This window comes from Stenotrophomonas sp. CASM106 (genome assembly GCF_049384825.1).
GTDB classification, from domain to species: domain Bacteria; phylum Pseudomonadota; class Gammaproteobacteria; order Xanthomonadales; family Xanthomonadaceae; genus Stenotrophomonas; species Stenotrophomonas muris.
This window is the reverse complement of the sequence record NZ_JBMRFS010000002.1, coordinates 671,938-727,956: the sequence shown is the minus strand read 5'-3', so window position 1 is coordinate 727,956 and position 56,019 is coordinate 671,938. Positions and strand designations below refer to the sequence as shown.

54 protein-coding genes and 1 tRNA gene (2 of these 55 cut by a window edge) are annotated in these 56,019 nt (G+C 66.5%); 14 read left to right on the top strand and 41 right to left on the bottom strand.

Features of this window, described 5'->3' with window-relative positions:
* Positions 1-1,669 carry the 3' portion of a phosphocholine-specific phospholipase C gene (locus VG556_RS07305; RefSeq protein WP_049407087.1) on the top strand. It extends 440 nt beyond the left edge of the window, so 1,669 of the gene's 2,109 nt are visible here — the last part of the coding sequence; its start codon lies beyond the left edge, outside the window; its stop codon occupies positions 1,667-1,669.
* Positions 1,670-1,777: 108 nt separating this feature from the next.
* Here VG556_RS07305 and VG556_RS07300 read toward each other — a convergent pair whose 3' ends face one another.
* The 4 genes from VG556_RS07300 to VG556_RS07285 form a co-directional block, all read right to left on the bottom strand.
* On the bottom strand, positions 1,778-3,373 hold the full coding sequence (locus tag VG556_RS07300) for an alkaline phosphatase D family protein (protein WP_100449793.1): 1,596 nt from the start codon (positions 3,371-3,373) through the stop codon (positions 1,778-1,780).
* Between the two features lie 10 nt (positions 3,374-3,383).
* A complete protein-coding gene (locus VG556_RS07295; protein ID WP_111144280.1) occupies positions 3,384-6,317 on the bottom strand; it encodes a TonB-dependent receptor in 2,934 nt (977 codons plus the stop codon).
* A 141-nt stretch (positions 6,318-6,458) separates the two neighbouring features.
* On the bottom strand, positions 6,459-7,481 hold the full coding sequence (locus tag VG556_RS07290) for a FecR family protein (RefSeq protein ID WP_100449791.1): 1,023 nt from the start codon (positions 7,479-7,481) through the stop codon (positions 6,459-6,461).
* Positions 7,478-7,993: an RNA polymerase sigma factor gene (locus tag VG556_RS07285; protein WP_005412945.1), complete on the bottom strand. Its 516-nt coding sequence runs from the start codon at positions 7,991-7,993 to the stop codon at positions 7,478-7,480. Before VG556_RS07285 ends, VG556_RS07290 begins: the two co-directional genes overlap by 4 nt.
* Before the next feature lie 38 nt (positions 7,994-8,031).
* On the opposite strand from VG556_RS07285, the gene VG556_RS07280 reads away from it, so the two are divergent.
* Complete coding sequence (locus VG556_RS07280; RefSeq protein WP_100449790.1) at positions 8,032-8,430, top strand: hypothetical protein; 399 nt, start codon at positions 8,032-8,034, stop codon at positions 8,428-8,430.
* Positions 8,431-8,669: 239 nt separating this feature from the next.
* The gene (gene aceE / locus VG556_RS07275; protein ID WP_100449789.1) at positions 8,670-11,345 is read left to right on the top strand and encodes a pyruvate dehydrogenase (acetyl-transferring), homodimeric type; all 2,676 of its coding nucleotides are present in this window, start codon (positions 8,670-8,672) and stop codon (positions 11,343-11,345) included.
* A 51-nt stretch (positions 11,346-11,396) separates the two neighbouring features.
* Here aceE and VG556_RS07270 read toward each other — a convergent pair whose 3' ends face one another.
* Positions 11,397-11,879 carry a hypothetical protein gene (locus VG556_RS07270; protein WP_014646723.1) on the bottom strand — a complete coding sequence of 161 codons (483 nt, stop codon included), beginning with the start codon at positions 11,877-11,879 and terminating at the stop codon, positions 11,397-11,399.
* Between the two features lie 221 nt (positions 11,880-12,100).
* On the opposite strand from VG556_RS07270, the gene VG556_RS07265 reads away from it, so the two are divergent.
* Positions 12,101-14,431 carry a TonB-dependent receptor gene (locus VG556_RS07265; protein WP_111144279.1) on the top strand — a complete coding sequence of 777 codons (2,331 nt, stop codon included), beginning with the start codon at positions 12,101-12,103 and terminating at the stop codon, positions 14,429-14,431.
* Positions 14,432-14,490: 59 nt separating this feature from the next.
* Here VG556_RS07265 and VG556_RS07260 read toward each other — a convergent pair.
* The 15 genes from VG556_RS07260 to rlmE all read right to left on the bottom strand — a co-directional run bounded on the left by VG556_RS07260 (position 14,491) and on the right by rlmE (position 29,712).
* Positions 14,491-14,583, bottom strand: a tRNA-Ser gene (locus VG556_RS07260).
* A 78-nt stretch (positions 14,584-14,661) separates the two neighbouring features.
* On the bottom strand, positions 14,662-14,865 hold the full coding sequence (csrA, locus tag VG556_RS07255) for a carbon storage regulator CsrA (protein ID WP_004152909.1): 204 nt from the start codon (positions 14,863-14,865) through the stop codon (positions 14,662-14,664).
* Positions 14,866-15,012: 147 nt separating this feature from the next.
* Entirely contained in the window at positions 15,013-17,661 is a 2,649-nt protein-coding gene (alaS, locus tag VG556_RS07250; protein WP_014646721.1) for an alanine--tRNA ligase, read from the bottom strand.
* Between the two features lie 109 nt (positions 17,662-17,770).
* Positions 17,771-18,262 carry a recombination regulator RecX gene (gene recX, locus VG556_RS07245; RefSeq protein WP_005409024.1) on the bottom strand — a complete coding sequence of 164 codons (492 nt, stop codon included), beginning with the start codon at positions 18,260-18,262 and terminating at the stop codon, positions 17,771-17,773.
* A 110-nt stretch (positions 18,263-18,372) separates the two neighbouring features.
* The gene (recA, locus tag VG556_RS07240; protein WP_005412937.1) at positions 18,373-19,410 is read right to left on the bottom strand and encodes a recombinase RecA; all 1,038 of its coding nucleotides are present in this window, start codon (positions 19,408-19,410) and stop codon (positions 18,373-18,375) included.
* A 204-nt stretch (positions 19,411-19,614) separates the two neighbouring features.
* The gene (gene lexA / locus VG556_RS07235; protein ID WP_049405707.1) at positions 19,615-20,250 is read right to left on the bottom strand and encodes a transcriptional repressor LexA; all 636 of its coding nucleotides are present in this window, start codon (positions 20,248-20,250) and stop codon (positions 19,615-19,617) included.
* Between the two features lie 205 nt (positions 20,251-20,455).
* Entirely contained in the window at positions 20,456-22,138 is a 1,683-nt protein-coding gene (gene ubiB / locus VG556_RS07230) for a 2-polyprenylphenol 6-hydroxylase (RefSeq protein WP_049418894.1), read from the bottom strand.
* Between the two features lie 34 nt (positions 22,139-22,172).
* The gene (locus tag VG556_RS07225) at positions 22,173-22,667 is read right to left on the bottom strand and encodes a CinA family protein (RefSeq protein WP_005409020.1); all 495 of its coding nucleotides are present in this window, start codon (positions 22,665-22,667) and stop codon (positions 22,173-22,175) included.
* A 119-nt stretch (positions 22,668-22,786) separates the two neighbouring features.
* Complete coding sequence (gene hflX, locus VG556_RS07220) at positions 22,787-24,097, bottom strand: ribosome rescue GTPase HflX (RefSeq protein ID WP_049405705.1); 1,311 nt, start codon at positions 24,095-24,097, stop codon at positions 22,787-22,789.
* Between the two features lie 14 nt (positions 24,098-24,111).
* The gene (hfq, locus tag VG556_RS07215) at positions 24,112-24,387 is read right to left on the bottom strand and encodes an RNA chaperone Hfq (RefSeq protein ID WP_004152891.1); all 276 of its coding nucleotides are present in this window, start codon (positions 24,385-24,387) and stop codon (positions 24,112-24,114) included.
* A gap of 96 nt (positions 24,388-24,483) precedes the next feature.
* Positions 24,484-25,437: a tRNA (adenosine(37)-N6)-dimethylallyltransferase MiaA gene (gene miaA, locus VG556_RS07210; RefSeq protein ID WP_049405702.1), complete on the bottom strand. Its 954-nt coding sequence runs from the start codon at positions 25,435-25,437 to the stop codon at positions 24,484-24,486.
* Entirely contained in the window at positions 25,437-26,333 is an 897-nt protein-coding gene (gene folP / locus VG556_RS07205) for a dihydropteroate synthase (protein WP_049405700.1), read from the bottom strand. Before folP ends, miaA begins: the two co-directional genes overlap by 1 nt.
* A gap of 457 nt (positions 26,334-26,790) precedes the next feature.
* Entirely contained in the window at positions 26,791-26,976 is a 186-nt protein-coding gene (locus VG556_RS07200) for a hypothetical protein (protein WP_014646713.1), read from the bottom strand.
* Positions 26,977-27,075: 99 nt separating this feature from the next.
* Positions 27,076-29,010, bottom strand: a complete 1,935-nt coding sequence (gene ftsH / locus VG556_RS07195; protein WP_005409015.1) for an ATP-dependent zinc metalloprotease FtsH — start codon at positions 29,008-29,010, stop codon at positions 27,076-27,078.
* Positions 29,011-29,079: 69 nt separating this feature from the next.
* The gene (rlmE, locus tag VG556_RS07190) at positions 29,080-29,712 is read right to left on the bottom strand and encodes a 23S rRNA (uridine(2552)-2'-O)-methyltransferase RlmE (RefSeq protein ID WP_005409014.1); all 633 of its coding nucleotides are present in this window, start codon (positions 29,710-29,712) and stop codon (positions 29,080-29,082) included.
* 65 nt (positions 29,713-29,777) lie between these two features.
* Here rlmE and yhbY point away from each other — a divergent pair, with 65 nt between their 5' ends.
* The gene (gene yhbY, locus VG556_RS07185) at positions 29,778-30,083 is read left to right on the top strand and encodes a ribosome assembly RNA-binding protein YhbY (RefSeq protein ID WP_014646711.1); all 306 of its coding nucleotides are present in this window, start codon (positions 29,778-29,780) and stop codon (positions 30,081-30,083) included.
* Positions 30,084-30,096: 13 nt separating this feature from the next.
* Positions 30,097-30,471 carry an Mth938-like domain-containing protein gene (locus tag VG556_RS07180; RefSeq protein WP_049404586.1) on the top strand — a complete coding sequence of 125 codons (375 nt, stop codon included), beginning with the start codon at positions 30,097-30,099 and terminating at the stop codon, positions 30,469-30,471.
* A gap of 27 nt (positions 30,472-30,498) precedes the next feature.
* Here VG556_RS07180 and VG556_RS07175 read toward each other — a convergent pair whose 3' ends face one another.
* The 5 genes from VG556_RS07175 to surE form a co-directional block, all read right to left on the bottom strand.
* Entirely contained in the window at positions 30,499-30,987 is a 489-nt protein-coding gene (locus VG556_RS07175; protein WP_100449787.1) for a hypothetical protein, read from the bottom strand.
* A gap of 337 nt (positions 30,988-31,324) precedes the next feature.
* Positions 31,325-32,110 (bottom strand): peptidoglycan DD-metalloendopeptidase family protein, encoded by a 786-nt coding sequence (locus tag VG556_RS07170; RefSeq protein ID WP_100449786.1) that lies wholly within the window; start codon positions 32,108-32,110, stop codon positions 31,325-31,327.
* Positions 32,107-32,721, bottom strand: coding sequence for a YqaA family protein (locus VG556_RS07165; protein ID WP_014646707.1), 615 nt, complete (start codon positions 32,719-32,721; stop codon positions 32,107-32,109). Before VG556_RS07165 ends, VG556_RS07170 begins: the two co-directional genes overlap by 4 nt.
* Positions 32,722-32,739: 18 nt before the next feature.
* Positions 32,740-33,417: a protein-L-isoaspartate(D-aspartate) O-methyltransferase gene (locus tag VG556_RS07160; protein WP_053494897.1), complete on the bottom strand. Its 678-nt coding sequence runs from the start codon at positions 33,415-33,417 to the stop codon at positions 32,740-32,742.
* Complete coding sequence (gene surE / locus VG556_RS07155) at positions 33,414-34,193, bottom strand: 5'/3'-nucleotidase SurE (protein WP_032959183.1); 780 nt, start codon at positions 34,191-34,193, stop codon at positions 33,414-33,416. Before surE ends, VG556_RS07160 begins: the two co-directional genes overlap by 4 nt.
* 209 nt (positions 34,194-34,402) lie before the next feature.
* Here surE and VG556_RS07150 point away from each other — a divergent pair, with 209 nt between their 5' ends.
* Positions 34,403-34,942, top strand: coding sequence for a Smr/MutS family protein (locus VG556_RS07150; RefSeq protein ID WP_032959185.1), 540 nt, complete (start codon positions 34,403-34,405; stop codon positions 34,940-34,942).
* A gap of 85 nt (positions 34,943-35,027) precedes the next feature.
* Here the strand turns inward: VG556_RS07150 and truD are convergent, their stop codons facing one another.
* The 10 genes from truD to VG556_RS07100 form a co-directional block, all read right to left on the bottom strand.
* On the bottom strand, positions 35,028-36,059 hold the full coding sequence (gene truD, locus VG556_RS07145) for a tRNA pseudouridine(13) synthase TruD (protein WP_049405814.1): 1,032 nt from the start codon (positions 36,057-36,059) through the stop codon (positions 35,028-35,030).
* The gene (gene ispF / locus VG556_RS07140; protein WP_014646702.1) at positions 36,056-36,553 is read right to left on the bottom strand and encodes a 2-C-methyl-D-erythritol 2,4-cyclodiphosphate synthase; all 498 of its coding nucleotides are present in this window, start codon (positions 36,551-36,553) and stop codon (positions 36,056-36,058) included. Before ispF ends, truD begins: the two co-directional genes overlap by 4 nt.
* Before the next feature lie 34 nt (positions 36,554-36,587).
* Positions 36,588-37,286 carry a 2-C-methyl-D-erythritol 4-phosphate cytidylyltransferase gene (ispD, locus tag VG556_RS07135; RefSeq protein WP_049405812.1) on the bottom strand — a complete coding sequence of 233 codons (699 nt, stop codon included), beginning with the start codon at positions 37,284-37,286 and terminating at the stop codon, positions 36,588-36,590.
* A complete protein-coding gene (gene ftsB / locus VG556_RS07130; protein ID WP_005412924.1) occupies positions 37,283-37,636 on the bottom strand; it encodes a cell division protein FtsB in 354 nt (117 codons plus the stop codon). Before ftsB ends, ispD begins: the two co-directional genes overlap by 4 nt.
* A 4-nt stretch (positions 37,637-37,640) precedes the next feature.
* Positions 37,641-38,933, bottom strand: coding sequence for a phosphopyruvate hydratase (gene eno, locus VG556_RS07125; RefSeq protein ID WP_014646700.1), 1,293 nt, complete (start codon positions 38,931-38,933; stop codon positions 37,641-37,643).
* Positions 38,934-39,029: 96 nt separating this feature from the next.
* Positions 39,030-39,359: a hypothetical protein gene (locus VG556_RS07120; RefSeq protein WP_049405810.1), complete on the bottom strand. Its 330-nt coding sequence runs from the start codon at positions 39,357-39,359 to the stop codon at positions 39,030-39,032.
* Positions 39,359-39,706: a hypothetical protein gene (locus VG556_RS07115; RefSeq protein ID WP_049405808.1), complete on the bottom strand. Its 348-nt coding sequence runs from the start codon at positions 39,704-39,706 to the stop codon at positions 39,359-39,361. The genes VG556_RS07120 and VG556_RS07115 overlap by 1 nt, the downstream gene beginning before the upstream one ends.
* Positions 39,703-40,533 carry a 3-deoxy-8-phosphooctulonate synthase gene (kdsA, locus tag VG556_RS07110; RefSeq protein WP_014036736.1) on the bottom strand — a complete coding sequence of 277 codons (831 nt, stop codon included), beginning with the start codon at positions 40,531-40,533 and terminating at the stop codon, positions 39,703-39,705. Before kdsA ends, VG556_RS07115 begins: the two co-directional genes overlap by 4 nt.
* An 89-nt stretch (positions 40,534-40,622) precedes the next feature.
* The gene (locus tag VG556_RS07105) at positions 40,623-42,287 is read right to left on the bottom strand and encodes a CTP synthase (protein ID WP_014646697.1); all 1,665 of its coding nucleotides are present in this window, start codon (positions 42,285-42,287) and stop codon (positions 40,623-40,625) included.
* Between the two features lie 400 nt (positions 42,288-42,687).
* Positions 42,688-42,921: a hypothetical protein gene (locus VG556_RS07100; protein ID WP_014646695.1), complete on the bottom strand. Its 234-nt coding sequence runs from the start codon at positions 42,919-42,921 to the stop codon at positions 42,688-42,690.
* 171 nt (positions 42,922-43,092) lie between these two features.
* On the opposite strand from VG556_RS07100, the gene parE reads away from it, so the two are divergent.
* The 3 genes from parE (at position 43,093) to VG556_RS07085 (ending at position 47,346) form a co-directional block, all read left to right on the top strand.
* Entirely contained in the window at positions 43,093-44,982 is a 1,890-nt protein-coding gene (gene parE, locus VG556_RS07095; RefSeq protein ID WP_049405804.1) for a DNA topoisomerase IV subunit B, read from the top strand.
* A gap of 178 nt (positions 44,983-45,160) precedes the next feature.
* A complete protein-coding gene (locus VG556_RS07090) occupies positions 45,161-45,739 on the top strand; it encodes a GNAT family N-acetyltransferase (RefSeq protein ID WP_041864133.1) in 579 nt (192 codons plus the stop codon).
* 110 nt (positions 45,740-45,849) lie between these two features.
* Positions 45,850-47,346 carry a S10 family peptidase gene (locus tag VG556_RS07085; RefSeq protein ID WP_049405803.1) on the top strand — a complete coding sequence of 499 codons (1,497 nt, stop codon included), beginning with the start codon at positions 45,850-45,852 and terminating at the stop codon, positions 47,344-47,346.
* A gap of 264 nt (positions 47,347-47,610) precedes the next feature.
* Here VG556_RS07085 and VG556_RS07080 read toward each other — a convergent pair whose 3' ends face one another.
* Together VG556_RS07080 and VG556_RS07075 are read right to left on the bottom strand one after the other, a co-directional pair.
* Positions 47,611-48,732, bottom strand: a complete 1,122-nt coding sequence (locus tag VG556_RS07080) for an inorganic phosphate transporter (RefSeq protein WP_014646691.1) — start codon at positions 48,730-48,732, stop codon at positions 47,611-47,613.
* 13 nt (positions 48,733-48,745) lie between these two features.
* Positions 48,746-49,372, bottom strand: coding sequence for a DUF47 domain-containing protein (locus VG556_RS07075; protein WP_004152833.1), 627 nt, complete (start codon positions 49,370-49,372; stop codon positions 48,746-48,748).
* A gap of 292 nt (positions 49,373-49,664) precedes the next feature.
* Here VG556_RS07075 and VG556_RS07070 point away from each other — a divergent pair, with 292 nt between their 5' ends.
* Together VG556_RS07070 and VG556_RS07065 are read left to right on the top strand one after the other, a co-directional pair.
* A complete protein-coding gene (locus VG556_RS07070; RefSeq protein WP_032959200.1) occupies positions 49,665-50,969 on the top strand; it encodes a hemolysin family protein in 1,305 nt (434 codons plus the stop codon).
* Positions 50,953-51,612 carry an exopolysaccharide biosynthesis protein gene (locus VG556_RS07065; RefSeq protein ID WP_014646689.1) on the top strand — a complete coding sequence of 220 codons (660 nt, stop codon included), beginning with the start codon at positions 50,953-50,955 and terminating at the stop codon, positions 51,610-51,612. Before VG556_RS07070 ends, VG556_RS07065 begins: the two co-directional genes overlap by 17 nt.
* A 92-nt stretch (positions 51,613-51,704) precedes the next feature.
* On the opposite strand, the gene VG556_RS07060 is transcribed toward VG556_RS07065, so the two are convergent.
* From VG556_RS07060 to VG556_RS07045, 4 genes are all read right to left on the bottom strand, one after another.
* Positions 51,705-52,202 carry a pyridoxamine 5'-phosphate oxidase family protein gene (locus tag VG556_RS07060; RefSeq protein WP_014646688.1) on the bottom strand — a complete coding sequence of 166 codons (498 nt, stop codon included), beginning with the start codon at positions 52,200-52,202 and terminating at the stop codon, positions 51,705-51,707.
* Between the two features lie 67 nt (positions 52,203-52,269).
* Positions 52,270-53,265, bottom strand: a complete 996-nt coding sequence (locus VG556_RS07055) for an LLM class flavin-dependent oxidoreductase (protein WP_100449784.1) — start codon at positions 53,263-53,265, stop codon at positions 52,270-52,272.
* Between the two features lie 221 nt (positions 53,266-53,486).
* Entirely contained in the window at positions 53,487-54,254 is a 768-nt protein-coding gene (locus VG556_RS07050) for a sulfurtransferase (RefSeq protein WP_046429896.1), read from the bottom strand.
* Between the two features lie 288 nt (positions 54,255-54,542).
* Positions 54,543-54,908 carry a DUF6164 family protein gene (locus VG556_RS07045; protein WP_032959288.1) on the bottom strand — a complete coding sequence of 122 codons (366 nt, stop codon included), beginning with the start codon at positions 54,906-54,908 and terminating at the stop codon, positions 54,543-54,545.
* Between the two features lie 70 nt (positions 54,909-54,978).
* Between VG556_RS07045 and VG556_RS07040 the strand changes: the two genes are divergently transcribed.
* Positions 54,979-55,413 carry an FKBP-type peptidyl-prolyl cis-trans isomerase gene (locus VG556_RS07040; RefSeq protein WP_014646684.1) on the top strand — a complete coding sequence of 145 codons (435 nt, stop codon included), beginning with the start codon at positions 54,979-54,981 and terminating at the stop codon, positions 55,411-55,413.
* A protein-coding gene (locus tag VG556_RS07035; RefSeq protein ID WP_049404328.1) for a TIGR03862 family flavoprotein crosses the window boundary here: on the top strand, positions 55,400-56,019 show its beginning. Its footprint extends 628 nt past the window's final position; 620 of the gene's 1,248 nt are visible here — the first part of the coding sequence; the start codon lies at positions 55,400-55,402; its stop codon lies beyond the right edge, outside the window. The genes VG556_RS07040 and VG556_RS07035 overlap by 14 nt, the downstream gene beginning before the upstream one ends.

Sequence of the window (56,019 nt, the reverse complement as noted above, 5' to 3'; positions counted from 1 at the left end):
CATGGGCTACTTCCAGCGCAGCGACCTGCCCTTCCAGTTCGCCCTGGCCGATGCCTTCACCATCTGCGACGCCTACCACTGCGCGATGCAGGCCGGAACCAACCCGAACCGGGTGTTCCTGTGGACCGGCCACAACGATGCTGCCGCCCGCGCCGGCGGCCCGGTGATCGCCAACTCGCACGACAACTTCCCCGAGCACGGCGGGCATCCTGCGTCGTACCGCTGGGCCAGCTATGTCGAACGCCTGCAGAGGGCGGGGGTATCCTGGCAGATCTACCAGGACATGGCCGACAACTTCACCGACAACCCGCTGGCCGGCTTCGAGGCGTTCCGCCAGGCCTACCGCGCTGCGCCGGGGCATGACCCGCAGCTGCGCGCACGCGGGGTCAGCACGCGTGGCCTGGCGCAGCTGCGCCAGGACGTCATCGACGGACGCCTGCCGCAGGTCAGCTTCATCATCGCCGACGCGGCCGGCAGCGAGCATCCCGGCCCCTCCAGCCCGGCCCAGGGCGCGGCCTATACCGCACGCGTGCTGGATGCACTGACCGCCGATCCGCAGGTGTGGAGCCGCACCGCCCTGCTGCTGATGTTCGACGAGAACGACGGTTTCTTCGACCACATGCCGCCACCGGCACCGCCTTCGCCGGTGGACGGTGGCTGGGCGGGTGCGTCCTCGGTCAGCACTGAAGGCGAGTACCACCGCCATCCGGCACCGGGAGATGAGAAGTACGACTTCGCCGAACTGCGCGGCCGCCCGTATGGACTGGGCCCGCGCGTGCCGCTGTACGTGATCTCGCCCTGGAGCCGCGGTGGCTGGGTCGATTCGCAGGTGTACGACCACACCTCGGTCATTCGACTGATCGAACGCCGCTTTGGTGTGTCCGCGCCGGACATCTCGCCGTGGCGCCGCGCGGTCTGCGGCGACCTCAGCACTGCGTTCGACTTTGCCCAGCGCGATACCCGCCCGTTCGTCCGCGGCCTGCCCGACGTGAGCGCGGTGGCCGCACGCGCCGCTGCTTTGCCGGGGCGCACCGTGCCCGCGCTGCCAGAGGGGCTGAAGCCAGCGAAACAGGAAAGCGGTGTACGCCCGGCGCGTGCCCTTCCCTATCGACCGCAGGCGTCGATTGCTGCGGTCGACGTCGCGGGCGTTGACCTGGCGTTGTCTTGCGAGGGCGCAGCGGCAGTGCTGCATGTCTACGATCGGCTGCGGCTGGAGGCGGTGCCGCGCCGTTACACGCTGCTGCCGGGCATGCCGCTGCGCGAGCGTTGGCCGCTGGACGCCCAGGGCCGCTATGACCTGTGGCTGCTCGGTCCGAACGGCTTCCACCGCCACTTCCAGGGTGCGGCCAAGACTCCTGCCGTGCAGGCTTCAATTGATCGCGCGGATGGCCAGCTGCGGCTGCACCTGCGCAATCTGGGTGACAGTGCACAGCAGGTGCGCGTGCATGGCGGCGCCTATGCAGGACACATGCCCGAACAGACATTGGCGCTGCCCGCACATGCGCAGACTTCATTGGCGTGGGATGCAACGCCTACCGCCGGCTGGTATGACCTGCGCATCAGCGCGGGTGGGAGTGTGCTGCGTTTGGCCGGCCGCGCCGAGGATGGTCGCCCCGGCACCAGTGACCCGGCGATGGGCACCGAACCGCTGCGGTTCGAGCACGATTGAAGAATCCCTGTAGAGCCGAGCCCATGCTCGGCTGCTTTCGCCCCGGTCGCATTGCCCCGAAAGAAGCAGCCGAGCGTGGGCTCGGCTCTACAGCGCAGACCGGTAGACTCAGGCCTCCTGCAGCCCCGGCCGGCCGTGCTCCACCGCGTAGCGCTTCCAGCTCTGCACGGTACCGTTCGGCCGCATCACGGTATCCAGCGTCTTCATGTCGCCGATCCACGCATCAGGGGTGACATCGCACAGCACATAGCCACGCTTGTCGGTGGTCGCCTTCAGATTGGGGCTGTGCGCAAGCTGGTTCCTGGCATACGCGTCCACGCCCTGGCCGTCAGCACCGGAAGTGATCGAGGTGGCGAGGAACTCGCTGGAGACCACGCCCGAGTCACGGTGGTCCTGCACCAGGTCGCTGGCGTAATGCCGGTGCGCGTCGCCACAGGCGGTCACCACGTTGCCGAAGCCGACCTTCTGGATGTGGTCGAGCAGGCGCCGACGGCTGTCCAGGTAACCCGACCATTGATCATCGGACGACTGCACCACGCCGTCCTTCTCGCGCATGTAGTTGCCCAGCGCTACCTGGTGGGCGATGGTGTGCCAACGCGGTGCGGCATCGGCCAGGCCATCGAACAGCCAGCGCTCCTGCTTCGCACCGACGATGCTGCGCTCCGCCGATTCCACGTCCTCACGCAGCGCCATGTTCACCTGCTTGCTGCGGTACTGGCGTGTGTCGAGCAGGTGCAGGTCCATCAGCGTTCCGTAGCGTGCGCGCCGGTACAGCTGCATGTGGCCATCGCGCGGGAATGCCGAACGGCGCAGCGGCATGTTCTCGTAGTAGGCCTGGAACGCCTGTGCGCGCCGCAGCAGGAACACTTCGCTGGGCGTATCGTCCTGGTCTTCGGCGCCGGCCCAGTTGTTGTCCACTTCATGGTCATCGAAAGTGACGAACCACGGTGCCGACGCATGCGCGGCCTGCAGGTCGGCATCGCTCTTGTACTGGGCGTAGCGGCGGCGGTAATCATCCAGCGTGTAGGTCTGCGGGCCGACGTGGTTGCGCAGGTTGGTGAACGGCTGGCCGTTCATCTTCCGCAGGCCAGGCTGGCTTTCACCTTCGTAGATGTAATCACCGTAGTGGAAGACGAAATCCAGCGGTTCCTCGGCGATGCGCCGCCACGCGGTGTAGTGGCCTTCTTCGTAGTGCTGGCAGCCGGCCACCACAAAGCGCACGCGATCCACCGCTGCCGCGGCTGCCGGCAGCGTGCGGGTACAACCGACTGCACTGGCGTGGCCACCCACGGTAAAGCGGTACCAGTAGGGCCGTCCGGGCGCCAATCCTTCCAGTTCCACGTGCACCGCGTGGCCGAGTTCGGGATGCGCGAGCGCCGAACCCTGGCGTACCACCTTGCGCATGCCTTCGTCCGCTGCCAGCTGCCATTCGACCACCATCGGCCGGGCTGGCATGCCACCGCCGAACACCAGCGGCTCGGTCGCCAGACGCGTCCACAGCACCATGCCATCGGCCGTGGGATCACCCGAGGCCACGCCCAGGGTGAAGGGCGTGCTGGCAAAGCGCGGCTTGGCCAGCAGGTTGCGCGGGTTCAGCGTGGTGGCATCGGCCTGCGCGGCCAGCGCGCGTGCCGTGCCCATCCAGGCGCCGGCAGCGGACAGGCCGGCCAGGGCCAGGAATCGCCTGCGATTGATCGTCTCCACGGCTGTGCCCTCAGTTGTAGATGATGTGGAAGTAGAAGAAGCGGCCGTAGTCGTCGATCTCGGTACGGAAGCGCCCGTTCGGGCCGGTGCTGTAGGTCGGCTGGGTGTTGAACAGGTTCTTGGCTTCGTACTTCAGCGTCACGTGCCTGCTGACCTTGTGGCTGAAGGCCATGTTGAAGGTCATGTAAGGGTCGTAGTACGAGTCCAGCCACTGGGTATCGCCGAAGTCGACCAGCATCCGGCTGCGGTAGGTTCCGGACAGGCGCAGTTGCGAGTTCTTCCACGGCATGCGCCAGATCACCGAACCATTGAGCGACCAGTCCGGCTGGTACAGCAGGCGGTCCAGGCGTCGCTCGGTGCCATCGGTGATGCGGTAGTTGGTCCTGCCTTCCAGCCGCGTGGCGTTGAAGTACATGTCGAAGCGCTGGCGGCCCCATCGCAGGTTGCGGTTGGCCACCGCGAACTCGACGCCGCGCAGCCTGGACTCATCGGTGTTCATCGGCTGGGTCACCCGGTAACGGGTATCGCCCACGTTCTCGAAGGTGGTCAGGGTGTAGATGTCGTCCTTGATTACCTTGTCGAACAACGCCACCGAGACCAGGCCGTTGTTGCCGTTGAAGTACAGGTCCCATGCAAGGTCGATGTTGGTGGAACGGCGCGGCTGCAGGTTCGCATTGCCCTGCTTGATGGTGCAGAAGCCCCTGCCCTCCTCGTCATCGCCACAGCTGGTGCTGGTGGCCTGGGCAATGTTGCTCGGCGTCGGCCGGCCCAGCGTGCGGCTGGCGGAGAAGCGCAGGCGCTGGTCCTCGCTCAGCTTGAACGTCGCATTCAACGAGGGCAGCAGGTTGTTGTAGCCACCGCTCGTGTTGCGGAAGGCAGAGGTATAGGTGGTGCCGCCATCATCGCTGAACGGGCTGTACGCATCGAAGCGGGTGTGGTCATAGCGCAGGCCGCCGATCAGCAGCAGCCGGTCCCAGGCGTAGTGCGTGGACACATACGCATTGGTGATGTCCTCTACGTACTTATAGTCACTGGTGAAGTTGGCATTCGGATACGCCGCATTGTTGTTGCCCAGTTTCGGTAGCAGTTGCTCGTTCCACTTGCGGTTGTCGATCAGCGGGAAGCCCGGCACGCTGCCCAGCAGCGTCGAACCCGGATACAGGTAGTCGTTGAGCGTGGCACTGCTCTTGAAATAGTCGAAGTCGATGTCCTGCCAGATCTTCAGGTGGCGGTACTCGGCGCCGGCAGCCAGGCCGAAGCCGCGCGCGTCGGCATCGATGTTGTAGCTGAAGTCGGCGCGCAGGTTGTCGATGCTCTCCTTGGCATCGCGCGGGGAGACATAAGCCTGCGCCGGATTGAGCTTGAACGCCGAGCTGGTCAACAGGCTGGAATCGGACACCGCCACCGCGTTGGGGAAACCGTGGCTGTCGTTCTCGTAGTCGACGAACAGGCTGCTTGGGTAGGCGCGCACACCCCAGTAGACCTGGTTGTTGTGGAAAGTCTCTTCGGTATGGCCGCCGCGCAGGGTCAGCCGCGAACGGTCGCCGATGTCCCAGTTGAAGCTGGCGATGGCGCCGCGGTTGCTGCGGTCCCATCGGTCGTGTCGGTTCTTGATGTAGATGCTGTTGATCTGGGTGGTGCCGCTGTCCTCGGTCTGATTGCGGATCGGAAACTTGGCGTTGCCGTACAGGTCGGTCTTGTTCATCGTCGAGTTCTCGTAGAACCGGTACGAGTACAGCAGCAGCGATGCGTAGAACGGATCGTCCGACGGCTTCCATTCCAGCTTGGCCGAGCCGCCGAAGTTGGTGATGAAGTTGGTGTAGGTGCCGGTGCTGAAATTGCCGGGCGCACGCAGCCCGTTCCAACCCTTGGCCTCATCCGGCCCGGTGGTGCCGTCGGTGAGGTACTTGCCGGCGTCGTTGTAGTAGTAGTTCGACTCCACCCAGCGCTTGACGCTGTTGCGCGAACGCTGCTCATAGCGTGCCACCGCAACGATGCCGAACTCCTGCCCGGCGCCGAACTGGTTGGAGAACACCATCTTGGCGCTCTTGCCGAAGTGGCCCAGGGTTTCGTGGTTGCCGCCAGCGCTGCGCTCGACGTTGGTCTCGGCCGTGGAATAGATACATGCCACGTCGGCAAACACGTACTTGCCGGACCGGTCGAAGGCACTGCGGCTGATGATGTCGATCACGCCGCCGATCGCATCCGGTGCCTGCTCCGCACTGAAGCTCTTGTAGATGTCGGTACGGGTGCCGATGTCGCTGGGAATCAGCTGCAGGTTGTTCATGCGTTCGCCGGAGCCACTGCCACCCACGCTGGCAATCGCGATGCCATCGATGGTGGTGTAGTTGAGGTTGGCCTGCACGCCGCGCACGGTCACATAACGTGGCTCGCCGGCATCCTCCACCGCACTCAGCCCTGGAGCGGCCATCAGGCTCTCGGCCAGGGTCTCGTCGCCGTAGCTGTCCATTTCGTCGTAGACCACCGAATCCTTGATCACCGGTGAGGTCTTCTTCTGGTCGATCACCTCGTGCGCGGCAATCACCTTCACCGTGTCCAGGGTCGGCGCCACCACCGCCTCGGCCTCGCGCGGCTTCGGTGCGCCGGGCTTTGGCGCGTTGCGTACCGGTGCCGGATCGATGGCGATGACATTGCCATCCACCACGGTGTAGCCCAGGCCGGTACCGGCCAGCAGTGCATCCAGCGCCTGCCTGACGGTGGCACCGCGCGGCACCGCACCGGCCATGCGGGCATCGCCATCGGCCGAGTACAGGAACTGCACCCCGGAACTGCGTGACAACTGCTCCAGTGCACGCGCCAACGGCTGTGCCGCGATCGGCGTGGACACACGCGCCTCCAGGCCATCGGCGGCGGCGGCGAAGGCCAATGGCATGCTGCCGGGAGACAGGGCGAGGATGATCGACAGGTAGAGCGTGTTGCGCATCACGGGTCCTTGGAAGAGAGAAGGCAGCAGGCGCCGCTGCGCGGATCGGCAGCGGCTTCTCCCAAGTAAGAGCCCGCATCCACCAAAGTGGAGAACGCGGATTCAATGAATTTTTTCTGACAGTCCACGGCCACCTCGGCCTCAGCGGCTGCCAACCCGCACTGTGTCGCCCTCGCGGCTCACCACGAAGCGCGGGTCACGTTCGAGGAAGGCCTGCAGCGCACCGATGCGATGCGCATCGAGGCTGCCGGACAACCGTGCCGATGCCGCGCCCTCGTCCAGCACGCGCACCTGCACCTGGTTGTGCCGGTTGAAGGCAGCAGCCACTTCGTCCAAGCGCTCGTCAAGGAAGGACACTTTGCGCTGCTGCCAGTCCAGCAGCATCGACAGTGGCATGTCCAAGGACTCCACCGCATGGCTGCGCGCGTCGACCTGCACTACCCGGCCCTGCCCCAACTGGGCCAGGCGGCGGGCACCCGCGCCTTGGCTCCAGACCTCGACCTCGCCGGAAACCACACCGATGCGCGTGCTCTGCAGCCGTCGCGACACGTCGAAGACTGTGCCGATGTCCCTGATCTCCAGGCCGTTCACCTGCACCTCGAAGGGGCGGCGGTCGCGTGCGATGTCGAACGTCGCCTCGCCCTGCAGCAGTTCCGCCTTGCGACTGAACCAGCCCATGCGTACCCGCAGGCGGCTGTCCGCGTTGAGCCGCACCTGTGTCCGGTCAGGCAGCACCAGGTCACGCAGTTCACCGTGGTCGGCGCTGTACAGCTGTTCGGTGGGCATCAGCTGCGGAACCAGGCCCACGCCGAGCAGGGCGATGCAGGCTGCGGCAGCCGCCACCCACCAGCGCGCACGACCGCGACGCGGCACAGCGCGCGGCGGCGCGTGCACGCTACCGAACAGCGGTACCACCTTGGCGGCGACCTGCCGCGGTGGAACCGCCGCGTCGTCAGGCAACGGCGATTGCAGCGCCTCGCCCACCTGCCGGTGCAACGCAAGGGCGTGCATGTAGGCGCGCACGTGCTCCGGCGAGCGCTTCATCCAGTCCAGGAACGCGAGGCGCCCGGCCTCATCCAATGGCCCCTCGCGATTGCGCAGGAACCAGGTCATGGCCTCGCAGGCGATCGTGTCGTCGGCCACGGGCGATGAGGTCCGGTTCATGTGAGCTCCCTGGCGCCCAGCGCCTTCCTGCATGCCTCCAGCCCCTTGCCGATGTGCTTGCGCACCATGTGCACCGACACCTGCAGCTGCTGGCTGATTCGCGGGCAGTCCAGCCCGTCGCGGTAATGCAGCTCCATCACCCGCCGCGTGGTCGCCGGCAGTCGTGCGATGGTGCTGCGGATGTCGTTCCAGCGCTGCGCACGCTCGAATTCGCCTTCGATGTCTTCTTCGCTTTTCAGCACTTCGGCCAGCAGGTCGACGTCTTCCAGCGGCGGCAGCGACGACCGCGCGCGCGCATGCTCGCGCGCCAGGTTGGCCGCCACGGTGAACAGGTAGGCTTCCGGGTTCTCGACCGCATCGGCATCCTCGCCGGTGCTGCGCAGCAGGCGCAGGTAGACCTCCTGCGCCAGGTCTTCGGCATCCTCGCTGGCCGAACCGCGACGCAGGAAGAAGCCACGCAGCAGCCGGCGCCGCAGCGCGTAGCTCTTCTCCCAGATCCTCACGCTGTTCACGGCCGGCCAACCACCCCGAGGCTGGAAAGCCACGCAGGGTGACCGCCATCGATGACAGTGGCGTTTCAACGACCGGCAGGCAGCCGCTAGAATGCGGCCCCTGCAATGTCCCGGCAGCCCGCACAAGGAGTGCTCCCATCAACGCACGCACCGCCATCAACACCCTCAGCAGCCTGCTGTTCCTGCTGCTGGTCGCCCACACCACCGCCTACCAGCAGCAGATGTGGCCGCCCAGCCGGGTCATCCATGTGCATCCGGTGATCGTCGTCCTCGCCTATGCGCTGGGTGCGCTCACGCTGCTGTTGTGGATCGGCGGTCGTCGTGCACCGGAACCCGCCCAACGCCTGGCGCGCTGGTTGCCCATCGTCGCCTGGTGCCTGCTGGGCGTCGGCGTGGCGATCATCCCGGTGTTCCTGCCGGGGCTGTCCCCGGCCTGATCAGCGGCCGCGCCCAGCGCATCGGCCCATGATACGGCGCGCGGCACCAACCCTTGCTTGCCAGAGACCCAAGCCCCGCCCGCCTACCGAAGCGCGGGAGGCAGGCCTACGCTTGCCTCCCCGGTGGCCGCCACGGTCGCCCTTCGCGTCACGGCGCCCGCCGTTGCGACCCCGCTCCAGTGCCGTGCGCCCTGCCGGTGTTGTCGCCCAGGCAGAGCCGGCGCCCTCTGGAGACACTCATGAACCAAGCCCTGACCCCCTTCGATACCGACCCGCTGGAAACGCGGGAGTGGCGGGAATCACTGGAGGCGGTGATGCAGGCCGGTGGCCGGCCACGCGCGCATTACCTGATCGACCAGCTCAGCGAGCTGGATGCGCAGCGGCACGGCGACCTGCATGCGCGCGCGTGGACCGCCTACGTCAACACCATCCCGCCGGAGCGCCAGCCGGCCTACCCGGGCGACCTGGCCATCGAGCGCCGCCTGAACGCGATGATCCGCTGGAATGCGATGGTGATGGTGCTGCGCGCCGGCAAGCACTCCAACGTCGGCGGCCACATCGCCACCTACCAGTCGGCGGCTGTCCTGTACGACGTGGGCTTCGATCATTTCTTCCGTGGCCGTACCGGCACCTTCGACGGCGACATGATCTACATCCAGGGCCACTCCGCGCCGGGGATCTACGGCCGCGCGTACGTGGAAGGCCGCATCGATCCAGCGCGCATGGACAACTTCCGCCGCGAAGCCGGTCGCGAAGGCCTGTCCTCGTATCCGCACCCGCGATTGATGCCGGAGTTCTGGCAGTTCCCCACCGTGTCGATGGGGCTGGGCCCGCTGACCGCCGCCTACCAGGCGCGCTACATGCGCTACCTCGAGTACCGCGGCCTGAAGCAGCACCAGGACCGCAAGGTCTGGGCCTTCCTCGGCGACGGCGAGATGGACCAGCCCGAATCGCTGGCGGCGATTTCCCTGGCCGGCCGCGAGCGGCTGGACAACATCGTGTTCGTGGTCAACTGCAACCTGCAGCGCCTGGACGGTCCGGTACGCGGCAACGCCAAGGTCATCCAGGAACTGGAAGGCACGTTCCGCGCGGCCGGCTGGAACGTGATCAAGCTGATCTGGGGCAGTGGCTGGGACGACCTGCTGGCCCGCGACCACAGCGGCCTGCTGCGCCAGCGCATGATGGAATGCGTGGATGGCGACTACCAGACCTTCAAGTCGCAGAGCGGCGCCTACGTGCGCGAGCATTTCTTCGGCCGTTACCCCGAGCTGCTGGAGCTGGTCGCGCACATGAGCGACGACGACATCTGGGCGCTGGCACGTGGTGGCCACGATCCGCAGAAGGTGTACGCCGCCTACCAGCAGGCGGTGAACACCCGCAGCCGGCCGACGGTGATCCTGGCCAAGACGGTCAAGGGTTTCGGCATGGGCGAAGCCGGCGAAGGCCAGAACATCAACCACCAGCTGAAGAAGATGAGCGCCGATGCAGTACGCGCCTTCCGTGACCGCTTCAACCTGCCGGTCAGCGACGACCAGCTGGAGGAAATGCCCTATCTGCGCCCGGAACCCGGCAGCGCCGAGGCCGCCTACTTCGCCGAACGCCGCCGCATCCAGGGTGGGCAGCTGCCGGCGCGCCTGGCCAAGGTGGATCCGCTGCCGCTGCCGCCGCTGTCGATCTTCAACACCCAGCTGCAGGGCAGTGGCGATCGCGGCCAGTCCACCACCATGGGCTTCGTGCGCATCCTCACCAGCCTGCTGAAGGACCCGGATCTGGGCAAGCTGGTGATTCCGATCGTGCCCGATGAATCGCGCACCTTCGGCATGGAAGGCCTGTTCCGCCAGATCGGCATCCACTCCTACCTGGGCCAGCTGTACACCCCGCAGGATGCCGGCCAGCTGAGCTATTACAAGGAAGCCAAGGACGGTCAGATCCTGCAGGAAGGCATCAACGAATCCGGTGCGATCTGTTCATGGATCGCCGCCGGCACTGCCTACAGCAACCACGGCCTGGCCACGATTCCGTTCTACATCTTCTATTCGATGTTCGGCCTGCAGCGCGTCGGTGACCTGGCCTGGGCCGCTGCCGACGCGCGTACCCGCGGCTTCCTGCTCGGTGCCACGTCGGGCCGCACCACGCTGATGGGCGAAGGCCTGCAGCACGATGACGGCCACAGCCACGTGCTGTCGTCGGTGATTCCGAGCTGCGTGTCCTACGACCCGACCTACAACTACGAACTGGCGGTGATCATCCACGACGGCCTGCGCCGCATGTATGTCGACCAGGAAGACATCTACTACTACATCACCGTACTCAACGAGAACTACCCGCAGCCGGCACTGCCCGAAGGCACCGAAGCCGGCATCCTGAAGGGCCTGTACCTGCTGCATCCGGCAGCCGCCGACAACGCCTTGCAGCCACGCGTGCAGCTGATGGGCAGCGGCTCGATCCTGCGCGAAGTGGAAGCCGCGGCAGACCTGCTGCAGCAGGACTTCGGCATCGCCAGCGATGTGTGGAGCGCGACCAGCCTGACCGAACTGCGCCGCGACGGGCTGTCCGCCGAGCGCTGGAACCTGCTGCATCCGGCCGAAGAACCGCGCGTGCCCTACGTGCAGCAATGCCTGCAGGGTCATGAAGGCCCGGTGGTGGTGGCCACCGACTACATGAAGATCGTCGGCGACCAGATCCGTCCCTTCATCAACGACCGCCGCTTCACCGCATTGGGCACCGATGGCTTCGGCCGCTCCGACACGCGTGAATCGCTGCGCACATTCTTCGAAGTGGATCGCCACTTCATCGTACTGGCGGCCCTGAAGTCGCTGGCCGACGAAGGCCGCATCGAACGCTCGCGGATGCAGGACGCGATCGACAAGTACGGCATCGACACCGGCAAGCGCGATCCTGCCGCCGCCGTGTAGGGCCGTTGCATTCACCACGCCTGCCCTGCGGGCGTGGTGAATGCAGCATCGCTACGGCATGCGCTTGAACAAGTTGGTCTGCAGGATCGGCGTACCGTCATGACCGTAGAACGCCTTGGTCTCGGTCATCGTCGCCTGGTCATCCGCCACGGTGTAGATGCGGGTGGAGGCCGGCGTGCCATGGTCCACCAGCTGCATCACCAGCGTGTTCGGTGCAGGCAGTTTCAGGTTGGCCTTGTCCGCGCCATAGGTGCCGGACAGGGCGCCGGGCGTGCCATCCAGGGCCAGCGTGCCGTCGGATTTCATGGTCTTGCCGTCGTGCAGGACGATGTCCACGTGCGAGCTCCAGCGGCCACCACCGGCGTCCTTGAACTCGAGCACCACGTGCTTCGGGCGCTGCGCTTCGGGTAGCGCAGACGTGGCGATATCCAGCGACCAGCGCCCCAGCAGGGGGGAAGGCGAAGTCTCCACTGCCAGCGCCGGAACGGCGGGGAGTGAAAGCGCAGACAACAACACAGCGGACAACAGCTTCATACGTTGCTCCGTTCCAGTGAAGAAGATTCTGCGTGACGCGTTGTGGGGCGCAGCGCCTCGGATCGTGCACAGCATCGGCGCCCGGCGCAAGGCGGGGCGCTGAACACGCGGCAACCTCATTCGCGCCCCCGCGATTTCGGTCTGGCGGCAAGGTCTCATCCGTCCTTGCCGATACAAGGAGTTACGTTATAACATTTCACTTCGCCTTCACGAGTCCTGCCATGCGTCGCCACCTGCTTGCTGCTGCCATTCTGTTCGCCGTCCACACCGCCCAGGCCGCGGACGAACCCACCCTCCCCACCCTCCAGGTCCAGGCCTCCCAGCCCTCGCGCATCGACAGCCGGGTCACCGTCGACAATCCGCAGGCGCAGAACCGCACCCTCGGCGGCCTGCTCGAACACGTCTCCGGCGTGCAGAACAGTGCTTTCGGGCCGAACGCGGGCGCCCCGGTCATCCGCAGCCTCAGCGGCAACCGCGTGCAGATCCTGCAGGACGGCCAGTCCATCCTCGGCATGAACGCGATCAGCGGCGACATCAACATTCCGTTCGATCCACTGTTCGTGCGCAGCGTCACCGTCAACAAGTCCTCGGACACGGTGCGCTATGGCGGCAATGCGATCGGCGGCAGCGTCGAGATCGATTCGGGCCTGATCTCGCGCAGCATGGAAGACAAGGACCAGTCGATGGAACTGGTCCTGCGCAAGGGCTTCAATGCCGCCGATGCGCAGGGCTTCCGCATGAACTTCAACAACCAGCGCAACCTCTCGACCAACCTGCAGGTCTCGCGCCAGCGCATCTCGCACTACGACATCCCCGGCAACAGCAAGGCCCGTGTCTGCAACACCCGACTGTTCCCGCCGACCGGCGGCGTCAACTCGGCGCTGGCCGACAGCTGCCAGAAGGAAGCACGCGTACAGCAGATCTACAACAAGGCCTCGCAGCCTTACATCGATCAGTTCATGACCGAGAATCCTGACTGGGCCGATGGTGAATTCTCGTTCTACACCAATAACCCGACCTCGGTCTGGCAGCGCCGCACTTATATCAACCCGGTCAATCCTGCCTATGTCGCCGGCACGCCGTCATACGTGCAGAAGCAGATCAACAATGATGTGACGCCCGACTACCATCATCGGCTGGGCAACAGCCATGCGCGCAACTCGCAGGTGGCCTTCGGCTCGACCCTGTTCTTTGACCGCGGCTACGTCGGTGTCAGCATCGATGCCAAGGACAGCGAGTACGGCGTGCCGGGCTTCTCGATGCAGAACCTGTCGTTCGGTTCCAACCATGCCGATAGCCTGCCGGTGGGCGTGGTGATCAAGCAGCAGCGCTACGCGCTGGAAGCCCTGCTGCGTGATCCGCTGCCGTGGTTCGAGCGCGCGGAACTCCGCGTGTCCAGACTGGACAACACTTCAGGCGAGCGGCTGGGTACCACCAGGGCAAACGACTACGATTTCGAGAGCACCCAGGCCGAGTTGCTGCTCAGCCATCAACGCGTCGGCCCGCTCAGCGGCCTGGTCGGTTTCAGCCACCAGTCGCGTGATGTCACCGGCAGCGGCTCGCAGCGCTACCTGCCGGACGTGGACACCCGCAGCAATGCGGTATTCCTGAAGGAAACGGTGGACGTCGGCTGGGTTACCTTCGATGCTGGCGTACGCCACGAACGGGTCGACCACGCACTACAGCCCAGCCGCTTCAAGACCGCGCGCAATGCCGCCAACACGAAACTGCAGGACCGCGACTACCGGCTCAACAGCTACAGCCTCGGCTCGTACGTCGAGCTCGGCCCCTTGTTCGCGGCCAAGGTCCGTTACTCATCCTCACAGCGCGCCCCGGAGATCAACGAGCTGTATGCCAGCAACGCGCACTATTCGGTGATGACACAGGAAGAAGGCAACCAGAACCTGGAACCGGAGCGTGCGAAGAACCTGGAACTGACCGGCCTGTTCCACCTCGGCGGTTTCGAGCTGTCCGCCACCGCGTACCGGATGCGGTACGAGAACTACCTCTATCTCGGCTATTCCGGCCTGCAGACCGCCAACCGCCTGCCGCTGAAGTACTGGAAGCAGACCGACACCACGGTGAAGGGCTTCGAGATCGACGCGTCGCAGGCATTGGACCTGGGCCGCTATGGCACGTTGAACGTCTCCGCCTTCGCCGACCTGGTGAAGAACAAGGCCGACCACCCGGATTCGCTGCGCGCCCACAACGACGGCGAGTATCTGCCGAACATGCCGACCAACCGCTACGGCGCCAACCTGCAGTGGCAGCGCGAAGGCTGGAAGGCACAACTGTCCAGCACCTACTACGACGCGCAGAAGTACCTGGGTCGCAATGTCAGTGAGGAAATTCCGCTCGACGCATTCAACCTGGTCGACCTGCAGGTCAGCCGCGAACTTCCAGTGCGCAACAGCTACATCGCAGGCGTGGAAGTGTTCGTCAATGGCAGCAACCTGCTCAATGAAGAAGCGCGGCCGCACAACTCGCCGCTGAAGTACATCGCGCCCCTGCCGGGGCGGGGCTTCCAGGTCGGCGTGACGATACGGCTCTGAAGGCCGGCCATAAAGAAAAACGCCTGCAGATCGAGGATCTGCAGGCGCTTCTTTGTATCTGGCGGAGTGAGAGGGATTCGAACCCTCGATAGAGCTTTTGACCCTATACTCCCTTAGCAGGGGAGCCCCTTCGGCCACTCGGGCATCACTCCGGGGTATTCTCCGCGTCTGGTGCGTTGCACCTCAGCGGGGCGTGAATCATAACGTTAATCGAGTGCGAAGGTAAAGCGTTATTCGGCAGAATTTTCGCTACCGGTGCCACCGGCTTCATCACCACGCTGGATGCGCTGGTAGATCTCTTCGCGATGCACAGCGACGTCCTTCGGCGCAGTGATGCCGATACGCACCTGGTTACCCTTGACGCCAAGCACGGTGACGCTCACCGAGTCACCGATCATCAGGGTTTCGCCGACGCGGCGAGTCAGGATCAACATTTTTGTAAGTCTCCATGGAACCGTGTGGAAGGGTATCCCCCACCGGCTTGACGCTCCGTCAAGAAGCGCTACCACGACAAAGGGAAAAGATTCGCAATGGTACCGTCAGCCGTCCCGCTCCTACAAGGAGGGGGACGGCCAGGTTCATCACAGGCGGGGGCTGACCCATTCGACGACTGCAGCCAGCGCAGTGGCAAGGGCGGGCCCGTCCTCGCCACCACCCTGGGCGAGGTCCGGGCGTCCGCCGCCCTTGCCCCCGATCTGACCGGCGATATGGGACAACAGTTCCCCGGCCTTGACTTTGCCCATTGCGCTGCCGTTCACACCCGCGACCAGGGCGGCCTTGCCGTCCTGGGCACCGGCCAGCACGATCACCGCGTCGCCCAGCTGCTGCTTCAGGCGGTCCATGGCGTCACGCAGGGCCTTGGCGTCGAAGCCCTCCAGGCGGGCAGCCAGCACCTTCACGCCGGCGACCTCGACAGCCTGACCGGACAGGTCGGCCGTGGCACCGGCCGCGACCTTGGCCTTCACGGCCTCCAGTTCGCGTTCCAGCTGCTTCTGGCGCTGGCCGAGGGCACGGATCTTCTCGACCACGTCGGCAGCGCTGCCACCGAGCAGTTCAGCGGCCTCGGCCAGGCGGGCCTCTTCGGCGTCCACGTAGTCCAGGGCGCCCTGGCCGGTAACCGCCTCGATGCGGCGCACGCCGGCGGAAACACCGCCCTCGGAGGTGATCTTGAACAGACCGATGTCGCCGGTACGGTTGACGTGGGTGCCACCGCACAGCTCGGTGGAGTAGTCACCCATCTTCAGCACGCGCACGTGCTCACCGTACTTCTCGCCGAACAGGGCCATCGCGCCGAAGTCCAGCGCTTCCTGCATGGCCATGGTGTGCACTTCAGCGGCGTTGTTGGCACGCACCTGCTGGTTGACCTTGCGCTCGATCACCGCCAGCTCTTCCGCGCTGATCGGCTGGAAGTGCGAGAAGTCGAAACGCAGGCGGTCCGGCGCGACCAGCGAGCCCTTCTGCTGCACGTGGGTGCCCAGCACTTCGCGCAGCGCGGCGTGCAGCAGGTGGGTGGCCGAGTGGTTGAGGATGGTGGCGCCACGGCGCTCGCCATCGACCTGGCCGGACAGTACATCGCCGACCTTCAGGCCGCCTTCGGACAAGGTGCCGACGTGGCCATGGAACTGGCCGGCGAACTTCTGGGTGTCCTCCACCGCCAGGCGCACGCCGTTGCCGGCCAGCACGCCGGTGTCACCGACCTGGCCGCCGGATTCGGCATAGAACGGGGTCTGGTTGGTGATGACGATGACCGAATCACCGGCATCGGCCGACTGCACCGGACGACCGTCCTTGAGCAGGGCCAGCACGCTCAGGCCGTCGGCCTGCAGGCGGTCATAGCCCAGGAACAGGGTCGGGCTCAGCGTTGCCACCAGCTCGGCCGGCAGGGTCACGCCGCCGCCGAACTTGCCGGCCGCCCGTGCGGTTTCGCGCTGCTGTTCCATCGCGGCATCGAAGCCGGCGATGTCGACGGTCAGGTCGCGCTCGCGCGCGATGTCCTGGGTCAGGTCGAGCGGGAAGCCATAAGTGTCGTACAGGCGGAACGCGTCAACGCCCGGGATCACGCCATTGCTGGCCTTGCCGGCCACGTCCTCGAAGATCTTCATGCCGGCGTCGAGGGTTTCGGCGAAACGCTCTTCTTCGGCCTGCAGCGCACGGGTGACGGTGTCCACCGCCGCCGGCAGCTCTGGATAGGCCTCGCCCATCTGCTCGACCAGGGTCGGCACCAGCTTGCTGAAGAACGGCTGGCGCACACCCAGCATCCAGCCATGGCGCAGGGCGCGGCGGATGATACGGCGCAGCACGTAACCGCGGCCTTCGTTGGACGGCAGCACGCCATCGACGATCAGGAACGAACAGGCACGGATGTGGTCGGCAATCACGCGCAGCGACTTGTTCTCCAGGTCGGCGGTGCCGGTCAGCTCGGAAGCCTTGCGGATCAGCGCCTGGAACAGGTCGATCTCATAGTTGGTGTGCACGTGCTGCAGGATCGCCGCCAGGCGCTCCAGGCCCATGCCGGTATCCACGCACGGCGCCGGCAGCGGCACCAGGGTGCCGTCGGGCTGGCGGTCGAACTGCATGAACACCAGGTTCCAGATCTCGATGAAACGGTCGCCGTCTTCGTCCGGGGAACCCGGGGGACCACCGGCAATATGATCACCGTGGTCGTAGAAGATCTCGGTGCACGGGCCGCACGGGCCGGTGTCGGCCATCTGCCAGAAGTTGTCCGAAGCGAACGGCGCGCCCTTGTTGTCGCCGATGCGTACGATGCGCTCTTCCGGAACGCCGACCATGTCGCGCCACAGTTCGTAGGCTTCGTCGTCGGTCTGGTACACGGTGACCAGCAGGCGTTCGGCCGGCAGCTTCCAGACCTGGGTCAGCAGCTCCCAGGCCCAGGCGATCGCGTCCTTCTTGAAGTAGTCGCCGAACGACCAGTTGCCCAGCATTTCGAAGAAGGTGTGGTGGCGCGCGGTGTAGCCGACCTGGTCGAGGTCGTTGTGCTTGCCGCCCGCGCGCAGGCAGCGCTGCACGTCGGCCGCGCGCACGTAGCTGCGCTTTTCCGCGCCAAGGAACACGTCCTTGAACTGCACCATGCCGGAGTTGGTGAACAGCAGGGTAGGATCATTGCCCGGCACCAGCGGCGCCGACGGCACGATGGTGTGGCCTTTACCCTTGAAGAATTCAAGGAAGTCGCTGCGGATCTGGGATGTCGTGAATTTGGCGGATGCGTTCATTGGGGGCTGGCAGTCTGCGGGCCGGCGGACCCGGACCACCGGCCGCGTTGGCCAGGGTCGCGAGGGACCGCCGAAAACCTAAAGGGTATCAGGCCCGGCGCCGCCAGTCTCAGTCATCCGGGTCGTAGCGGGTCGCGCGGCGGATGCTGTCGCCGTCGAAGCCCCGCCGGGCCAGCAGATCGGCAGCCTTGCGCCGCTGCGTCAGGTCCTGCGGGCCGGCCTCGCCAAAGCGTCGGCGGACCAGATCACGGGCGTTTTCCTGCCAGTCGCCTTCGTAGCTGTCCATCGCTGCGGCAATCGCGGCACTGTCCAGGCCATGGGTCCCCAGCTCGGCGCGGACATGGATCGGCCCATAACCGGTGTTGGCGCGCATCCTCACCAGGTTCTCGGCAAAACGGGTGTCGTCCTGCCAGCCGGCCTCGGTCAACTTGGCGACAGCGGCCTGCGCGGCTTCGTCTTCGATGCCACGGGCCGTCAGCTTGCGGGTGAGTTCCTTGCGCGAGTGCTCGCGGCGGACCAGCAGGCCCAACGCCCGTTGCACGGGGGTCTGCTCACGAGGCCGGCGCTTGCGGCCGGTCGGAATGTCTTCGGCGTCGGACATGGGTACTCCAAGGGTGGCGCCATCCGTGGCGCCCAGCCCATCCCTGGGCGATTCGAACCTGCGGGACAGGGCGACGTCACTGACGGCGCCACCCTGCCCCACAGCAAGCCTTATTCGTCTTCGCCTTCGTCGTCGCCTTCCTCGCGGGCCGCTTCGGCCGGCTGGAATTTCTCGCGCAGCTCGGCCTCGAGCTTGGCGGCGACAGTCGGGTTGTCGCGCAGGTAGCCGCGGGCGTTGTCCTTGCCCTGGCCAATGCGTTCTTCACCGTAGCTGTACCAGGCGCCAGCCTTCTCCACCAGCTTGGCATCCACACCCATGTCGATCAGCTCGCCTTCACGGCTGATGCCTTCGCCATACAGGATTTCGGTGATGACCTGCTTGAACGGAGGCGCCAGCTTGTTCTTGACGACCTTGATCTTGGTCTGGTTACCGATGATCTCGTCACCCTTCTTGATCGCGCCGATACGGCGGATGTCCAGGCGGACCGAGGCGTAGAACTTGAGCGCGTTGCCACCGGTGGTGGTTTCCGGGCTCTGGCCCGGCATCATCACGCCGATCTTCATGCGCAGCTGGTTGATGAAGATCACCAGGGTGTTGGAGCGCTTGATGTTGCCGGTCAGCTTGCGCAGCGCCTGGCTCATCAGGCGGGCCTGCAGGCCTGGCAGCTGGTCGCCCATCTCGCCTTCGATTTCGGCCTTCGGGGTCAGCGCGGCAACCGAGTCGATCACCAGGATGTCCACCGAACCCGAACGGACCAGCATGTCGGCGATTTCCAGCGCCTGCTCACCGGTGTCCGGCTGCGACAGCAGCAGGTCGTCCACGTTCACGCCCAGCTTGGCGGCGTAGATCGGGTCCAGCGCGTGCTCGGCGTCGATGAAGGCCGCGGTGCCGCCCATCTTCTGGCATTCGGCGATGGCCTGCAGGGTCAAGGTGGTCTTGCCCGAGGATTCCGGCCCGTAGATCTCAACGACACGGCCCTTTGGCAGACCACCAATGCCCAGCGCGATGTCGAGCATCAGCGAACCGGTCGGGATGGCTTCGACGGGCTCGACCACGCGGTCGCCCATGCGCATCACCGAGCCCTTGCCGAACTGCTTTTCGATCTGGCCCAGAGCTGCAGCGAGGGCGCGCTTCTTGTTCTCGTCCATCGGATTGGTCCTTGCAGAGGTCGTGTCGTTGGAGGTGCTGTCTTTGGGGGTCTTCTTTGCCATGGGCTCACTTTAAGTCGGACGTATCGCACAGGCTGAGATTCTGCCCGGCGCTCTGAAAAGAATTATCGGACATCCGTACCAACCTCAGTGGAACCAGAGAATCGCCACAAAAGACCGCGGGGTAATGCGCTACGGAACGGGTCAACGGTTGGGCCGCAACAGGCCGCAATAGAGGCCCTCGATCGCGAAGTCCTGATCCGGCAGCACCTCGATCGGCTTGTAGTCGGGATTGCGCGGCAGCAGGCGGATGCGATCCTTGGCGATCTTCAGCAGCTTGACCGTGATCTCGTCATCGATGCGGGCCACCACGATCTGCCCGGAATGGGCGTCGCGGGTGCGGTGCACGCCGATCAGGTCACCGTCGAAGATGCCCTCATCGATCATCGAGTCGCCCTGCACCTTCAGCAGGTAGTCCGGCGCCGGCGAGAAGAACACCCGGTCCAGCACCACGAAATCGTCCGAGCCGATGTCGGCACCGATCGGCAGGCCGGCCGCAACCCGGCCCAGCACCGGCAGCCGCAGCACGCTGTCGGCCAGGCCCGGCTCGGCCAGCTTCTCGACCGGCGGTGCCTGCACCAGGCGGATGCCGCGGGCCTGACCCGGGATGCGACGGATCGCACCGGCCTGCTCCAGGGCTTCCAGGTGGTACTGGGCCGCGCGCACGCCCTTGAAGCCGAATGCGCGTGCGATTTCAGCCTGCGACGGCGGTGCGCCTTCGCTCTCGATACGCTCGGCGATCAACTGCAGGATCGCGTGCTGGGTGTCGGTCAGGTCCATGGTTAGTAGTATTACTACTAATATGCGCGACTGCAAGTGCCGGGGCGATACGGGATGGTGCGTGCCTGTTGGGCCGAGGCACGCTTGGCAAGCGCGCGAACGCCCGGCCGGCGGGCAAAAGCAAATGCAGCCGACTGGCAGTCGGCTCTACAGGAATCGCTGTGCGATTCCGCGGTTCCCAGCGGGAACCGCTGCGGCAAGCACACTAGGTGTGCTTGCCGCTTCTCCATATCGAAACCAGGATCCATACGCCGCAGAAGCCGGCGCCGATGAATCCGCACACGCCCAGCGCCAGCAACCAGCGGCTGGAAACCCCGCCGACGCTGTGCATCACGATCGACGAGCCGATGATCAGCGCGGCCGTGATCACGCCCACCACCAGTCGGTTCGCGGCCCGGTTCACCTGCTCGCCAAAGCCCTGCAGCGCGGTGGTCTCCACCTTCAGCTGGAGGCGCCCACGGCGCGCCGCCTGGACCAGCTTGCGCAGGTCGCGCGGCAACTCGCCAGCGAAGTCGACCAGGCCCAACAGGCTGCGCCGGCCGCGCTTGAGCAGCGCCCTGGGCGCATAACGCTGCAGCACCACACGCTCCAGGAACGGGCGGGCGGCGCTGGCCATGTCGAAATCCGGATCCAGCTGCCGGCCCATGCCTTCCAGGGTCAGGAAGGCCTTGATCATCAGTGCCAGGTCGGCCGGCAGGGTCAGGCTGTAGCTGCGCAGCAGCTGGGTGATGTCGCCCAGCATCAGGCCGATGCGCAGGTCCTTCAGCGGCACGCCACGGTACTGGTCGACGAACTGGCTGATGTCGTGCTGCAGCCGGTTCTCGTCCACTTCCACGCCGCCGGCCCAGTCCAGCAGCACGTCGGCCACGCCCTGCGGGTCCTGCTCGACCAGGCCGTGCAGCAGTTGCGCGACCTGGAAGCGGCGCACTTCGGACAGCGCGCCGACCATGCCGAAATCGATCACGCCGATGCGGCCGTCACGCAGGTAGATGATGTTGCCGGGGTGTGGATCGGCGTGGAAGCTGCCGTCCTCCAGCACCATCTTCAGCACGATGCCGGCACCACGCCGCGCCAGCTCGCGCCGGTCCAGGCCCGCCGCATCGACGCCGGCCAGATCGCGGCCGGGAATGCCGTCGACGAAGTCCTGCACGTTCAGGCTCTCGCAGGTCCACTGCCAGTGCACCTTCGGAATCAGTATGTCGTCACGGCCGCTGAAGTGGCGCGCGATGCGTTCGGCATTGCGGCATTCGGCGGCAAAATCCAGCTCACGGCGCAGCGATACGGTGAACTGCTGCACGACCTCGGCCGGGCGATAGCGACGCAGGTCCGGCAACCGGGCCTCGACGATCTCGGCCAGCCGCGCCAGCAGCCGCAGGTCGGCCTCGACCACGTCGCGGATGCCGGGACGCCGCACCTTCAGCACCACCTCACGACCATCGTGCAGCCGGGCGCGATGGGCCTGCGCCAGCGAGGCGGCGGCCATCGGGGTTTCGTCAAGGAAGGCGAATACCTCCGCCGGCGACGCGCCCAGGTCGGCTTCGAGCTGCCCGCGGATCTCGGCGTACGGCAGGGCCGGCACCGCGTTCTGCAGTTCGGACAGCTCGGCAATCCACTCCGGCGGCAACAGGTCGACGCGCGTTGCCAGCACCTGGCCAAGCTTGACGAAGGTCGGGCCAAGATCCTGCATCGCACTGCGCACGCGCACCGGTGCGGTCATCCGCAGCAGTTCCTGCCGGTCCTCGTTCCAGTGCAACAGGCGCCCTGCCCGCTCCAGCGTGCTGGCCAGGCCGATGCGCCGAACCACGTCGCCGAAGCCGTAGCGGATCAGGACAACGGCGATTTCCTGCAGTCGGCCCAGGTCACGGACCGTGCCCAGCGTTTCCCACATCATGCGTGCTCCGGACGGTTACCGGAGCAGCATGTCACAGCTGGGCGTCGATACCGCGCAATGCCGCCGCCACGGTTTGCCGGCGGATGGCTTCGCGGTCGCCATCGAACTGGAACAGCTCGGCGCGGGCGTAGCCACCGCGGCGCTTCCAGCCGATCCAGACACTGCCGACTGGCTTGTCCGGACTGCCACCGCCGGGGCCGGCGATACCGGTCACCGCCACGGCGATGCCGGCACCGGAATTGACCAGCGCACCGGACACCATCTCCAGAACGGTTTCGCGACTGACCGCGCCGAACTGTTCCAGCGTCTGCGCACGCACGCCCAGCAGGCGCTGCTTGGCTTCATAGCTGTAGACCACCATGCCGCAGTCGAAGAACGCCGAAGAACCGGCGATGTCGGTCATGCACTTGGCGATCCAGCCGCCACTGCAGCTTTCGGCCGTGACCAGCTGCAGCGAGGCCTGTTGCAGGCGCTGCCCGAGCGCGGCGGACTGGGCATTGAGATCGGCGTCGGTGGGGATGGACATCGGCATGACGGTGGGGTGAAGAACCCCGTTGTACCGCAGATGACAGCCGGATGTCGCGCCCCTCCGGCACGATTGCGTTGCCGGCCAGCGGCCGGCACCACCAGCCATGGGCCGCTAGCTCACCACTCCGGCAGTTTCTCCGGCAGCAGCGCCCGGATCGGCGCGCCATCGGCACTGGCGGCCAGCTTCTCGGCTTCGGCAATCGGCAGGTCCACCTGCAGCAGCCAGCCCTCTTCATCGGCCTGTTCGCTGCGGATCACTTCCAGCTGGTGCAGGCGCGCACGCAGGCGGCCGGCATCCGGCGGCAGGCGCAATTCACCGGTCACGTGCTGCAGGCCAAGGCGCTTGCCCAGCACTGCCTGCAGCAGCTCAAGGCCCTGCCCGTCACGCGCGGAAATCCAGACACGTTCACGACGCGACTCGTCGGGCACGCCATCCTGGCCATCGTGGCGGACGTCGGCGCCGTCGATGCGGTCGATCTTGTTGAACACCAGCAGCTGCGGCAGGTCACCGGCACCGACCGCGGTCAGCACCTCGTCCACCTGGGCGATGCGCTCCTCGCGGTGCGGATCGGCGGCGTCGACCACATGCAGCAGGAAATCGGCCTCGCGTGCCTCGGACAGCGTCGAGCGGAACGCGGCGACCAGATCATGCGGCAGGTCGCGGACGAAACCGACGGTGTCGGCCAGCACCACGCTGCCGCCCGGGACCGCGATGCGGCGCACGGTCGGATCCAGCGTGGCGAACAGCTGGTCGGCGGCATAGGCCTCGGCGCCGGTCATGGCGTTGAACAGGGTCGATTTGCCGGCGTTGGTGTAGCCCACCAGGGCCACGCGCGGCAGCTCGCTGCGCACACGCGCACGGCGCATCTGGGTGCGCTGCACTTCAACCTTCTCCAGGCGCTTCTGCAGCTGCTCGACCCGCTTCTGCAACAGGCGGCGGTCGGTTTCCAGCTGGGTTTCACCCGGGCCACGCAGGCCGATCGAACCGCCGCGCTGGCGCTCCAGGTGGGTCCAGCCGCGAACCAATCGCGTAGCCAAGTGACGCAGCTGCGCCAGCTCGACCTGCAGCTTGCCCTCGTGGCTGTGTGCACGCTGGGCAAAGATGTCCAGGATCAGACCGGTGCGGTCGATCACCCGGCGCTCGAGGAAGCGTTCCAGGTTGCGCTCCTGACCCGGGCTCAGCGCATGGTTGACCAGGATCAGGTCGGCGCCACTGGCATCGGCCGCGGCCTTGATCTCGTCCAGCTTGCCGCTGCCGATCAGGGTTGACGGATTCGGACGGTCCAGGCGCGCGGTGATCGTCGCGGCGATGCTGGCCCCAGCCGAGCGGGCCAGATCACCGAACTCTTCCAGCACATCGTCTTCCAGCTTGCCGAAATGGGGCTGGATCAACAGGGCGTGTTCGCCCTTTTTCGAGCGGTCAAACATTCACCGCTCCGGTATTACTCGTCTGCTTCATCACCTGCCTGACCACCTTCACCCGACTGCACGTAACCACCGCCCGGACCGACCTTCACGTTGCGTGCCGGAACCACCGTGGAAATGGCGTGCTTGTAGACCATCTGACTGACCGTGTTGCGCAGCAGGACCACGAACTGGTCGAACGACTCGATCGTGCCCTGCAGCTTGATGCCGTTCACCAGGTACACCGAAACCGGCACGCGCTCGCGCCGCAGTGCGTTCAAGAAAGGATCCTGCAGCGATTGCCCCTTGGACATTGCACACTCCTGATTATTGTTCTTATTGGGTTGCCGACGGTTGCCACGGCCCCCGAGCCGCCCGCCGACCGATGATGTTACACGGCTGGCGGGGGTTCAGCGTGCGACGAAGGCCGACACCGCGCCGGCAAGGCGCTCCTGGTCGATATGGGGGTCGAACCAGCGCGCATCAAGCTCGCCGCGCAGCCACGTCAGCTGGCGCTTGGCCAGCTGGCGGGTGGCGAAGATCGCCTTGTCACGGAAACGGGCGGCATCCCCCTCCCCGTCCAGGTACTCCCAGGCCTGGCGATAGCCGACCGCACGCACCGCCGGCAGGTCCAACGGGGCCTCCACGGCGGCCATTTCCGGCATCGCGCGCAGTGCCCGCACTTCGTCCAGGAAGCCCTGCGCCAGCATGGTGTCGAAGCGCGCCTCGATGCGCTGGTGCAGTACCACGCGGTCACGCGGGGCCAGGATCAGCTTGAGGGTGCGCACCGGCAGCCGCGCTACGCCCGGACGGCGCTGCCATTCAGTGATGGGCGTACCGGTCAGGCGATAGACCTCCAGTGCCCGCTGGATGCGTTGCGGGTCGGTGGCATGGATGCGTGCCGCGGCGGCCGGATCGACCTCGGCCAGCTCTGCGTGCAATGCCGCCCAGCCCCGCTCGGCCGCCTCGGTGCTGAGTGCTTCGCGCATCACCGGGTCGGCCTCCGGCATCGGCGACAGGCCCTGCAGCAGGGCCCGGAAGTACAGCCCCGTGCCACCTGCCAGGATCGGCGTTTTGCCGCGTGCCACGATGTCGGCCACGACCCGGCCGGCATCGGCGGCGAACTCGGCCGCCGAGTAGGTCTGCCACGGATCGCGCAGGTCCAGCAGATGGTGCGGCGCCTGCGCACGCTCGGCCGCATCAGGCTTGGCCGAGCCGATGTCCAGGTGGCGGTATACCAGCGCCGAATCGACGCTGACGATTTCGCCGTCCAGTTGCTGTGCCAAAGCGATTGCGGTGGCGGTCTTGCCACTGGCGGTCGGCCCCATCACGGCGATCGCCAGCGGCCGCCGATCGACGCCCATCAGTCTTCGTCCGGCCAGCGGATCGTCGGCGCAGCGTCGGCACGGGGCGTCGGCACGGCCTCCACTGCCTGCCAGATCTTCAGCGCATCGACGGTGGCCGCCACGTCATGCACGCGCACGATGCGCGCGCCACGTTGGACCGCGATCAGGTGCGCGGCCACCGAAGCCGCCACGCGTTCGGAGGGCGTGTCGCGGCCAGTGAGTTCTCCCAGGCTGCGCTTGCGTGACAGGCCGGCCAGCACCGGCACCCCCAGTTCCAGGAAGCGCTCCGAACGCGCCAGCAGGGTCATGTTGTGGGCGGTGCTCTTGCCGAAGCCAAAACCAAGGTCGATCAGCAGGTTCTTCTTCGCAATGCCCGCCATCTCGGCAGCGAACAGGCGCTGCACCAGGAACCCGTGCACCTCGGCGACCACGTCGTCGTAGTGCGGATCGGCCTGCATGTGGCCCGGCTCGCCCTGCATGTGCATCAGCACCACCGGCACGCCGGTTTCGGCGGCAGCTTCAAGCGCACCGCCCTGGCGCAGGGCGAAGATGTCGTTGATCATGCCAGCGCCAGCGGCCACCGCCGCGCGCATCACCTCCGGCTTGAAGGTATCGATGCTGATCGGCACCCGGGTGCGGGCGGCCAGCTGCTCGATTACCGGAATCACCCGGCGCAGCTCCTCCTCGACCGAGACCGGCGCAGCGCCCGGACGGGTCGATTCGCCGCCGATATCGAGCAGGTCGGCGCCCTCCTCGACCAGCTTCAGGCCATGGGCGACCGCAGCCTCGGTGGTGTCATGCGCGCCGCCATCGGAGAAGGAGTCCGGGGTGACGTTGACGATGCCCATGACCCGGGCACGGTCGAGGCGCAGGATGCGGCCGGCGCAATCGAGCTGGGGCGAGGTATCGAACATGGGCAATCCTGCAGGGACGACGGCGGGTAGTTTAGTTCGGCAGGGCGGCGCCCTGCACCCGCAGAGGCCCGGGCTACAGCAACAGCCGGAGCAACAGCAGGTGTACTGAGGGATGGCGTGGGGTCAGATCCGTTTTCCTACGGAAAACGGATCTGACCCCGAATTGATTCGATATCTGGCAGAGATTCATCCACGCATGGCGTGGATCTACCGTGTCGACCAAGGTCGACACCTGCCAACAGCGGCCGGAATCTGTCAGAGGTGGGGCGGTGTCGGAGGGCGGGGTGTCAGCCGTATGGATGCGGCTGCCAAGCCCCCATGGATGGGTTCACGGCGTCCCCGCACTCCGACACCGCCCCGCCAACCCACGGAATGTTGCTGTTGCTGTTGCTGCTGAGGTTGCCGGCCAGCGGCCGGCACTACCGCGGGTGCAGGGCGCAGCCCTGCCGCGGCGCCGTCAACGCCGCCGACGCTTGCGGTCCACGTACAGGGTTCTGGCGATGCTCAGCACGATGCCGACACCGATCCCCACCACGCAGCCCAGCAGCAGGTTGTCGGCGCCCAGCCCTACGCCCACGCCGACCACGGTGGCGATGATCATTTCGGCGGTGTGGGAAATCGGTTCAGGCTTCGGGGCGGACATGCAGGCTCCAGCATCAGTTCGGTTCGGAAGGGGCCGAAGGCCCGGAAACGACAAGGCCGGGTTTCCCCGGCCTCGTCTGGTGTTACGTGCAGCGGGCCGTCAATGCGATTCGGCCGGGCCTGCGATCGGCGGCAGCGGGCGGGCGTCGCCGCCCTTGTCGTTGCCACCGTCCTTGTTCGACTTGCTCCAGCCCGCCGGCGGCGGCGGATCGCGGCCTTCCATGATGGCGTCGATCTGCGGTGCGTCGATGGTCTCGTACTGCAGCAGCAGCTGCGACATCGCATGCAGCTTGTCGATGTTCTCGGTCAACAGCTGGGTGGTGCGGGCATAGGCCTTGTCGAGGATGTTGCGCACTTCCTCGTCGATCCGGCGCGCCGTGTCGTTGGACACGCTCTTGTGCTGGGTGACCGAACGCCCCAGGAACACCTCGTCGTCCTCTTCGCCATAGGCGATCGGGCCGAGCTGCTCCGACAGGCCCCACTTGGTGACCATGTTGCGGGCCATCTTGGTTGCGCGCTCGATGTCGTTGGAGGCGCCGGTGGTGACCTTGTCCTCGCCGAAGATGAGCTCTTCGGCGACACGGCCGCCGTACAGGGAGCACAGCTGCGACTGGATCGCCACGCGGTTCATCGAGTACTTGTCGCCTTCCGGCAGGTACATCGTCACGCCCAGCGCACGGCCGCGCGGAATGATGGTGACCTTGTAGACCGGATCGTGCTCGGGCACCAGGCGGCCGACGATGGCGTGACCCGCTTCGTGGTACGCGGTCAGGGTCTTCTCGTCCTCGCTCATGGCCATCGAGCGGCGCTCGGCACCCATCAGGATCTTGTCGCGGGCACGGTCGAAGTGGTCCATGCGGACTTCCTTCTCGTTGCCGCGCGCGGCGAACAGGGCCGCCTCGTTGCAGAGGTTGGCCAGGTCGGCGCCGGAGAAGCCCGGGGTACCACGTGCGATCACCATCGGCTCGACGTCGTCGGCCAGCGGCAGCTTGCGCATGTGGACCTTCAGGATGTGCTCGCGGCCCTTCACGTCCGGCAGGCCGACCACCACCTGGCGATCGAAACGGCCCGGACGCAGCAGCGCCGGATCCAGCACGTCCGGACGGTTGGTCGCCGCGATCACGATCACGCCTTCGCCGCCTTCAAAACCATCCATCTCGACCAGCAGCTGGTTCAGGGTCTGCTCGCGCTCGTCATGACCACCGCCCAGGCCTGCGCCACGGTGGCGACCGACGGCGTCGATTTCGTCGATGAAGATGATGCACGGGGCGTGCTTCTTGGCCTGCTCGAACATGTCACGCACGCGGCTGGCACCCACGCCGACGAACATTTCCACGAAGTCCGAACCGGAGATCGAGAAGAACGGCACCTTGGCTTCGCCGGCAATGGCCTTGGCCAGCAGCGTCTTGCCGGTGCCCGGCGGGCCCACCATCAGCACGCCGCGCGGAATCTTGCCGCCCAGCTTGGTGAACTTGGACGGGTCGCGCAGGAAGTCGACCAGCTCACCCACTTCTTCCTTGGCCTCGTCGCAGCCGGCGACGTCGGCGAAGGTGACCTTGATCTGGTCCTCGCCCTGCAGCTTGGCGCGCGACTTGCCGAAGGACATCGCGCCCTTGGCACCGCCGCCGCCGCCCTGCATCTGGCGCATGATGAACAACCAGAAGCCGATGATCAGGATGACCGGCAGGAAATTCATCAGGATCGCGCCCAGGGAAATGCCGCTGGACGGCTCCTCCTGCACGATCTCCACGTTCTTGGTGCGCAGCACGTTGATCAGGTCACGATCGAACGGCGCGGTGATGGTGGACGACTGCCCACCGCGGGTGGTGTAGGTCAGCTGGCTGGTGCCGCCGCGCATGTCGCCGCCGAAGGCGACCTTCTGCACGTTGCCGCTGTCCACCTGGTCCAGGAACTGCGAGTACGACGCGCCCTGCGCGCCGGCCCCGGAGGACTTCGGCGAGAAGCTCTGGAAGACCACCATCAGCACGACGGCGACGACCACCCATAGCAGGAGGTTCTTGGTCAAGTCGTTCATCCTCATTGGCTCCGGTGTTCCTCTCAGTGCTGGCGTTGCGTGGGGGTCGAACTTGCGTACGTTGCGAGCTTACTTCATGTGGGCGCGTTTTCCCTGACCCAAGGCATACACCTCGGGAGAGCGCTTGCGCGACGCCTCCGGCTTGCGGATGGAGACCTTGTCGTAACGGCGGCGCATGTCGCGCACGTAGTCGTCAAAGCCCTCACCCTGGAACAGCTTGATCAGGAACGCCCCACCGGTCTTCAGGTGGTTGTCGGCAAAATCCAGGGCCAGCTCCGCCAGGTGCATCATCCGCGGCTGGTCGACCGCGCCTACACCACTCTTATTGGGGGCCATGTCCGACAGCACAAGGTCTACCGGCTGATCCCCGAGCATGGCTTCAAACTGCGATAGGACGGCTTCTTCCCTGAAGTCACCATGAAGGAACTCCACGCCGGCCAGCGGCGGCATGTCCAGGATGTCCAGCGCCAGCACACGACCGGTGTCCCCGATCTGTCTCCGAACCTGCTGAGACCAGCCGCCGGGGGCCGCGCCAAGGTCGACCACCACCATGTGCGGCTTCAGCAGGCGGTCACGTTCGAGCAGCTCCTCGAGCTTGTAGGCGGCGCGCGAGCGCATGCCCTCAGCCTGCGCCTTCTTCACGAAGGGGTCGGAGAAGTGTTCCTTGAGCCAGCGCTGGCTGCTTTTGCTGCGGGTAGCCATTGAAAATAGGGGCTGATGGGGTCCTCATGATACCCTGATCGTCCCATTCAACCGTGTTTTCCTGCATGTCCATCGCCCTGACCGCCTCCCAGACCCGTTTCCTGCGCGGCCAAGCCCACGACCTGAAGGCCCTGCTGCAGACCGGCGGCAAGGGTGTGACCCCAGCCTTCATCGCTGAGCTGAACGAAGTGCTGGAGCGCCACGAACTGGTCAAGGTGAAGGTCGCCGCAGAGGATCGCGACGCCCGTGACGCGATGATCGGCGAGATCGTCGAAGCCACCGAAAGCGCGCTGGTGCAACGCATCGGCCACGTCGCGGTGCTGTACCGCCCGAGCAAGGAACAGCGCCAGATCGTGCTGCCGCGCGGCTGATCGTCCTACCGTCATGCAGCTGAACCACGAACCGCCGGATTACGCCTACAGCCTGCGTGCCGCAGATGGCCGCTCGGCCAAGGTGAATGACCAGGTGCTGGGCGGCAGTTTCTTCCTCACCCCGGACCAACTGGTCACGCACTGGCCGGTGGCAAGTGCCGCCGCGCTGCAGTTGGCGGACCTGGAGCCGATCCTGGTGCTGAATCCGGCGCTGATCGTGCTCGGCACGGGAGACCGTCAGGTATTCCCGCCCGCGGTGGTGATGGCCGCCTGTCTGTCGCGTGGCATCGGCCTGGAGGTGATGAACAATCCGGCCGCCGCGCGCACCTTCAACATTCTGGCCGGCGAAGGCCGCAAGGTCGCGGCCGCCTTCATCCTGGAAGGCTGAGGTCGAGCCGCCGGGTGCGCCCGGGCGCTAGCTGCCCGAAGGTGTGCAGCGGAACGCGGAGAACGCCTGCAGCCGACCGATCAGGTTGCCACCCTGCCCCCAGCGGATATCCATGACCTTCCAGTCCGGGCCCTGCCGCTGCAGCAGGACCCGGTCGGTCCAGCGATAGTCGCCCACGGCCATGTCGACATGGACCCAGGTGGCGTCACCGCTCGATCCGGGCGCTCCCACCGTTATCGTCTCCGGCCGGTCCGGCGCCAACAGATACGGGCTCTGGTCGAGCATGTGCGGCTTCTCATCGGGCGCGGCCAGTGCGGTGCAGGCCTGTTCATATGCACGCTGCGCATCGATGGCTGAGCGGAGGGCATCACCCAGCAGCGGAGCAATCGCCGTTTCGTTCAACTGCGGCGCCTGGATGGCGTCGTAGAGGCGAGTGACCACGTCACGTGGATCGCTGGCGGCGGTCGCCAACGGCGCGGCGATGAGCAGCGCGAAAAGGGCTGTTGGGCGAGACATGCGGCACCGGATCGGGAGGCTGGTTCCGTTGAAGCATGCCGCTTCCCTGGCTCGTCGGGAAGCTTGAGATGTGCCACTCAAAGTCGCAAACGGCCACCCAGGGCGGCCAGCGTACAGCGAGTGGAGCATGGCTCGACGCTACAGGTCGGCAACGCCGCGCATTGCCCGGCGCCGCCCGTCCCACTGCCTCAACGCGCCGGCAGGTACTGCTGCGGGTCGACCGGCTTGCCGTTGTAGCGGGTGAGCCGGCGGTGTTTGCGGCCCATGGGCCGCACCGTCGGCAAACGCCCGGCGCGCTGCGCCGGGCCGGGGATCCGCCCAGATGGCGAATCGACGATCAGCGTGCCAGCAGGTACTGCTGCGGGTCGACCGGCTTGCCGTTGTAGCGGATCTCGAAGTGGACCATGTCGCGGTTCGCACCGGTGCGGCCCATCTCGGCGATCTGCTCACCGGCCTTCACGCTCTGCCCCTCATTCACCAGGCGCTTGCGGTTGTGGCCATAGGCCGACAGCCACTGGTCGCTGTGCTTGATGATGATCAGCTCGCCGTAGCCGACCAGGCCGGCGCCGGAGTACACCACCACACCGTTGGCGGTGGCCTTGACCGGCTGGCCGCTGGTACCGGCGATGTCCACGCCCTGCTTGGTCGCATCGCCGGCAACGTAGCGGCCGACGATCGCGCCATCGGCCGGCCAGCGCCAGGCGATGTTGCTCTTCACCGGACCGGCCGGCGCCGGAGTTGGCGCCGTGCTGCCGGCGCTGCTGCCACCCGAGCGCGGCGCGGTGACCACCGTGGTCGGCGCGCGGCCGCCGCTGGCACCGGCCGGATACAGCCGGATCACCTGCCCCGGATGGATGGTCGAGGGGTTGTCCAGGCTGTTCCAGGCAATCAGGTCGGCCGGGGTGATGTCATGGATGCGGGCCAGCGCATAGATGGTGTCGCCCTTGCGCACCACCACGGTCTGCCCGGGCTTGGGCACCGAGGTCTTCGGCGTGGTCACACCACCACCGGTGCTGCCACCACCAGGACGAACCACAGTGGCGGTGCCGCAGGCGGCCAGGGTGGAAACCAGCAACGCCAGCGCGCCGATGCGCACTCCCTTGCTCAGACGATCAGGACTCATGCGAACTTCGACCTCCATACAAGCCAGGCGATCAGCACCACCACCAACGCGGTGGCGATCCAGCCCAGCGGTTCAATCCAGCGACGCAGTGCCGCTTCAGCACGCGCACCACCGATACGGATGACCGCAGCCAGCACGAACACGCGCTTGCCGCGACCGATCAGCATGCTCAACAGGTACTGCGGCATCGGTACGCCGACGATACCCGATGCCCACGTGAAGACCTTCATCGGGATGGGCATGAAGCCGCCCAGCACCAGGAAGGTGAACACCGCCCACGGCGATTCGGCCATCTTCGCCTGCACGGTGGTGATGCCCTGCTCGATCGCCGGCAGCATGCCCAGCACTTCAAACAGCGGCTTGATCGCCTCGAAAGCGTAGTGACCCAGCGCGTAGCCGACCAGCGCACCGACCATCGAGCCGGCCAGGCTGAGGGTGGCAAACCACCAGCCGCGCTTGGGCTGGGCCACGCACATCGGCGCCAGCATCACCTCCGGCATCACCGGGAAGATGATCGCCTCGAAGAAGCTCAACACCGTCAGGTAGGTCGGCGCGCGTTCGTGCGCCGCCCACTTCATCGCCCGCTCGTACAGCGGCCCGAAAATCTTCATGCAACCCTGCTCCGTGGATTAGTCGAGCATGCCAGACAGCAGCGGCACGAACGTGACCGGCGCCAGCACGTGTTGTTCGATGCTGCCGTCGGCCTTGCGGTCCAGCTGTACCAGCGACTGCGCCCCAGGGCCACCGACCGGCGCCACCAGGCGGCCGCCTTCGGCCAGCTGCTCGATCAGGGCGTCGACCAGTGCCGGCGCCGCCGCAGTGACCACGATGGCATCGAACGGGCCGTGCTCGGGCCAGCCGACGCGGCCGTCGTCGTGCTTGGTGCGGATGTTCATGCCCAGCGCACGGAAGCGCTTGCGGGCCTGGCGCAGCAGATCACCAATGCGCTCCACGGTGTAGACCTCCAGGCCCAACGCGCCAAGGATGGCGGCCTGGTAGCCGGAACCGGTACCGACTTCCAGCACCCGCTTCGGCGCGACCTGGAGCACTGCCTCGGTCATACGCGCAACCACCCAGGGCTGCGAGATGGTCTGGCCATGGCCGATCGGCAGCGCGGTGTCTTCATAGGCACGCGAGGCCAGGGCTTCATCGATGAACAGATGGCGCGGCACCACCCGGATCGCGTTCAAGGTCGGCTCGTCGACGATGCCGGCTTCGCGCAGGCGGTCGACCAGGCGGTCACGCACGCGCTGCGAGGTCATGCCGATACCGACGGCTTCCGGCTGCAATCGCAGGCGTGGGCTCATGCCGGCTGGTCCAGCGCGGCGCTGAGGCCGCCGACCCAGCTGGCGACCTTCTCCAGCGCCTGGTAGCGGGTGAGGTCGACCTGGATCGGGGTGATCGAGATGTGGCCGGTGCGCACCGCGTGGAAATCGGTACCTGGACCGGAATCCTGCTCACGGCCGGCAGGGCCGATCCAGTACACCTCGTTGCCGCGCGGATCCTTCTGCGCGATGCAGCCTTCGGCACGATGGCGGTTGCCGAGGCGGGTGACCTCGAAGCCCTTGACCTCGCTCCACGGCAGGTCCGGCACGTTGACGTTGAGGATGGTGTCGGCCGGCAGCGGATCGGCCTTGAGCCGGGCGACAATCTCCACCGCAGCACGCGCGGCGGTCTCGAAGTGCTTCGGATCGTGGTTGCGGCTGACCAGCGAGACCGCCACCGCCGGCAGGCCGAGGAAGCGACCTTCCATCGCCGCCGAGACGGTGCCGGAATAGATCACGTCGTCGCCGAGATTGGCGGCGTTGTTGATGCCGGACACGACAATGTCAGGCTCGAATTCAAGCAGGCCGGTCAGCGCCAGGTGCACGCAGTCGGTGGGTGTACCGGCCACCGAAACGGTGTAATGGTCGATGCGCTTGAGCCGGATCGGCAGGTCCAGGGTCAGCGAGTTGCTGGCGCCGGAACGATCGCGGTCGGGCGCAACCACCGTGACTTCGTGACCGGCCTCGCGCAGGACCGCGGCAAGCATCCGGATGCCTGCGGCGTCGACACCATCGTCATTGCTGACCAGGATTCGCATCTTCGATTTAACCGCTTGATTTTCCAAGAATTCGATTCCATCACCGTGCAGTGTGGGCGGGACCGTCGCGCTCCCCTGCGGAAGCGGTCGACCCTGCAAGGGCATCGTCTATTGTGCCGCATGCGGGCCGCCGGTCCTACCCTGTCAGCGGTCACGGCCGACATCGAACCGTCATAGGCAGACCTGCGCCGGCGGTTTACCCTGTGCGCATGTCGCACCCTGATGACGAAGATCCGGCCGCCTTGTTCCGTGCGGCCATCGGCGAAGTGAAGCCGCTGCGCAAGGATGCCGAGCCGGCACCTGCCGCGCCCCGGCCGAAACCGCGTGCGCGCATGGCCGAGCGTGACGAGGCCGAAGCCGCCGGCGAGTTCGCCCGGCTGCTGCGCGACAGTGCGCCACTGGAAGCCGGCGACGTGGCCAGCTATCGCCGCGACAACCTGCCACCACGCCTGTTCCAGCGCCTCAAGCGCGGCCAGTACTCGGTGCAGGACGAACTGGATCTGCACGGCGCCACCGCCGCACAGGCCGAAGCCCTGCTACGCCAGTTCCTGCTGGAAGCGCATGCACACGAGTACGGCTGCGTGCGCATCATCCACGGCAAGGGACTGCAGTCCGATGGCGGCGCACCGGTGCTGAAGAACCTGGTCGATCGCCTGCTGCGGCTGCGCAACGACGTGCTGGCATTCCATTCGGCACCGACCGGACAAGGCGGCACCGGCGCGGTACTGGTGCTGCTGGCGCGGCGTTGAAAAGGGGACGGAGGGAATTAAGTCGTTTGTGCCACAAACGACTTAATTCCCTCCGTCCCCTTTTTTTCCGTCCCCTTTTTTTCTGTCAGGCCTGCGAGGCGTCTTCGACGGGGCCGAGCTCGTGCAGTACGGCGGTGGCGTAGCAGCCTGGCGGCAACGCGAACGACAGTTCCAGCACGTCGTCGGCCAGCCACTGGTGCTGCAGCAGCGCCGGACGCAGGCGCAACGCGCGGCGCTCCTGCTTCAGGCGCGCATCTTCCAGGCCGGCCCGCAGTGCCTTCGACTCGTCGTCGTCCAGCGCGGCCAGCTCCAGCTCACGCGCAGCGTCGGTGCTGCGCAGCTCGCCTTCGCCCCACAACGGCGCGCTGGGATGGATGTCGAAACGCGCCAGCCGCTCGGCCAGCACATCCGTGTACGGCTCGGGGCCGAACACGCTGCGACTGCCATCGAGCATCCAGACTTCGCCATCGAGCGGCTGGTCCCAGCTGCCCTGCTCCACGCGCGCGGCCAGCACGCGGTTGAACAGCGCCGAACGGGCTGCAGAGAGCAGCAGCGAACGCTGGTCCTTGCGCATGCGGCGGCCACCGAACATCGCCAGTGCAGCCGGCACGTTGCCACCGTCGCGGCCGAAACGCTGTTCACCAAACCAGTTCGGCAGGCCGCGCGCGGCAATCTGCTGCAGGCGCTCGCTGATCGCGGCGGCATCGCCCTGCACCTCGCGCAGCACCAGCTTGAAGCGGTTGCCGGCCAGTGCGCCGCGCTGCAGCTTGCGGTTGTGCCAGGTTGCCTCGATGACTTCGATTTCGTCACTGGCCAACTCGGCCAGGTCCGGCGCAATGCGCTTGGGCAGGTGCACGCTGAAACGCTGGGTGGTGACCGCGTGGCGGTCTTTCATGCCGGCGTAACTCACCGCCATTTCCGGCAGGCCCGCCCATTTTGCCAGTACCTTGGCCACATGCACGGTGTTGGCGCCGCGCTTGCGGATGTGCAGCAGCAGATGCTCGCCTTCACCGCTCGCCTCGAACGCCGGCAGTTCATCCACCTGGAAATCGTCCGGCGTGGTGCGGATGCGCGCCGTCAACAACGGCGCACCAAACGCCAACGGCAGCGGGATCATGCCGCCACCAGCAACACGACCGCCTGCGCGGCGATGCCTTCACCACGGCCGGTGAAGCCCAGCTTCTCCGAGGTGGTGGCCTTGACGCTGACCGCGTCCAGCGGCAGCTGCAGCAACCCACCGATGCGCTCACGCATCGCAAGCGCATGCGGGCCGACCTTCGGCCGCTCGCAGATCACGGTGATGTCGGTGTTGCCGACGCGCCAGCCGCGCTCACGCAGCAGGCTGTCGCAGTGGCGCACGAACTCGCTGCTGTCGGCCCCCTTCCAGCGGTCGTCACTGGGCGGGAAATGCTGGCCGATATCGCCCAGCGCCAGTGCGCCGAGCATGGCATCGCAGAGGGCGTGCAGGATCACGTCGCCGTCGCTGTGTGCAAGCACGCCGCAGCTGTGCGGCACGTTCACTCCGCCAAGCATGATGTGGTCGCCTTCACCGAAGGCATGGACGTCGTAGCCCTGGCCGATGCGGACGGGCGGGAACGGTGCGGTGCTCATGGATGCAACCCTTGCTGCAGGGCCGCGCGGACGGTCAGCCGGCGCGGCGGGAAAGTACGAATTCAAACCGGTCCAGATCGGCCGGGGTGGTGACCTTGAAGTTGTCCTCGCTGCCTTCCACCAGCAGCGGGCGCTGGCCCTGGCGCTCCATGGCCATGGCCTCATCGGTGACTTCAACACCGGCGGCGGCGGCTTCGGACAGCGCGCGGCTGAGCTGGTGGCGGCGGAACAGTTGTGGTGTCAGTGCGCGCCACAGCCGCTCGCGCGGCTCGGTGCCATCGATGCCACCGTCGTCGCCCGCACGCTTGAGGGTGTCGCGTACCGGTGCGGCCAGGATCGCCCCGACCGGATCGGCACGACCGACTTCAAGCAGGCGGCCGAGATCGACCAGGGACAGGTTCGGCCGCGCGGCATCGTGGACCAGCACGAATTCATCAGCGCGCACCGTCTCCGGCAGCGCCTGCAGGCCAGCCAGCACCGAAGCGGCACGGGTCGCGCCACCGATGCAGGTGAGCACCGGCTTGCCCGCCCACTCGTTCCAGCCGGGCCAGTCGGCGTCGTCCGGGCCGATCACTACCATTGCCCCGGCTACGGCCGGATGCGCCAGCAGGGCGTCCAGGGTATGGGCGAGCAGGATCTGCCCGCCCGCCTGCAGGTACTGCTTGGGCAACGGCGCGCCAAAGCGGGTGCCACGGCCAGCAGCCGGAACCACGACCCAGATCGCCGCACTCATGGCACGTCCGCCGGGTGGTCGCCAACCTGCGCACTGACACCTGCCGCAGGCTGCGCCGGGTGCACCGGCGCATCCTCGACCACGCGATAGAACTTCTCGCCGGGCTTGATCATGCCCAGCTCGCTGCGCGCGCGTTCCTCGATGGCGGACTGGCCTTCCTTGAGGTCCTTCACTTCCGCAGCGAGCGCATCATTGCGCTGCTGCAGGCCCTCATTGTCCCGCTCCTGGTTGGCGACCTGGGCTTCGAGCATCATCACTTCACCCGAATTGCCCGGACCAAACCAGAAGCGGTACTGCAGCCAGCCCAGCAACAGGGCCAGCACCAGCAGCATCCAGCGCCAGTCGCGCATCGGCTCAGCGCTTCAGCGAAACGAACGCGTCACGACCGGCGTAACGCGCGCCGGCGCCGAGGGCTTCCTCGATGCGCAGCAGCTGGTTGTACTTGGCCACGCGATCGCTGCGGCACAGCGAACCGGTCTTGATCTGGGTGGCGGTTGTGGCCACTGCGATGTCGGCGATGGTGGTGTCTTCGGTTTCGCCCGAACGGTGCGAGACCACGGCGGCGTAGCCGGCACGATCGGCCATGGCGATCGCTTCCAGGGTTTCGCTGAGAGTGCCGATCTGGTTGACCTTGATCAGGATCGCATTGGCAGTGCCCGAGTCGATGCCTTCCTGGAAGATCTTCGGGTTGGTCACGAACAGGTCGTCGCCAACCAGCTGCACCTTCTTGCCGATGCGGTCGGTCAGCAGCTTCCAGCCGGCCCAGTCGTTCTCGGCCAGGCCATCTTCAATCGTGATGATCGGGTACTGCGCGGCCCAGTCGGCGAGGAAGTCGACGAACTGCTCGGAGGTCAGGCGCTTGTTCTCGCCGACCAGGTTGTACTTGCCGTTCTCGAAGAACTCGCTGGAGGCCACGTCCAGGCCCAGCAGCACGTCTTCACCGGCGGTGTAGCCCGCCTTGCCGATCGCTTCGAGAATGGTGTCCAGCGCTTCGACGTTGCTGCGGAAGTCCGGCGCGAAGCCACCTTCGTCGCCGACCGCGGTGCTCAGGCCGTGGCCCTTCAGCACCGACTTCAGCGAATGGAAGATTTCGGTACCGGCACGCAGCGCTTCGGAGAACGAGGTGAAGCCGACCGGCAGCACCATGAACTCCTGGAAGTCAACGTTGTTGTCGGCATGCGCGCCGCCATTGATGATGTTCATCATCGGCACCGGCAGCGCCGGGGTCACGCCGGTCCTGGCAGCCAGGTACTGCCACAGTGCCTGCTTGTTCGATGCAGCGGCGGCATGCGCGGCGGCCATTGAAACACCCAGCAGCGCGTTGGCACCCAGGCGGCCCTTGTTCTCGGTGCCGTCCAGATCGATCAGGCGACGGTCGAGGCCGGCCTGGTCGGTGGCCTCAAAACCCTTCAGCGCGGCGGCAATCGTGGTGTTGACGTTGTCGACGGCCTTGCGCACGCCCTTGCCCAGATAACGGGTCTTGTCACCGTCACGCAGCTCGACCGCTTCCTTGGTGCCGGTCGAGGCGCCGGAGGGAACCGCGGCACGACCGAACGAACCGTCCTCCAGAATGACTTCGGCTTCCAGCGTGGGGTTGCCACGGCTGTCAAGGATTTCACGGGCGTGGATGCTGCGGATCGTACTCATGGTCGGGCCGGTTACCTGTCTGGAGAGGGGGCGACAAAACGAATGCCGCGTGATTATCCCCGGCTGCCCGCCACTTGCCAAATGGCCTGGGCGGCATCAGCCCCAGCTGGACCCGATCACGATCAGGGCCAGCGACACCAGCATCACCAGCAACGCACCGGCCACCGCCGCCGCGACGGGTCCACGACGGCGTCGCCAAGCGAGCACCATCGCCACCAGGCTGCCGACGAAAGACACACCCAGCGTGACCAGCGCGGCCACGATCCAGTACTGCATGGCCTGGATGCCATGGTTTCCGTCACCCGGCGAGCCGAAGCTGGCCGCAAAGGCCATTACTCCCAGCAGCAGGGACGCCCAGGCGAGCACGGACAGCCCCAGCGCGACCAGGCCCCAGGGCCAGCCGCACGCTGACGTGCTCGTATTCATCAAAGCAATCCGTAGAACAGGGCGCCAAGCCACAGCGAAAGCAGGATGATCGCAAAGCCGGCCGCCACCTTGCCGCGATTCAGCCGCCAGGCCAGCACCGCGGCCGCGAGGCACCCCGCGGCACCGAGCAGCTCCGCGACCAGCAGCGCAATGAAATACGCGCGCAGATCAAGCGCGCTGCTGCCATCACCCGGGGGGCGCACCGACGCCGCACCGATCAGCACCAGGCCAAACATGCCCACGGTGAACAGCACGGCCAGGCCCAGTGCGATCAGGCCCCAGGGCAACTGTTTCCAGTGCCGGCGATGACGCTGGGCTTCCAGCGCCACCCGCGGGTCACGACTCACGCGAAGCGCGAGAAGCCGTGCTTCTTGGTCACCGCGTCAAGCTCCATCAGGGTCTCGAGCAGCGCTTCCATCTGGTCCAGCGGCCACGCGTTGGGGCCATCGGACAGGGCCTTGGACGGATCCGGATGGGTCTCGGCGAACAGGCCGGAGATGCCCACCGCGACGGCAGCACGGGCCAGCACCGGCACGTGCTCACGCTGGCCACCGGAACTGGTGCCCTGCCCGCCCGGCAACTGCACCGAGTGGGTGGCATCGAACACCACCGGGCAACCGGTATCGCGCATCACCGCCAGCGAGCGCATGTCGCTGACCAGGTTGTTGTAGCCGAAGCTGGCACCGCGCTCGCAGACCATGATCTGCTCGTTGCCGGTGGCCTTGGCCTTCTCCACGACCGGCTTCATGTCCCAGGGCGCCAGGAACTGGCCCTTCTTGATGTTGACCGGCTTGCCGGCCGAGCACACCTTGCGGATGAAGTCGGTCTGGCGGACCAGGAACGCCGGGGTCTGCAGCACATCCACCACCGAGGCCACTTCGTCCATCGGGGTGTACTCATGGACGTCGGTCAGCACCGGCACGCCGATCTGCTTCTTGACCTCGGCCAGGACCTTCAGGCCCTCTTCCATGCCCGGGCCGCGGAACGCGGTGCCCGAGGTGCGGTTGGCCTTGTCGAAGCTGGACTTGAAGATGAAGTTGACGCCGAGCTTGTCGGTGACTTCCTTCAGCTTGCCGGCGGTATCGAGCTGCAGCTGCATCGACTCGATCACGCAGGGGCCGGCGATCAGGAACAGGGGCTGGTCCAGCCCGACCTCGAATCCACACAGTTTCATGGCGTTTCCTTGTTGTCCGCAGCACCGGCCGGGCCGGTGCGCTGGGGGTTGAAGCATGCAGGATGGGGGCCGAAGCCCCCATTCACAAGTCAGGCGCGCGCTTCGGAAAGCAGCTTGCCGCCGGCCTTGCGCTCGCGCGCGGCACGGATGAAACCGATGAACAGCGGGTGGCCGTCACGCGGCGTGGACAGGAATTCCGGGTGCGCCTGGCAGGCCAGGAACCACGGATGCGCGTCGCGCGGCAGTTCGACCACTTCCACCAGGGTGTCGTCCATCGACTTGCCGGCGATCACCAGGCCGGCATCTTCCAGCTGGGTGCGGTAACGGTTGTTGAACTCGTAGCGGTGGCGGTGGCGCTCGGCGACGACGTCCTTGCCGTACAGCTCACGGGCCAGCGTGCCCGGCTTCAGGCGCTGTTCCTGCAGGCCCAGGCGCATGGTGCCGCCGAGGTCGCTCTTGTCGTCACGCTTCTCGACATCGCCGGTGGCGGTGCGCCATTCGGTGATCAGGCCGATCACCGGGTTCGGCGACTGGCGGTCGTTCTCGGTGCTGTTGGCGCCTTCCAGGCCGACCACGTTGCGCGCGTAATCGACGACGGCCGCCTGCATGCCGTAGCAGATGCCGAAGTACGGCACGTGCTGCTCGCGGGCGAACTTCGAGGTCAGCACCTTGCCTTCGAAACCACGGTCACCGAAGCCACCCGGCACCAGGATGCCGTCGACATCGGCCAGCGCGGCCATGTCGGTGCCTTCCAGATCCTGTGCTTCCAGCCACTTCAGGTTGACCTTGGTGCGCTGGCGCAGGCCGCCGTGCTTCAGTGCTTCGCCGACCGACTTGTAGGCATCCTGGTGATCCACGTACTTGCCGACCACGGCGATGGTCACTTCATCCAGCGGATGCAGGGTCGCATCGACTGCGTCCTCCCACATCGACAGATCGACCGGACCGGCCTTGTCGGCCAGCTTCAGCTGGTTGACCACGATCTCGTCCAGGCCCTGCGCGTGCAGGCCCGACGGAATGCGATACAGCACGTCCACGTCCGGCACGCTGATCACTGCGCGCTCGGAGACGTTGGTGAACTGGGCGATCTTGCGGCGCTCCGAATCCGGCACGGCCTGCTCGGAACGGCACAGCAGCACGTCCGGCTGGATGCCGATCGAACGCAGTTCCTTCACCGAATGCTGGGTCGGCTTGGTCTTCAGCTCACCGGCGGCGCCGATGTACGGCACCAGGGTGAGGTGCATGAACAGCGCCTTCTCCGGGCCACGCTCGGTGCGCACCTGGCGGATCGCTTCCAGGAACGGCAGCGACTCGATGTCGCCGACGGTGCCACCGATCTCGACCAGCGCCACGTCGTAGCCTTCGGTGGCTTCGTCGATGCAGCGGCGGATCTCGTCGGTGATGTGCGGAATGACCTGCACGGTCGCGCCCAGGTAGTCGCCGCGGCGCTCCTTGCGGATCACGTTCTCGTAGATGCGGCCGGTGGTGACCGAGTTCTTGCGGCTCAGGCGGGTGCGCACGAAGCGCTCGTAGTGGCCCAGGTCGAGGTCGGTCTCGGCGCCGTCGTCGGTGACATACACCTCACCGTGCTGGAACGGGCTCATGGTGCCCGGGTCGACGTTGATGTACGGGTCGAGCTTCATCATCGTGACCTTCAGGCCACGGGCTTCGAGAATGGCGGCCAGCGACGCGGCGGCAATGCCTTTGCCGAGCGAGGACACCACGCCGCCGGTTACGAAAATCAAGGGAGTCATGGCTGCAAGCATCCTGTCTGGAAATGGAAAACGGCAACACCACGCGCACCCGGAGGGCGGGCATGGTGCTCGGAGGGGGTTTTCCGGTTCGCTGGGACAGCGAGGGAGGTGCGGATCCGTGCGGCGGCAGGCGCCGGACGGGGACCATCGTGCGAGGTCGGGGCGGCCGTGCCGGTCAAATCGACCGTCACCTGCGACCCGCCATGCTGGAAGCCACGCTTGGCCGCTCCAGCCCATTCGCAAAGGGTGGACACGCACTTACTCCCGGAAAGCCATAGTTTACAGATTGATGGCCGCCAACCCAAGGGGCAGACGCCACGTTCCTAAAAAGAAACGCCCCGCTGAGCGGGGCGTTCCGTTGCGCACCCCTTGTCGCAAGGGCGCTTGGCAGGTTGCGGGATCAGCGCTTCTTGCGCGCTTCTTCCTCTTCTTCCTTCTGCGGGGCCGGCTGGCCCTGCGCCTTCATTTCGGCATTGGCCTGGGCACGACGCTTGGCCTTGGCATCGGCCTCGGCCTGCGCCTTGTCGGCCTGGTCACCCTGCTGCGGGGCCGGCTGGCCCGCGTTCTGCGCCACCACCAGCGGCACTGCAACGGCGGCAGCGGCCAGGATTGCAACGGTCAGCAACTTCTTCATGAGGTCCTCCTCGCGGTATGGCTTGGATGTTTCGACCCGATGGGGCCGCCGGCGTTCAGATTCCAGCGGCTGCCATTTTACCCCCTCCCCGGCGCCGAGGCTGAACCGCAGGCGTGCAAAATCGCCGTCCAGACCGCACACTTGCGCGTCGCTCCGCGCTTTAGAAGATAGATGAACGCCCGCTATAACGCCGCCGATATTGAAGTCCTGTCCGGCCTTGACCCGGTCAAGCGCCGTCCCGGCATGTATACCGACACCGCACGCCCGAACCACCTGGCGCAGGAAGTGATCGACAACTCGGTGGACGAGGCCCTCGCCGGCCATGCCCGCTCGATCGAGATCACCCTGTACAAGGACGGCAGCGTGGAGGTCAGCGATGACGGCCGCGGCATGCCGGTGGACATCCATCCGGAAGAGAAGATCCCGGGCGTCGAACTGATCCTCACCCGCCTGCATGCAGGCGGCAAGTTCAGCAACAACAACTACACCTTCTCCGGCGGCCTGCATGGCGTCGGCGTCAGCGTGGTCAACGCGCTGTCGACCCTGGTGGAGGTGCACATCAAGCGCGAAGGTGCCGAACACCGCATCACCTTCCGCAATGGCGACCGCGCCACGCCGCTGGAGGTGGTCGGCACCGTCGGCAAGAAGAACACCGGTACCCGCGTGCGCTTCTGGCCGGACCCGAAGTACTTCGACACGCCCAAGTTCGCAGTGCGCGCGTTGAAGCACCTGCTGCGCGCCAAGGCCGTGCTGTGCCCGGGCCTGACCGTCAAGCTGACCGACGAAGCCACCGGTGAAGTCGATACCTGGTACTACGAAGACGGCCTGCGCGACTACCTGAAGCTGGAACTGGGCGAGCGCGAATCGCTGCCGGCCGACCTGTTCGTCGGCAGCCTCAAGAAGGACACCGAGGTGGTGGACTGGGCCGTGGCCTGGCTGCCGGAAGGTGAGCTGGTCCAGGAAAGCTATGTCAACCTGATTCCGACCGCCCAGCATGGCACCCATGTCAACGGCCTGCGTACCGGCCTGACCGAGGCGCTGCGCGAGTTCTGCGACTTCCGCAACCTGCTGCCACGCGGCGTCAAGCTGGCCCCGGAAGACGTGTGGGACCGGGTGTCGTTCGTGCTGTCGCTGAAGATGACCGACCCGCAGTTCAGCGGCCAGACCAAGGAACGCCTGTCCTCGCGCCAGGCCGCCGGCTTTGTAGAGGGCGCCGCGCACGATGCGTTCAGCCTGTTGCTGAACCAGAACGTGGAGCTGGGCGAGAAGATCGCGCAGATCGCCATCGAGCGCGCCAGTGCGCGCCTGAAGACCGAGAAGCTGGTCGTCCGCAAGAAGGTCACGCAGGGCCCGGCCCTGCCCGGCAAGCTGGCCGACTGCATCAGCCAGGACCTGTCGCGCACCGAGCTGTTCCTGGTGGAAGGTGACTCGGCAGGCGGCAGCGCCAAGCAGGCGCGCGACAAGGATTTCCAGGCGATCCTGCCGCTGCGCGGCAAGATCCTCAACACCTGGGAAGTGTCGTCCAACAGCGTGCTGGCCTCCGAAGAAGTGCACAACCTGGCCGTGGCCATCGGCTGCGACCCCGGCAAGGACGACATCACCGGCCTGCGCTACGGCAAGGTGGTGATCCTGGCCGACGCGGACTCCGACGGCCTGCATATCGCCACCCTGCTGACCGCGCTGTTCCTCAGGCATTTCCCGGCGCTGGTCGATGCCGGCCACGTGTTCGTGGCAATGCCGCCGCTGTTCCGCATCGACGTGGGCAAGCAGGTGTTCTACGCCCTGGATGAGGAAGAGAAGCGTTCGATGCTGGACAAGATCGAGCGCGAGAAGATCAAGGGCGCAGTCAACGTCACCCGCTTCAAGGGCCTGGGCGAGATGAACCCGAACCAGCTGCGCGAGTCGACCATCCATCCGGATACGCGCCGCCTGGTGCAACTGACCGTGGACGATGGCGAGCAGACCCGTTCGCTGATGGACATGCTGCTGGCCAAGAAGCGCGCGTCCGACCGCAAGGGCTGGCTGGAGTCGAAGGGCGATCTGGCTTCGCTGGAAGTCTGATCCGGAGCGGGGTCGGATCCCTTTCCGCAGGAAAGGGCTCTGACCCGGTTGGCGGCAGTGGGGTCAGAGCCGTTTCCTGTCAGGAAACGGATCCGACCCCATGCGCTCCGACCCCATCCGCCCCCATCGGCAAACCCGGCAGCGCCATAATGCGCGTCCACCCGTGTGGACCATCGTATTGGCCAGCCACTCGCTGCTGTTCCCCGGCCTGCCGCTGCACAGTGCACGGCTGGTCCTGAGCCCGATCCGTCGTGACGACGCCGCCGCGCTGTTCACGCTGCAGTCCAACCCGGATGTCATGCGATGGTGGAACCATCCAGCCTGGACGCGACTGGCCGAAGCGCGCGAGCAGATCGACGATGACCTCGCCGCCCATGCCATCGGCACCCAGCTGAAGCTGGCCGTGCGCGAGTCGCTGGAAGGTCCGCTGCTGGGCATCTGCGTGGTATTCGCGGTGGACCGCGATGCGGCGCGCGCCGAGATCGGCTACCTGCTGGCACCCGATCGCCAGGGCCAGGGCTATATGCACGAGGCCCTGCAACAGGTACTGGCCTACCTGTTCCGCACCCTGCACCTGCATCGGGTGGAAGCCGAGATCGACCCGCGCAATGCGCCGTCCGCGCACGTGTTGGAACGCCTGGGCTTCCACCGCGAGGGGGTGCTGCGCCAGCGCTGGCGCATCCAGGGGCAGCTGGCCGACTCGGCCGTCTACGGCCTGCTGGCCGATGACGACGCCGCAGCCACCCTCCCCGCTTGACCCAATCTGGCCAGTAGCGGGCTCAACGCACGGCCATGCCTTTGGACACATACGGCATGGCCCGCCACCGGCCTAGCATCGGAACCCCCTTCCGCTGCCGAACCGGTGCCATGAAGTCCCTGCTGCACACTGCCGCGCTCTGCGTCGGCCTGCTCATCGCCCCTGCCAGCGTGCTGGCCGCGCCCGACGCCGAGGGCAAGCCCGACCCGAAAGACGACAAGACCGAAGCGCCTGCGCTGCCCGCCGACGCCTCGGCCGGCCAGAGCATGCGCCTGGCCGGCCGCACCCTGGACTACACCGCCACCGTCGGCACCCTGCCGGTACGCGATGCCAAGGGCAAGGTGATCGCCGATGTGGTGTTCACCGCCTACACGATGCCGGGCAAGGACCGGCCGGTGACCTTCGCGCTCAATGGCGGCCCCGGTGCGTCGTCGGTGTACCTCAACATGGGCGCGATCGGGCCCAAGGTGGTGACCTTCGGCTCCGAGGGTGACAGCGCATCGGCGCCGGCCACCCTGCACGACAACCCGGGCACCTGGCTGGACTTCACCGATCTGGTGTTCATCGATCCGGTCGGTACCGGCTTCAGCCGCGCGCGGATCGGCGACGATGAAGCCAAGAAAGCGCTCTACAACCCCAGTGCCGACGTCGAATACCTGTCGCGCTCGATCTACGACTGGCTGCTGCGCAACCAGCGCATGGCCTCGCGCAAGTACCTGACCGGCGAGAGCTACGGTGGCTACCGCGGCCCGCGCATCACCCACTTCCTGCAGACCCGGCTGGGCGTGGCGATGAACGGGCTGGTGCTGGTCTCGCCCTACCTGAGCCCGACCCTGGAAGACAACGCCGATGTCTCGCCGATGGCGTGGATGCAGACGCTGCCGTCGATCGCCGCGGCGCACCTGGAGCGCCAGGGCAAGCTGACCGATGCGGCGATGCGCGAGGTGGTGGAGTACACCCGTGGCGATTACGCCACCGCGTTGATGAAGGGCCGCAGCGATCCGCAGGCTACGGAAGCCATGCTGCGCCGGGTCACCGCGCTGACCGGACTGGACCCGCAGTTCGTGCGCCGCGCTGGCGGGCGCCTGGAGACCCAGGCCTACCTGCGTGAAGTGTTCCGCGACAAGGGCACGCTGGGCAGCCGCTACGACTCCAACGTGACCGCGTTCGATCCGTTCCCGAATGATCCGGAGCAGCGCGCCAACGATCCACTGCTGGACAGCATCATCGCGCCGACCACCACGGCGATGGTCGACTTCGTGACGCGCGTGGTCGGCTGGAAAGTAGATGCGCGCTACCAGGCGCTGAACTACGACGTGAACCGGCTGTGGGACCGCAATGGCGAACTGCGCCAGGGTGCGGTGACCCAGCTGCGCCAGGCGGTGGCGATCGACCCGCATCTGCAGGTGCTGATCGTGCATGGCTGGAATGACCTGTCGTGCCCGTTCATGGGCTCGATCCTGACCGTGGACCAGATGCCGACGATGGGCAGCAATCCGGACCGGGTGCAGGTGCGCAGTTATCCGGGCGGGCACATGTTCTACAGCCGGGCCGACAGCCAGGCGGCGTTCCGCAAGGATGTACAGGCGTTGTTCCAGCGTAATTGAAGGGGTTTGGCCGGGCCTGCGGCCCGGCACCCGCTGACAGCCACGGCAACGGCAACTACAAAAGCTGGCTTCCTGAGGGCTGTTGGTGGGTGCCGACCGTTGGTCGGCACGGGGCGGATCCCGTTGCTTGGCAACGGGCCCTGACCCTGATTCTGCTCTGGTAGGTGTCGACCTTGGTCGACACGGTGGGTGCGGAAAAATTCTTGCCCATGAAAAAGCCCGCCTGATATGGCGGGCTTTTCGTTTACAACCTTGGCGTGGCGATCAGGTCCAGCCGAACAGCTCGAACAGCTTCAGGATCAGGTACGCACAGCCACCGGCCGCCGGGATGGTCAGGATCCAGGCCCAGACGATGCGCTCGATCACGCCGAACTTCAGCGAGCGCGGGTTCTTGGCGAAGCCGACGCCCATGATCGCGGTGGAGATGCTGTGCGTGGTCGAGACCGGCATACCGAAGTGGGCCGCCAGGGTCAGGATGGTGGCCGAGCTGGTCTCCGCGGCGAAGCCGTGGATCGGGTGCAGCTTGACCATCTTGTGCCCCAGGGTCTTGATGATCTTCCAGCCGCCCGAAGCGGTACCGGCCGCCATCACCACCGCGCAGGTCAGCACGATCCACATCGCGATGCCGTCGCCGGCATGCGCGTCCGGGTGCATGAAGGCCAGCCAGGACGGCAGGTCGTTCAATGCGCCGGTGGCTTCGGCACCGATCAGGGTCATGGCGATGATGCCCATGGTCTTCTGCGCGTCGTTGTGGCCGTGGGCGAAGCCCATGTAGGCCGCCGAGGCGATCTGCGCCTTGCCGAAGAAGGCGTTGACGATGCGCGGACGGGCCAGGCGGCCGATGGCACCACCGATCTTGGCCAGGCCGGCGATCAGCGCCCACAGCAGCACCATCACCACGATGCCGAGCAGGAAACCGGCAATCGGCGAGGTGATCATCGGCACGAACACCTTCCACAGCAGGCCCTTGTTCTGCGCCCAGCTGCCCAGGCGCTCGGACCAGATCAGCGCGTCCCAGTTGTTGTGGGCGGCGGCCAGGCCGGCGCCGCAGAGGCCACCGATCAGGGCGTGCGAGGACGAGGACGGCAGGCCCTTCCACCAGGTGATCAGGTTCCAGATGATGCCGCCCAGCAGGGCGCACAGGATCACCTGCGGGGTGACCTCGACCACGTTGGTGTTGAGCAGGCCCGAGGCGATGGTCAGCGCCACCGCGGTACCGGTCAGTGCACCGATGAGGTTCATGAAGGCAGCCAGCATCACCGCCCAGCCGGGCGAGAGCACCTTGGTCGCCACCACGGTGGCAATGGAGTTGGCAGTGTCGTGGAAGCCGTTGATGAACTCGAAGACGAGCGCGGCCAGGATCACCACCAGGACAAGGGTCAACATGCGGCGGCGTCCGTCAGCTGTTCTTCAACACGATCTGGTACGCCACCACGCCAGCCTCGCGGCAGCGGTCGATGGCCTTTTCCAGGATCTCGAAGAATTCCTTCAGCAGGAACATCTGCAGGTTGTCCAGGCGGCCCGAATAGATGTCGCGGTACAGCTCGAGCATCAGGCGGTCGGCCTCGTTCTCCAGCGAGCGCAGCTTCTCGTTGAGCGCGGTCATCCGGTCCAGGTTCATGTGGCGCAGGTCGGCCACCATCTCCACCACCACGCCGGCGGCCTGTTCGAGCATCGCCGCGCGCGGCGCGAAGTCGATGTGCTCCAGGTGCGTCGTGGCCAGCGAATAGCGGTCGGCGAACTTCTCGATCTGCTTGGGAATCTTGTACAGCGCCGAGCCCAGCGCTTCGATGTCTTCGCGCTCGATCGGGGTCATGAAGCTGTCCACCAGCGCCTGGCTGATCTTGTCCGAGGCCGCGCGTTCGCGCAGGCGGGCCAGCTTGAAGGCGTCCAGCGCGGGCTGGCGGTCGGCCTCGCGCAGCATGGAATGCAGCGCCTTGGCGGCGTCGGAAGCCGCGACGGCAGCCTCATCGAGCAGGGTGTAGAACTGTTTGCCGGAACCGAAAATGGTCTGCAGAGAGAACATTGAGAAACCTGTCAGCCGTCGCGGGAAGGACGGCACCAGATGGAATTATGACGGCTAGATGACCATCACGGGTATCCCCGCCCCCTTTCGAGGCCTTGGAACCCCCAACCTGAACAGGCGGTTGCCACCCTGCCATGCCCCTTTGCTAAGATGCCAGCGCGCCTTCGGGCGCACCTTATGGACGACGACCCTTATCCCCCTGCGCCGCGCCGGATCCCGTTCCTGAGCGCCTGCCGCCATCGCCAGCACCCGCCCTCCCTGCCACCAACCGGGGACGACGCCCGTGTTTGAAATGATCCTGATTGTCTTCGCGCTTGTTCTGCTGAACGGCTTCTTCGCCATGTCCGAGATGTCGGTCATGACCTCGCGCAAGAGCCGCCTGAAGCAGATGGCTGCCACCTCCAAGCGCGCGGCCAAGGCGCTGGAGCTGTCCGAGAAGCCGGAGAGCTTCCTGTCCACCGTGCAGATCGGCATCACCGTCATCGGCGTGCTGACCGGCTACCTCGGCGGTGAGGCGCTGGGCGAGGCCTTCGCCGGCTGGATCCAGGGGCTGATGCCGGGGTTTGCGTACGCGGGCAACATCGGTACCGCGCTGGCCGTCAGCCTGATCACCTTCATCACGCTGATCTTCGGCGAACTGGTGCCCAAGCGCCTGGCGCTGACCCGCTCGGAGGCCATTGCCGGCTTGGTCGCGATGCCGATGAGCTGGCTGGCCAAGCTGGCCCTGCCCTTCGTCTGGCTGCTGTCCAAGACCACCCAGCTGGTACTGCGCCTGTTCGGCCTGGGCAAGGACGAAGTCGCCTCGGTGACTGAAGAAGAGATCCGCATGCTGGTGGCCGAGAGCCACGAAGCCGGTGTGATCGACGCCCACGAGCGTGACATGATGAACCGCGTCATGCGTCTGGGCGACCGCACCGCCGACAGCCTGATGACCCCGCGCAACCGCATTGCCTGGCTGGACACCCAGGCCGGGCTGGAGCGCAACCTGGAAATCATGGCCGAGCACGAGTTCTCGCGGTACCCGGTGTACCGCGACAACGACATGGACGTGGTCGGCGTACTTGAACTGAAATCGCTGGCCACGCGCATGGCGCGCGGCGACAACGCGCTGTTCCAGACCCTGCGCGAACCGCTTTACGTGTCCGAATCGACCCACGCGATGAAGCTGCTGGAGATCTTCCGCGAGGAACAGCAGTCGATGGCGCTGGTGGTGGACGAGTACGGCGAGATCCAGGGCCTGGTGACCATCAGCGACCTGATGGGCGCCGTGGTCGGCCGCCTGCAGGCGGTGGAGAATGCCGATGAAGATGCGCTGGTGGTGACCCGCGAGGACGGTTCGCTGCTGGTGGATGGCTCGCTGCCGATCGAAGACCTGCGCGAACTGATCGGCAGCAACGAGCTGCCCGATGCCGAGGACGGCGATTACTACACCCTGGCCGGCATGTGCATCCACTACTTCGGCCGCATCCCGCACGCAGGCGAGTACTTCGACTGGGCCGGCTGGCGCTTCGAAGTGGTCGACCTGGACGGTGCGCGGGTGGACAAGCTGCTGCTGCGCACGCTGTCCGACGAGCAGGCCGATGAGCTCACCGCCTGAGGCCGGCCAGGGTCCAGGCGCCGAGCGCCCGGCCTACCGCAACGAGGGCATCCGCACCCTGCTGGAGATGTTCGCTTCCGGCGACCCCGCCGAGCACATGCCGCTCGGCCAGATCCTGAGCAACCTGCAGCAGAGCGCGTTCGGCGTGTTCCTGTTCGTGGCGATCCTGCCCTCGTTCATCCCGATCCCGGGCATGGGTGGCGCGGTCAGCGGCCCGCTGGTGATCCTGATCGGCCTGCAGATGCTGTTCTGCCTGCGCCGGCCGTGGCTGCCCGGCTTCATTGCCCGCCGCGGACCCAAGCGCGGCACCATGCACCGTTTCCTGGACCGCATCGACCGCCCACTGCGGCGCCTGGACAGGATGCTGAGGCCACGCCTGCCGCAGCTGTTGACACCCCTCCCCGCCCACGCCTTCAGCGGCCTGCTGCTGGTGCTGCTGGGCCTGCTGCTGTCGTTGCCGATTCCCTTCACCAATTTCCTGTTCGGCTTCCAGCTGCTGCTGTTCTCGCTGGCGCTGCTGGAACGCGATGGCGCGCTGATGCTGTTCAACTGGATCGCCGCGTTGGCGGCGATCGCGTTCTTCGGTTTCAGTTCGGGACAGCTGGTGGGCTACACGGTGGACCTGTTCCAGCGCTGGTTCTGAGCCGGAATCCGGTAGAGCCGGCCGCTGGCCGGCTGCCACGTTTCCAGGTCTGCCGGCCAGCGCCCGGCACTACCAATACCGGACATCGATCCTCACCGAAGGTCGATGAAGCCATTGTCGGCCAACTGCGCCGGCTCGTCCTGCACCGCCGACAGCACGAAATTCAACGCCTTGCCCAGCAGCGTGCCCGGACCATCCCAATACTCGGCCGAGTCGGCCCGCACGTGGATCAGGCGCAGGTTCGGGTCGTCCTTGCCGCCCGGGAAAAACAGCTTCATCGCCGGCGACCACAGTTCCTCGATCTTCGCGCGGTCGTCAACGATGCGCGCGCGCCCCGCCACAGACACATAGGTGTTCTTCGACGGCGAGGCATAGGCCACGTTGACGTGCGGATCAAGCGCGATCTCGGCAACCTTCGGGCTGTCGGCGGTGATGACGAACCACAGGTCACCGTCGAAGGTGACCTGCTGGGTGGCCAGCGGCCGGCTGTAGAGTCGTCCGTCGACGCCGGTGGTGGTGAACATCGCCACCTCCACGTCCTTGATCAGTTCGGCCAGCTGGGCGATGTGTTCGGCGCGGGTATCCGCCATGGGAGGCTCCAATGGGTAGAGCCCCCATCAGACCCGTCGCGGCTGCAACGGGCCGTGACGCCATTGTTCAGCCCGCGTGGCGGGCATGCCAGGCCTGCATCGCCAGTTCGAACGAACGCAGGCGCGCACGGTGGTCATGCAGGTTGGCGGTGAGCATCAGCTCGTCCGGCGAGTGGCGCTCAACGAACGCGGCGATGCCATCGGCCACCTGCTGCGGATCGCCGAGCACGGTGCAGGCCAGGGCCCGCTCCACGCCGAGCTTTTCGTGCGGCTCCCAGAAGGCTTCGATGTCGTCGATCGGCGCCGGAATCTTGCCCGGCCGGCCGCGGCGCAGGTTGACGAAACTCTGCTGCTGGCTGGTGAACAGGCGGCGCGATTCGGCCTCGCTGTCACTGGCGACGACATTCAGGGCCAGCATCGCGTGCGGCTGGTTCAACGTGGCCGAGGGGCGGAACTCTCGGCGGTACACAGCCAGCGCCTCGTCCATGGCATCGGGCGCGAAGTGCGAGGCAAACGCATAGGGCAGGCCCATCGCGGCGGCCATGCGCGCGCCGAACAGGCTGGACCCCAGGATCCAGGTCGGCACCCGCAGGCCACCGCCCGGAACCGCCTGCACCGCCTGCCCGGGCTGTACCGGCTCGAAGTAGTGCAGCAGTTCGCGCACGTCCTGCGGGAACTGGTCGGCGCTGTCGAAGTAGCGGCGCAGTGCACGCGCGGTGGGCTGATCGGTGCCCGGCGCACGGCCGAGGCCGAGATCGATGCGGTCCGGATACAGCGAAGCCAGCGTGCCGAACTGCTCGGCCACCTGCAGCGGCGCATGGTTGGGCAGCATGATGCCGCCGGCACCGACGCGGATGCGCCGGGTGCCGCCCGCGACGTGGCCGATCAGCACGGCCGTGGCCGCGCTGGCGATGCCGGGCATGTTGTGGTGTTCGGCCAGCCAGTAACGGCGGTAGCCCAGCGCATCGGCGTGCTGGGCCAGTTCCAGCATGTTGGCGAAGGCGGCGGTGGTGTCACTGCCCTCGCAGACCGGGGCCAGGTCAAGGATCGACAACGGGATCATCAGCGGTTTTCCGTCTCAGGATCCCCCCTGCATGGGGTCGGCCACGCGCAGCGGCCAGTGACGGTGGCGGGATGCTGATTCCTGCGGAGCCGGTTCAGCGCTGACCAGGCCGATCCGGGGTGCCCTGATCCGCGCCAAGCGCGATTGGTAGTGCCGGCCGCTGGCCGGCATACAGGTAGATGGCTTCGCAGCCGGCCAGCGGCCGGTTCTACCGAAGCGTGTCAGAACGCGCTGGGGCGCGGCTCCGGCAGCGGCTGGTCGACCATCGGCTTCAGTTCGGCATCCAGCGCCACGCGCTCGTCGAACACGAAACAGCGGCCTTCATAACCTTCGCCGCCGACCTCCTCGAAGTAGCCGAGGATGCCGCCATCGAGCTGCAGCACGTTGTCCATGCCATCGTTGGCCATCCACAGTGCGGCCTTCTCGCAGCGGATGCCGCCGGTGCAGAAACTGACCACGGTGCTGTCCTTCAGTGCCTCGCGATGCGGCGCCAACGCCTCGGGCAGGTCGGTGAACTTGTGGATGGGCAGCACCAGCGCATCCTTGAAGGTGCCGTACTCCACTTCCTGCAGGTTGCGGGTATCGAGCATCACCACCGGCTTGCCGGCGTCATCGTGGCCCTGCCGCAGCCAGCGCTGCACGGTGGCCGGATCGACCGCCGGTGCACGCGGATAGTCCAGCGGCTGGCCGTCATCGCGGCGGAAGCTGATGATCTCGTCCTTCACCTTGGCCTTCAGCCGCGCGAACGGCTGGTGCTCGCTCAGGCTGGTCTTGACCCGCATCCCGGCAAAACGCGCATCGGCATGCAGCGCGGCGTAGAAATCCTCGACCGCCTCCGGCTCACCGGCCAGGAACAGGTTCAGTCCCTCGCCCGCCACCAGGATCGTGCCCCGCAACCCGGCCGCCTGGGCACGCGCCAACAGCTGGTCGCACAGGGCCTGGGGGGCGTCGATGACGGCGAAATGGTAGGCAGCGGTGTTGGCGATCATCCTGCCATTTTAGCGCCTCCCGCCCGCACAGACAGATTCAGGGGTCAGAGCCCTCTGCGCAGCAGAGGGATCCGACCCCGGCAGCCACCCGGAACCTGTCAGGGGTGGGGCGGTGTGGGCAGGCGGGGGCGCAGAGCGCCATGGATGGCGCTCTACGAGGCACGCAGGAGCAGCTTTTGCCGTCCCCCGCCTGCCCACACCGCCCCACCCTCCCACTGAAACCCGGCTTTTGACGTTGCCGTTGCCGTTGCATCGGCGGGTGCCGGGTGCAACCCGGCCAGAAGCCCCTTACCCCCGCAACAGCATGAACGGCAGCAGCACCAGCGCCGCCGCAGCGGCCATGCCCAGCAGCACCAGCACCACGAACACCGGCCGCCGCCGGAACAGGCTGCCAAAGGTCTCCGCCGTGCCATCCCGCAACGCCTGCTCACGCTCGGCCCGCACGCGCACACCGCGCGCCGCCTGATATCCGGCCATCAGCGCCTTCGCGCGCGGATGATCGGCGTCCTCGCGCAGCCACAGGCCACCGTTGGAAATGCCCCAGGGGCTGGGTTCGGTGCGGTACCAGGCGATGCCGTGCTGGTCGAGCAGCGTGCAGACATCGGCATATTCGTCGTCGCCGACATTGCGCAGATTGAGCAGGAGTTTTGCCATGCCGCCATGATACCCGGCGCCGATGCGCTACCCTTGCCGCCCTCGCCCTGCGCCCTTCTGGAGACGCCCGATGCGCCGCCTGCTGCTTCCCCTGCTGCTGTCCCTCGCCGCCGCTGGCTGCTCGAGCGAGCCCTCCGGTCCGCCGCCGGGCGGCACCCTGACCACCTTCGAGCGCATCGATACCGTCGCTGGCACCGGCACCGAAGCCGTTCCCGGCAGCAAGGTCACCGTGCACTACACCGGCTGGATCTACGACAACCGCACCGAAACCAAGCACGGCAAGACCTTCGACAGCTCCTTCAAGCACGGCCAGCCGTTCACCTTCGCGCTCGGCGCCGGCCAGGTCATCCGCGGCTGGGATGAGGGCGTGGCCGGCATGAAGGTCGGCGGCAAGCGCACGCTGATGATCCCGCCGGATTACGGCTACGGCGACCGCCGGGTCGGGCCGATTCCGGCCGGTTCGTCGCTGGTGTTCGATGTCGAGCTGCTCGATGTCAAGCCGTAATACCGCATTGCCCCATCGGGTCGCCGTCATCGGCGGTGGCCCGGCCGGCCTGTTCGCCGCCGAGCGCCTGCGCGCCGCGGGGCTGGACGTGGACCTGTACGAGGCCAAGGGCTCACCCGGCCGCAAGTTCCTGATCGCCGGCAAGGGCGGTCTCAACCTCACCCATTCCGATCCGCGGCCGCTGTTCGACAGCCGCTACCGCGAGCAATCCACGGCCGTGGGTCGCTGGCTGGATGGCTTCGACGCGCAGGCGCTGCGCGACTGGGCTGCCGGCTTTGGCGTGGAGACCTATGTCGGCAGCTCCGGCCGCGTGTTCCCGGTCGACCGCAAGGCTGCGCCGCTGCTGCGCGGCTGGGTGCGCCGACTGAAGGAACAGGGCGTGCGCCTGCATGCCAACCACCGCTGGATCGGCTGGGGCAACGACGGCGCGCTGCGCTTCGCCACCGAAGCCGGCGAGATCGATGTCCACGCCGATGCCAGCGTGTTGGCGATGGGTGGCGGCAGCTGGCCGCAGCTGGGCAGTGATGGCGCCTGGGTCGCCCCCTTGCAGGCACGAGGCGTGGACATTGCGCCGCTGCAATCGGCCAACTGCGGCTTCGACATCGA

What these genes read in the sequence shown, in the direction of transcription:
- VG556_RS07045 (WP_032959288.1), bottom strand. Translation starts at nt 54,908, where the DNA reads ATGGCAAAACTCCTGCTCAATCTGCGCAATGTCGGCGACGACGAATAT.
- VG556_RS07160 (WP_053494897.1), bottom strand. Translation starts at nt 33,417, where the DNA reads ATGAGCCCACGCCTGCGATTGCAGCCGGAAGCCGTCGGTATCGGCATG.
- VG556_RS07180 (WP_049404586.1), top strand. Translation starts at nt 30,097, where the DNA reads ATGCAGCTGAACCACGAACCGCCGGATTACGCCTACAGCCTGCGTGCC.
- VG556_RS07055 (WP_100449784.1), bottom strand. Translation starts at nt 53,265, where the DNA reads ATGATCCCGTTGTCGATCCTTGACCTGGCCCCGGTCTGCGAGGGCAGT.
- ubiB (WP_049418894.1), bottom strand. Translation starts at nt 22,138, where the DNA reads ATGTGGGAAACGCTGGGCACGGTCCGTGACCTGGGCCGACTGCAGGAA.
- VG556_RS07120 (WP_049405810.1), bottom strand. Translation starts at nt 39,359, where the DNA reads ATGAATACGAGCACGTCAGCGTGCGGCTGGCCCTGGGGCCTGGTCGCG.
- hflX (WP_049405705.1), bottom strand. Translation starts at nt 24,097, where the DNA reads ATGTTTGACCGCTCGAAAAAGGGCGAACACGCCCTGTTGATCCAGCCC.
- ftsB (WP_005412924.1), bottom strand. Translation starts at nt 37,636, where the DNA reads ATGCGCGACTGGCGCTGGATGCTGCTGGTGCTGGCCCTGTTGCTGGGC.
- lexA (WP_049405707.1), bottom strand. Translation starts at nt 20,250, where the DNA reads ATGGACCTGACCGACACCCAGCACGCGATCCTGCAGTTGATCGCCGAG.
- truD (WP_049405814.1), bottom strand. Translation starts at nt 36,059, where the DNA reads ATGATCCCGCTGCCGTTGGCGTTTGGTGCGCCGTTGTTGACGGCGCGC.
- VG556_RS07150 (WP_032959185.1), top strand. Translation starts at nt 34,403, where the DNA reads ATGTCGCACCCTGATGACGAAGATCCGGCCGCCTTGTTCCGTGCGGCC.
- ispD (WP_049405812.1), bottom strand. Translation starts at nt 37,286, where the DNA reads ATGAGTGCGGCGATCTGGGTCGTGGTTCCGGCTGCTGGCCGTGGCACC.
- kdsA (WP_014036736.1), bottom strand. Translation starts at nt 40,533, where the DNA reads ATGAAACTGTGTGGATTCGAGGTCGGGCTGGACCAGCCCCTGTTCCTG.
- VG556_RS07295 (WP_111144280.1), bottom strand. Translation starts at nt 6,317, where the DNA reads ATGCGCAACACGCTCTACCTGTCGATCATCCTCGCCCTGTCTCCCGGC.
- ftsH (WP_005409015.1), bottom strand. Translation starts at nt 29,010, where the DNA reads ATGAACGACTTGACCAAGAACCTCCTGCTATGGGTGGTCGTCGCCGTC.
- VG556_RS07065 (WP_014646689.1), top strand. Translation starts at nt 50,953, where the DNA reads ATGAGCTCACCGCCTGAGGCCGGCCAGGGTCCAGGCGCCGAGCGCCCG.
- VG556_RS07100 (WP_014646695.1), bottom strand. Translation starts at nt 42,921, where the DNA reads ATGAAGAAGTTGCTGACCGTTGCAATCCTGGCCGCTGCCGCCGTTGCA.
- VG556_RS07170 (WP_100449786.1), bottom strand. Translation starts at nt 32,110, where the DNA reads ATGAGTCCTGATCGTCTGAGCAAGGGAGTGCGCATCGGCGCGCTGGCG.
- VG556_RS07060 (WP_014646688.1), bottom strand. Translation starts at nt 52,202, where the DNA reads ATGGCGGATACCCGCGCCGAACACATCGCCCAGCTGGCCGAACTGATC.
- alaS (WP_014646721.1), bottom strand. Translation starts at nt 17,661, where the DNA reads ATGAACGCATCCGCCAAATTCACGACATCCCAGATCCGCAGCGACTTC.
- VG556_RS07165 (WP_014646707.1), bottom strand. Translation starts at nt 32,721, where the DNA reads ATGAAGATTTTCGGGCCGCTGTACGAGCGGGCGATGAAGTGGGCGGCG.
- VG556_RS07075 (WP_004152833.1), bottom strand. Translation starts at nt 49,372, where the DNA reads ATGTTCTCTCTGCAGACCATTTTCGGTTCCGGCAAACAGTTCTACACC.
- VG556_RS07225 (WP_005409020.1), bottom strand. Translation starts at nt 22,667, where the DNA reads ATGTCCATCCCCACCGACGCCGATCTCAATGCCCAGTCCGCCGCGCTC.
- surE (WP_032959183.1), bottom strand. Translation starts at nt 34,193, where the DNA reads ATGCGAATCCTGGTCAGCAATGACGATGGTGTCGACGCCGCAGGCATC.
- recX (WP_005409024.1), bottom strand. Translation starts at nt 18,262, where the DNA reads ATGTCCGACGCCGAAGACATTCCGACCGGCCGCAAGCGCCGGCCTCGT.
- VG556_RS07085 (WP_049405803.1), top strand. Translation starts at nt 45,850, where the DNA reads ATGAAGTCCCTGCTGCACACTGCCGCGCTCTGCGTCGGCCTGCTCATC.
- rlmE (WP_005409014.1), bottom strand. Translation starts at nt 29,712, where the DNA reads ATGGCTACCCGCAGCAAAAGCAGCCAGCGCTGGCTCAAGGAACACTTC.
- aceE (WP_100449789.1), top strand. Translation starts at nt 8,670, where the DNA reads ATGAACCAAGCCCTGACCCCCTTCGATACCGACCCGCTGGAAACGCGG.
- eno (WP_014646700.1), bottom strand. Translation starts at nt 38,933, where the DNA reads ATGAGTACGATCCGCAGCATCCACGCCCGTGAAATCCTTGACAGCCGT.
- parE (WP_049405804.1), top strand. Translation starts at nt 43,093, where the DNA reads ATGAACGCCCGCTATAACGCCGCCGATATTGAAGTCCTGTCCGGCCTT.
- VG556_RS07290 (WP_100449791.1), bottom strand. Translation starts at nt 7,481, where the DNA reads ATGAACCGGACCTCATCGCCCGTGGCCGACGACACGATCGCCTGCGAG.
- VG556_RS07200 (WP_014646713.1), bottom strand. Translation starts at nt 26,976, where the DNA reads ATGTCCGCCCCGAAGCCTGAACCGATTTCCCACACCGCCGAAATGATC.
- VG556_RS07070 (WP_032959200.1), top strand. Translation starts at nt 49,665, where the DNA reads ATGATCCTGATTGTCTTCGCGCTTGTTCTGCTGAACGGCTTCTTCGCC.
- yhbY (WP_014646711.1), top strand. Translation starts at nt 29,778, where the DNA reads ATGTCCATCGCCCTGACCGCCTCCCAGACCCGTTTCCTGCGCGGCCAA.
- VG556_RS07270 (WP_014646723.1), bottom strand. Translation starts at nt 11,879, where the DNA reads ATGAAGCTGTTGTCCGCTGTGTTGTTGTCTGCGCTTTCACTCCCCGCC.
- hfq (WP_004152891.1), bottom strand. Translation starts at nt 24,387, where the DNA reads ATGTCCAAGGGGCAATCGCTGCAGGATCCTTTCTTGAACGCACTGCGG.
- VG556_RS07175 (WP_100449787.1), bottom strand. Translation starts at nt 30,987, where the DNA reads ATGTCTCGCCCAACAGCCCTTTTCGCGCTGCTCATCGCCGCGCCGTTG.
- VG556_RS07050 (WP_046429896.1), bottom strand. Translation starts at nt 54,254, where the DNA reads ATGATCGCCAACACCGCTGCCTACCATTTCGCCGTCATCGACGCCCCC.
- csrA (WP_004152909.1), bottom strand. Translation starts at nt 14,865, where the DNA reads ATGTTGATCCTGACTCGCCGCGTCGGCGAAACCCTGATGATCGGTGAC.
- VG556_RS07040 (WP_014646684.1), top strand. Translation starts at nt 54,979, where the DNA reads ATGCGCCGCCTGCTGCTTCCCCTGCTGCTGTCCCTCGCCGCCGCTGGC.
- miaA (WP_049405702.1), bottom strand. Translation starts at nt 25,437, where the DNA reads ATGGGCGTCGATCGGCGGCCGCTGGCGATCGCCGTGATGGGGCCGACC.
- ispF (WP_014646702.1), bottom strand. Translation starts at nt 36,553, where the DNA reads ATGAGCACCGCACCGTTCCCGCCCGTCCGCATCGGCCAGGGCTACGAC.
- folP (WP_049405700.1), bottom strand. Translation starts at nt 26,333, where the DNA reads ATGTTCGATACCTCGCCCCAGCTCGATTGCGCCGGCCGCATCCTGCGC.
- VG556_RS07105 (WP_014646697.1), bottom strand. Translation starts at nt 42,287, where the DNA reads ATGACTCCCTTGATTTTCGTAACCGGCGGCGTGGTGTCCTCGCTCGGC.
- VG556_RS07265 (WP_111144279.1), top strand. Translation starts at nt 12,101, where the DNA reads ATGCGTCGCCACCTGCTTGCTGCTGCCATTCTGTTCGCCGTCCACACC.
- VG556_RS07080 (WP_014646691.1), bottom strand. Translation starts at nt 48,732, where the DNA reads ATGTTGACCCTTGTCCTGGTGGTGATCCTGGCCGCGCTCGTCTTCGAG.
- recA (WP_005412937.1), bottom strand. Translation starts at nt 19,410, where the DNA reads ATGGACGAGAACAAGAAGCGCGCCCTCGCTGCAGCTCTGGGCCAGATC.